The organism is Kitasatospora sp. NPDC088160 (assembly GCF_044741445.1).
Taxonomy (GTDB): Bacteria; Actinomycetota; Actinomycetes; order Streptomycetales; family Streptomycetaceae; genus Kitasatospora.
This window is the reverse complement of the sequence record NZ_JBIUSS010000036.1, coordinates 1-55,401: the sequence shown is the minus strand read 5'-3', so window position 1 is coordinate 55,401 and position 55,401 is coordinate 1. Positions and strand designations below refer to the sequence as shown.

At 75.0% G+C, this 55,401-nt stretch carries 51 protein-coding genes, 1 other RNA gene and 1 riboswitch (1 of these 53 only partly in view); of the genes, 31 read left to right on the top strand and 21 right to left on the bottom strand.

Annotated elements, in window-relative coordinates; translation table 11 throughout:
• Positions 1–691, top strand: the end of a protein-coding gene (locus tag ACIOGZ_RS38245; RefSeq protein ID WP_400989304.1) for an NAD+ synthase. The gene continues 1,064 nt to the left of window position 1, outside the view; the window shows 691 of its 1,755 coding nt (coding positions 1,065–1,755); the start codon falls outside the window, past its left edge; its stop codon occupies positions 689–691.
• 5 nt (positions 692–696) lie between these two features.
• Here ACIOGZ_RS38245 and ACIOGZ_RS38240 read toward each other — a convergent pair whose 3' ends face one another.
• From ACIOGZ_RS38240 to ACIOGZ_RS38230, 3 genes are all read right to left on the bottom strand, one after another.
• The gene (locus ACIOGZ_RS38240; protein ID WP_363580978.1) at positions 697–1,566 is read right to left on the bottom strand and encodes an endonuclease/exonuclease/phosphatase family protein; all 870 of its coding nucleotides are present in this window, start codon (positions 1,564–1,566) and stop codon (positions 697–699) included.
• Between the two features lie 470 nt (positions 1,567–2,036).
• On the bottom strand, positions 2,037–2,687 hold the full coding sequence (locus ACIOGZ_RS38235; protein WP_363580872.1) for a TetR/AcrR family transcriptional regulator: 651 nt from the start codon (positions 2,685–2,687) through the stop codon (positions 2,037–2,039).
• A 164-nt stretch (positions 2,688–2,851) separates the two neighbouring features.
• A complete protein-coding gene (locus ACIOGZ_RS38230) occupies positions 2,852–4,462 on the bottom strand; it encodes an MFS transporter (RefSeq protein WP_363580870.1) in 1,611 nt (536 codons plus the stop codon).
• Positions 4,463–4,742: 280 nt separating this feature from the next.
• Here ACIOGZ_RS38230 and panB point away from each other — a divergent pair, with 280 nt between their 5' ends.
• The 3 genes from panB (at position 4,743) to ACIOGZ_RS38215 (ending at position 7,596) form a co-directional block, all read left to right on the top strand.
• On the top strand, positions 4,743–5,612 hold the full coding sequence (gene panB / locus ACIOGZ_RS38225) for a 3-methyl-2-oxobutanoate hydroxymethyltransferase (protein ID WP_363580868.1): 870 nt from the start codon (positions 4,743–4,745) through the stop codon (positions 5,610–5,612).
• Positions 5,613–5,764: 152 nt separating this feature from the next.
• On the top strand, positions 5,765–6,787 hold the full coding sequence (locus ACIOGZ_RS38220; RefSeq protein WP_363580866.1) for an ATP-binding cassette domain-containing protein: 1,023 nt from the start codon (positions 5,765–5,767) through the stop codon (positions 6,785–6,787).
• Positions 6,784–7,596 carry an ABC transporter permease gene (locus ACIOGZ_RS38215; protein WP_363580864.1) on the top strand — a complete coding sequence of 271 codons (813 nt, stop codon included), beginning with the start codon at positions 6,784–6,786 and terminating at the stop codon, positions 7,594–7,596. The genes ACIOGZ_RS38220 and ACIOGZ_RS38215 overlap by 4 nt, the downstream gene beginning before the upstream one ends.
• Positions 7,597–7,754: 158 nt before the next feature.
• Here the strand turns inward: ACIOGZ_RS38215 and ACIOGZ_RS38210 are convergent, their stop codons facing one another.
• Positions 7,755–11,144, bottom strand: a complete 3,390-nt coding sequence (locus ACIOGZ_RS38210) for an AfsR/SARP family transcriptional regulator (protein ID WP_400805566.1) — start codon at positions 11,142–11,144, stop codon at positions 7,755–7,757.
• Positions 11,145–11,325: 181 nt separating this feature from the next.
• On the opposite strand from ACIOGZ_RS38210, the gene ACIOGZ_RS38205 reads away from it, so the two are divergent.
• Positions 11,326–12,141: a site-2 protease family protein gene (locus tag ACIOGZ_RS38205; protein WP_400805565.1), complete on the top strand. Its 816-nt coding sequence runs from the start codon at positions 11,326–11,328 to the stop codon at positions 12,139–12,141.
• 4 nt (positions 12,142–12,145) lie between these two features.
• Here ACIOGZ_RS38205 and ACIOGZ_RS38200 read toward each other — a convergent pair whose 3' ends face one another.
• Both ACIOGZ_RS38200 and npdG read right to left on the bottom strand, forming a co-directional pair.
• The gene (locus ACIOGZ_RS38200; protein ID WP_363372195.1) at positions 12,146–12,346 is read right to left on the bottom strand and encodes a hypothetical protein; all 201 of its coding nucleotides are present in this window, start codon (positions 12,344–12,346) and stop codon (positions 12,146–12,148) included.
• 114 nt (positions 12,347–12,460) lie between these two features.
• The gene (gene npdG / locus ACIOGZ_RS38195) at positions 12,461–13,153 is read right to left on the bottom strand and encodes an NADPH-dependent F420 reductase (protein WP_363622329.1); all 693 of its coding nucleotides are present in this window, start codon (positions 13,151–13,153) and stop codon (positions 12,461–12,463) included.
• A 47-nt stretch (positions 13,154–13,200) separates the two neighbouring features.
• Between npdG and ACIOGZ_RS38190 the strand changes: the two genes are divergently transcribed.
• Together ACIOGZ_RS38190 and ACIOGZ_RS38185 are read left to right on the top strand one after the other, a co-directional pair.
• Positions 13,201–13,806: a hypothetical protein gene (locus ACIOGZ_RS38190; RefSeq protein WP_400989302.1), complete on the top strand. Its 606-nt coding sequence runs from the start codon at positions 13,201–13,203 to the stop codon at positions 13,804–13,806.
• Between the two features lie 107 nt (positions 13,807–13,913).
• The gene (locus ACIOGZ_RS38185) at positions 13,914–15,281 is read left to right on the top strand and encodes an MFS transporter (RefSeq protein ID WP_363580855.1); all 1,368 of its coding nucleotides are present in this window, start codon (positions 13,914–13,916) and stop codon (positions 15,279–15,281) included.
• 67 nt (positions 15,282–15,348) lie between these two features.
• On the opposite strand, the gene ACIOGZ_RS38180 is transcribed toward ACIOGZ_RS38185, so the two are convergent.
• The gene (locus ACIOGZ_RS38180) at positions 15,349–15,582 is read right to left on the bottom strand and encodes a hypothetical protein (protein WP_363580853.1); all 234 of its coding nucleotides are present in this window, start codon (positions 15,580–15,582) and stop codon (positions 15,349–15,351) included.
• A 104-nt stretch (positions 15,583–15,686) separates the two neighbouring features.
• On the opposite strand from ACIOGZ_RS38180, the gene map reads away from it, so the two are divergent.
• On the top strand, positions 15,687–16,532 hold the full coding sequence (gene map / locus ACIOGZ_RS38175) for a type I methionyl aminopeptidase (RefSeq protein WP_063347361.1): 846 nt from the start codon (positions 15,687–15,689) through the stop codon (positions 16,530–16,532).
• A gap of 19 nt (positions 16,533–16,551) precedes the next feature.
• On the opposite strand, the gene ACIOGZ_RS38170 is transcribed toward map, so the two are convergent.
• Complete coding sequence (locus ACIOGZ_RS38170; RefSeq protein WP_400989300.1) at positions 16,552–17,253, bottom strand: bifunctional DNA primase/polymerase; 702 nt, start codon at positions 17,251–17,253, stop codon at positions 16,552–16,554.
• A 413-nt stretch (positions 17,254–17,666) separates the two neighbouring features.
• Here ACIOGZ_RS38170 and ACIOGZ_RS38165 point away from each other — a divergent pair, with 413 nt between their 5' ends.
• The gene (locus ACIOGZ_RS38165; RefSeq protein ID WP_063347363.1) at positions 17,667–17,897 is read left to right on the top strand and encodes a hypothetical protein; all 231 of its coding nucleotides are present in this window, start codon (positions 17,667–17,669) and stop codon (positions 17,895–17,897) included.
• Positions 17,898–17,949: 52 nt separating this feature from the next.
• Positions 17,950–18,147, top strand: a complete 198-nt coding sequence (locus ACIOGZ_RS38160) for a hypothetical protein (RefSeq protein WP_363628554.1) — start codon at positions 17,950–17,952, stop codon at positions 18,145–18,147.
• Positions 18,148–18,183: 36 nt separating this feature from the next.
• On the opposite strand, the gene ACIOGZ_RS38155 is transcribed toward ACIOGZ_RS38160, so the two are convergent.
• Entirely contained in the window at positions 18,184–18,840 is a 657-nt protein-coding gene (locus ACIOGZ_RS38155; protein ID WP_400805561.1) for a PadR family transcriptional regulator, read from the bottom strand.
• Positions 18,841–19,027: 187 nt separating this feature from the next.
• Here ACIOGZ_RS38155 and ACIOGZ_RS38150 point away from each other — a divergent pair, with 187 nt between their 5' ends.
• Positions 19,028–19,426, top strand: coding sequence for an ACT domain-containing protein (locus ACIOGZ_RS38150; RefSeq protein WP_363580847.1), 399 nt, complete (start codon positions 19,028–19,030; stop codon positions 19,424–19,426).
• A gap of 96 nt (positions 19,427–19,522) precedes the next feature.
• The gene (locus ACIOGZ_RS38145) at positions 19,523–19,780 is read left to right on the top strand and encodes a hypothetical protein (RefSeq protein WP_063347367.1); all 258 of its coding nucleotides are present in this window, start codon (positions 19,523–19,525) and stop codon (positions 19,778–19,780) included.
• Positions 19,781–19,917: 137 nt separating this feature from the next.
• Here ACIOGZ_RS38145 and rnpB read toward each other — a convergent pair.
• The 4 genes from rnpB to ACIOGZ_RS38125 form a co-directional block, all read right to left on the bottom strand.
• An RNA gene (gene rnpB, locus ACIOGZ_RS38140) (RNase P RNA component class A) lies at positions 19,918–20,314 on the bottom strand.
• A 13-nt stretch (positions 20,315–20,327) separates the two neighbouring features.
• Entirely contained in the window at positions 20,328–21,854 is a 1,527-nt protein-coding gene (locus tag ACIOGZ_RS38135; protein ID WP_400805558.1) for an MFS transporter, read from the bottom strand.
• Between the two features lie 62 nt (positions 21,855–21,916).
• Complete coding sequence (locus ACIOGZ_RS38130) at positions 21,917–23,374, bottom strand: RNB domain-containing ribonuclease (protein ID WP_363628560.1); 1,458 nt, start codon at positions 23,372–23,374, stop codon at positions 21,917–21,919.
• A gap of 95 nt (positions 23,375–23,469) precedes the next feature.
• The gene (locus ACIOGZ_RS38125; RefSeq protein WP_363628561.1) at positions 23,470–23,727 is read right to left on the bottom strand and encodes a Fic family protein; all 258 of its coding nucleotides are present in this window, start codon (positions 23,725–23,727) and stop codon (positions 23,470–23,472) included.
• A gap of 57 nt (positions 23,728–23,784) precedes the next feature.
• Between ACIOGZ_RS38125 and ACIOGZ_RS38120 the strand changes: the two genes are divergently transcribed.
• Positions 23,785–24,225, top strand: coding sequence for a DUF3995 domain-containing protein (locus ACIOGZ_RS38120; protein ID WP_363580839.1), 441 nt, complete (start codon positions 23,785–23,787; stop codon positions 24,223–24,225).
• Between the two features lie 85 nt (positions 24,226–24,310).
• Positions 24,311–25,096 carry a peroxide stress protein YaaA gene (gene yaaA / locus ACIOGZ_RS38115; protein ID WP_363628563.1) on the top strand — a complete coding sequence of 262 codons (786 nt, stop codon included), beginning with the start codon at positions 24,311–24,313 and terminating at the stop codon, positions 25,094–25,096.
• A gap of 52 nt (positions 25,097–25,148) precedes the next feature.
• On the opposite strand, the gene ACIOGZ_RS38110 is transcribed toward yaaA, so the two are convergent.
• Genes ACIOGZ_RS38110 through ACIOGZ_RS38100 form a run of 3 tightly spaced genes read right to left on the bottom strand, consistent with a single transcriptional unit; the run spans position 25,149 to position 27,893 of the window.
• A complete protein-coding gene (locus tag ACIOGZ_RS38110; RefSeq protein ID WP_063347373.1) occupies positions 25,149–26,285 on the bottom strand; it encodes a bifunctional RNase H/acid phosphatase in 1,137 nt (378 codons plus the stop codon).
• A gap of 4 nt (positions 26,286–26,289) precedes the next feature.
• Complete coding sequence (locus tag ACIOGZ_RS38105) at positions 26,290–27,033, bottom strand: C4-type zinc ribbon domain-containing protein (protein WP_363580833.1); 744 nt, start codon at positions 27,031–27,033, stop codon at positions 26,290–26,292.
• Between the two features lie 23 nt (positions 27,034–27,056).
• The gene (locus ACIOGZ_RS38100; RefSeq protein ID WP_350885034.1) at positions 27,057–27,893 is read right to left on the bottom strand and encodes a Nif3-like dinuclear metal center hexameric protein; all 837 of its coding nucleotides are present in this window, start codon (positions 27,891–27,893) and stop codon (positions 27,057–27,059) included.
• 606 nt (positions 27,894–28,499) lie between these two features.
• On the opposite strand from ACIOGZ_RS38100, the gene ACIOGZ_RS38095 reads away from it, so the two are divergent.
• From ACIOGZ_RS38095 to ACIOGZ_RS38070, 6 genes are all read left to right on the top strand, one after another.
• Positions 28,500–31,715 carry a lanthionine synthetase LanC family protein gene (locus tag ACIOGZ_RS38095; protein WP_400989296.1) on the top strand — a complete coding sequence of 1,072 codons (3,216 nt, stop codon included), beginning with the start codon at positions 28,500–28,502 and terminating at the stop codon, positions 31,713–31,715.
• On the top strand, positions 31,712–33,709 hold the full coding sequence (locus ACIOGZ_RS38090; RefSeq protein ID WP_363628566.1) for an alpha/beta fold hydrolase: 1,998 nt from the start codon (positions 31,712–31,714) through the stop codon (positions 33,707–33,709). The genes ACIOGZ_RS38095 and ACIOGZ_RS38090 overlap by 4 nt, the downstream gene beginning before the upstream one ends.
• 192 nt (positions 33,710–33,901) lie before the next feature.
• Complete coding sequence (locus ACIOGZ_RS38085; protein WP_159398410.1) at positions 33,902–34,045, top strand: VenA family class IV lanthipeptide; 144 nt, start codon at positions 33,902–33,904, stop codon at positions 34,043–34,045.
• Between the two features lie 115 nt (positions 34,046–34,160).
• Positions 34,161–35,816 carry an ATP-binding cassette domain-containing protein gene (locus ACIOGZ_RS38080; protein WP_400989293.1) on the top strand — a complete coding sequence of 552 codons (1,656 nt, stop codon included), beginning with the start codon at positions 34,161–34,163 and terminating at the stop codon, positions 35,814–35,816.
• Positions 35,817–36,025: 209 nt separating this feature from the next.
• Complete coding sequence (locus tag ACIOGZ_RS38075) at positions 36,026–37,732, top strand: ATP-binding cassette domain-containing protein (protein ID WP_400989291.1); 1,707 nt, start codon at positions 36,026–36,028, stop codon at positions 37,730–37,732.
• A 167-nt stretch (positions 37,733–37,899) separates the two neighbouring features.
• A complete protein-coding gene (locus tag ACIOGZ_RS38070) occupies positions 37,900–38,073 on the top strand; it encodes a hypothetical protein (protein ID WP_363580823.1) in 174 nt (57 codons plus the stop codon).
• Positions 38,074–38,151: 78 nt separating this feature from the next.
• Here ACIOGZ_RS38070 and ACIOGZ_RS38065 read toward each other — a convergent pair whose 3' ends face one another.
• Complete coding sequence (locus ACIOGZ_RS38065; protein ID WP_363580821.1) at positions 38,152–39,243, bottom strand: alcohol dehydrogenase catalytic domain-containing protein; 1,092 nt, start codon at positions 39,241–39,243, stop codon at positions 38,152–38,154.
• A gap of 177 nt (positions 39,244–39,420) precedes the next feature.
• Between ACIOGZ_RS38065 and ACIOGZ_RS38060 the strand changes: the two genes are divergently transcribed.
• From ACIOGZ_RS38060 to ACIOGZ_RS38045, 4 genes are all read left to right on the top strand, one after another.
• Entirely contained in the window at positions 39,421–40,077 is a 657-nt protein-coding gene (locus ACIOGZ_RS38060; RefSeq protein ID WP_363580819.1) for a class I SAM-dependent methyltransferase, read from the top strand.
• 185 nt (positions 40,078–40,262) lie between these two features.
• Positions 40,263–41,462: a hypothetical protein gene (locus ACIOGZ_RS38055; RefSeq protein WP_400989289.1), complete on the top strand. Its 1,200-nt coding sequence runs from the start codon at positions 40,263–40,265 to the stop codon at positions 41,460–41,462.
• A 7-nt stretch (positions 41,463–41,469) separates the two neighbouring features.
• Positions 41,470–42,471, top strand: coding sequence for an N-acetylmuramoyl-L-alanine amidase (locus ACIOGZ_RS38050; RefSeq protein ID WP_400805541.1), 1,002 nt, complete (start codon positions 41,470–41,472; stop codon positions 42,469–42,471).
• A gap of 195 nt (positions 42,472–42,666) precedes the next feature.
• Complete coding sequence (locus ACIOGZ_RS38045; RefSeq protein ID WP_363628577.1) at positions 42,667–43,578, top strand: hypothetical protein; 912 nt, start codon at positions 42,667–42,669, stop codon at positions 43,576–43,578.
• A 148-nt stretch (positions 43,579–43,726) separates the two neighbouring features.
• On the opposite strand, the gene ACIOGZ_RS38040 is transcribed toward ACIOGZ_RS38045, so the two are convergent.
• The 3 genes from ACIOGZ_RS38040 to ACIOGZ_RS38030 all read right to left on the bottom strand — a co-directional run bounded on the left by ACIOGZ_RS38040 (position 43,727) and on the right by ACIOGZ_RS38030 (position 46,968).
• The gene (locus ACIOGZ_RS38040) at positions 43,727–44,788 is read right to left on the bottom strand and encodes a prenyltransferase (protein WP_350885009.1); all 1,062 of its coding nucleotides are present in this window, start codon (positions 44,786–44,788) and stop codon (positions 43,727–43,729) included.
• Positions 44,785–45,534, bottom strand: coding sequence for a methyltransferase domain-containing protein (locus ACIOGZ_RS38035; RefSeq protein WP_363372252.1), 750 nt, complete (start codon positions 45,532–45,534; stop codon positions 44,785–44,787). The genes ACIOGZ_RS38040 and ACIOGZ_RS38035 overlap by 4 nt, the downstream gene beginning before the upstream one ends.
• 123 nt (positions 45,535–45,657) lie before the next feature.
• Positions 45,658–46,968: a glycosyltransferase family 4 protein gene (locus ACIOGZ_RS38030; RefSeq protein WP_079135554.1), complete on the bottom strand. Its 1,311-nt coding sequence runs from the start codon at positions 46,966–46,968 to the stop codon at positions 45,658–45,660.
• A gap of 254 nt (positions 46,969–47,222) precedes the next feature.
• Here ACIOGZ_RS38030 and ACIOGZ_RS38025 point away from each other — a divergent pair, with 254 nt between their 5' ends.
• From ACIOGZ_RS38025 to ACIOGZ_RS38000, 6 genes are all read left to right on the top strand, one after another.
• Positions 47,223–47,852: a TetR family transcriptional regulator gene (locus ACIOGZ_RS38025; protein ID WP_063351068.1), complete on the top strand. Its 630-nt coding sequence runs from the start codon at positions 47,223–47,225 to the stop codon at positions 47,850–47,852.
• A 92-nt stretch (positions 47,853–47,944) separates the two neighbouring features.
• Positions 47,945–48,020: riboswitch (cobalamin riboswitch) on the top strand.
• Positions 48,021–48,137: 117 nt separating this feature from the next.
• Complete coding sequence (locus tag ACIOGZ_RS38020; protein WP_363580810.1) at positions 48,138–49,385, top strand: prenyltransferase/squalene oxidase repeat-containing protein; 1,248 nt, start codon at positions 48,138–48,140, stop codon at positions 49,383–49,385.
• Positions 49,382–50,164, top strand: coding sequence for an SCO2322 family protein (locus ACIOGZ_RS38015; protein WP_400989287.1), 783 nt, complete (start codon positions 49,382–49,384; stop codon positions 50,162–50,164). Before ACIOGZ_RS38020 ends, ACIOGZ_RS38015 begins: the two co-directional genes overlap by 4 nt.
• A gap of 64 nt (positions 50,165–50,228) precedes the next feature.
• Positions 50,229–51,332, top strand: a complete 1,104-nt coding sequence (locus ACIOGZ_RS38010; protein WP_400989284.1) for a CbiQ family ECF transporter T component — start codon at positions 50,229–50,231, stop codon at positions 51,330–51,332.
• Positions 51,329–52,939: an ABC transporter ATP-binding protein gene (locus tag ACIOGZ_RS38005; protein WP_400989282.1), complete on the top strand. Its 1,611-nt coding sequence runs from the start codon at positions 51,329–51,331 to the stop codon at positions 52,937–52,939. The genes ACIOGZ_RS38010 and ACIOGZ_RS38005 overlap by 4 nt, the downstream gene beginning before the upstream one ends.
• Positions 52,936–53,814 carry an ECF transporter S component gene (locus ACIOGZ_RS38000; RefSeq protein ID WP_400989280.1) on the top strand — a complete coding sequence of 293 codons (879 nt, stop codon included), beginning with the start codon at positions 52,936–52,938 and terminating at the stop codon, positions 53,812–53,814. Before ACIOGZ_RS38005 ends, ACIOGZ_RS38000 begins: the two co-directional genes overlap by 4 nt.
• 26 nt (positions 53,815–53,840) lie before the next feature.
• Here ACIOGZ_RS38000 and ACIOGZ_RS37995 read toward each other — a convergent pair whose 3' ends face one another.
• Positions 53,841–54,668, bottom strand: coding sequence for a helix-turn-helix domain-containing protein (locus ACIOGZ_RS37995; protein ID WP_400989278.1), 828 nt, complete (start codon positions 54,666–54,668; stop codon positions 53,841–53,843).
• Positions 54,669–54,893: 225 nt separating this feature from the next.
• Between ACIOGZ_RS37995 and ACIOGZ_RS37990 the strand changes: the two genes are divergently transcribed.
• The gene (locus tag ACIOGZ_RS37990; protein ID WP_400989276.1) at positions 54,894–55,310 is read left to right on the top strand and encodes a dienelactone hydrolase family protein; all 417 of its coding nucleotides are present in this window, start codon (positions 54,894–54,896) and stop codon (positions 55,308–55,310) included.
• The last annotated feature ends 91 nt before the right edge of the window (positions 55,311–55,401 follow it).

Below are 55,401 nucleotides of genomic sequence, written 5' to 3'. Positions count from 1 at the left end.
GTACTGCGTCTCGATGCCCAGCCGCTACTCCTCGCAGCACTCCCGGGACGACGCGGCCGAGCTGGTCCGCCGGACCGGGCTGCACTACCGCACCGTCTCCATCGCCCCGATGTTCGATGCCTACCTGGGCGCGACCGAGCTGACCGGCCTGGCCGAGGAGAACCTGCAGTCCCGGCTGCGCGGCACCCTGCTGATGGCGATCTCCAACCAGGAGGGGCACATCGTGCTCGCGCCCGGGAACAAGAGCGAGCTGGCCGTCGGCTACTCGACCCTGTACGGCGACTCGGTGGGCGCGTTCGGGCCGATCAAGGACGTCTACAAGTCGCTGGTCTTCCGGCTGGCCCACTGGCGCAACGAGGAGGCCGAGCGGCGCGGCGAGGTGCCGCCGATCCCGGAGAACACCATCTCCAAGCCGCCGTCCGCCGAACTTCGGCCGGACCAGAAGGACAGCGACTCGCTGCCCGACTACGACCTGCTGGACAGCGTGCTGGCCCGCTACATCGAGGGCGACGAGGGGCGGGACGCGATCGTCGCGGCCGGCTTCGACCCGGCCGTGGTGGACCGGGTGGTCCGGCTGGTCGACACCGCCGAGTACAAGCGGCGGCAGTACCCGCCGGGCCCCAAGATCTCGGTCAAGAACTTCGGCCGGGACCGCCGCCTGCCGATCACCAACCGCTGGCGGCGGGGCTGACCTAGCTAGTTGAACCGGTAGGTGGCGGCCACCGCGAGGTGGTCGCTGCCGTCCCGGGGCAGGGTGCGGGAGTCGACCGGCGCGAGGCCGCCCTTGCTCATGATCTGGTCGATCCGGGCCATCGGGAAGGACGCCGGCCAGCTGAAGCCGAAGCCGTCCCCGGCGGCGCCCTGGGCCGAGCGCATCTGCGAGGTGACCGGCGCCAGGCTGCGGTCGTTCATGGTGCCGTTGAGGTCGCCGAGCAGCAGCACCTTCTTCACCGGCTCGGCCTGGATCGCGTCGCCGAGCGCCTGCGCGCTGACGTCCCGCTGGTCGACGGTGAAGCCGCCCTCGGCCTTCAGCCGCACCGACGGCAGGTGCGCGACGTACACCGCGACCGGGCCCTGCGGGGTGGCGACCTGGGCCCGGAACGCCCTGGTCCAGCCCATCTTGAGGTCCACCGGCGAGACTCCGCTGATCGGGTACTTCGACCAGAGGCCGACCGTCCCCTCCACCTCGTGGTACGGGTACGCCTCGGCGAGCCCGCTCTCGTAGTCGCGCAGCGGCTTGCCGGCCAGTTCCTGGAGGGCGACGATCTGGGCGCCGGAGGCCACCAGGCCGCGGACGGTGCCCGGCACGTCGGGGTTGGCGGCGGCGACGTTGTGGCTGACCACCGTCCAGTCGCCGGTGCCGCCGCTCTTGTCGCTGAGCAGGCCGCCGAACAGGTTGAGCCAGATCGCGACGGGCAGCAGCAGCGCGATCAGCGCGGTGGCGGAGCGGCGCAGCAGCGCGGGGACCAGCAGCACCGGGACGGCCAGGCCGATCCAGGGCAGGAAGGTCTCCAGCAGGCTGCCGAGGTTGCCGGCGCTGTTGGGGACGTCGGCGTGGAGGGCCATCAGCAGGGCGGTGAGCACGGCCAGCACCGCGACCGCCAGGCCGCGCCGCCAGGTGGTGGCGCCGCGGCCGTCCCGGCCCCAGTGCCGCAGGCCCAGGAACCCTCCGGGACGGCCCGCGGGGGCCGGGGCGCCCGCCTCGCCCCAGGGCCCGGCCGTGCTCCGGTCGGTCCTGTCCGCCTGCGTCATCCGTGGCTCCCGTTGTTCGTGCCGTCGCCGGTCCGGTGTCCGGCCCGTGCGGTACGGGCGGGTGCCGGACTGGTGCCGGTTTGATCGGATACCCGGCTCAGCCTATGCCGGGACAGACGCGGGGCCGTCGGAGCGGGTTCCGGCGTGGCCCGGTTTGGTGAGCCAGGCCACGCCGGACGCAGGTCGGTGCAGGTCGGTGCAGGTCGGTGCAGGTCGGACGCAGGTCGGTGCCGGTCGCTGCGGGTACGGGACCGGGGCGCGGGGTCCGGGGCGCGGGAGCGCGTTCAGCCGCGGGAGCCGGAGGCCGCGTGCGGCGCCAGGCCTTCGAGCAGCGAGTCGACCATCCGGCGGGCCAGGTCCGGGTCCTCCAGGTCGGAGTCGTCCCAGAGGATGCTGCGGTACAGGATCGGGCCCATCAGCATGTCGCCGAGCAGTTCGACGTCGAGGTCGGACCGCAGCACGCCCTCGTCCATGGCGCGGCGGATCAGGGTGAGCCCCGCCTCCCGGCGCGGCTTGATCACCCGGTCGCGGTACGCGCTGTACAGGTCGGGCAGGCCCTGCATCTGGCCGAGGGCGGCCTTGAGCACCCAGCGGGAGCGCTTGGCGAGGCCGCGCCGGCGCATGTAGTCGATCATCTCGATCAGGTGGTCCCGGGCGGTGCCGTCGGTCGGCGCGGGCATCGGGACTTCCAGCCGGCTGACCACGTCGACCAGCAGGGCCTCCTTGTTGGGCCAGCGCCGGTAGATGGTGGCCTTGCCGACGCCGGCCGCGGCGGCGATGCCCTCGATGGTGAGTTCGGACAGCGCGGTGCCGCCGGCCATCAGGTCCTCGACGGCGGCGAAGATGGCCTGCTCGGCGGCCTCGCTGCGCGGGCGGCCGCGGCGTACGGCGGCGCAGGGCTGTCCGGCCCCGGCGGCCGGGGTGTCCGTCTTCATCCCCGCTGTACTCCCTCGCTGTCCGCGTGGCGCACGGGCGCCGTTCCGTTTCCGATGGTGGTCCGTGGACCGGGCCGGGTGGCGGCCGCCGTCCTGGACCTCGGCCCTGCCGCCCGGGGGTTCACCCGGGTGACAGGGCCATTGTCGCTCAGTGCGGTCGAGGGTCAGGCGTCCGCGGCCACGGCCTTGCGACTCTGGTCGGGCTGCTCGGCGGCCTTCCCGGCCGGGCCGCCGGGGGCGGCCGACCGGCGCGGCAGCAGGAACCAGGCGATCAGCGCACCGACCACCGTGATGCCCGCGGAGAGCGAGGCCACCACGTGCATGGCGCTGACGAAGGCGTCGTCGGCCGGGCCGATCAGCGCGGCGCCCTTGGGGCCCATCCGCTCGGCGATGGCCAGGGTGGCCTCCAGCGACTCGCCAGCCTTGCCGCGCAGGTCGTCGGGCAGCTGGTTGAGCGTGTCGGTCATGCCGTCGCGGTAGACGGTGGAGAGCACCGCGCCGAGCACGGCGACGCCGAGCGAGCCGCCGACCTGGCGGAAGGTGTTGTTGACGGCCGAGCCCGCGCCGGCCTTCTCGCGGGGCAGCGAGGCCATGATCGCGACGGTGACCGGCGGCATGACGTGCGCCATGCCGGTACCCATCAACAGGCCGAGCACGATCAGCACCCAGATCGGCGTGTCGACGCCCAGCAGGGTGTAGCCGACGAAGCCGACCGCGATCAGCAGCATGCCGACGGCGGCGGTGGCGGCGACGCCGAAGCGGTCGACCACCAGCCGGGCCCGCGGCGCGAACAGCAGCTGGGCGACGGCCAGCGGCAGCATCAGCAGGCCGGCCTGGAGCGCGCTGTAGCCGCGCACGCTCTGGATGTAGAAGACGCCGAAGAAGGAGACACCCATCAGCGCGAAGAAGACCACGCCGACGACCACGACGGAGGCGCTGAACACCTTGTTGCGGAACCACGTGACGTCCAGCGCGGGGAAGCGGGTGCGGCCCTCGAACCAGACGAAGGCGGCCAGCGCCAGCACGCCGACCAGCGTCGGCACCCAGGCCTCGGCGGCGGTGAAGTCGGCCAGCTCGCCGCCCTTGATGATGCCGTAGATCAGCGCGACCAGGCCGATGATCGACAGCAGCACGCCTATCGGGTCGAGCTTGCCGGGGTTCGGGTCCTTGGACTCGGGCACCAGGACGATCATCGCGATCACCGCGACGATCACGATCGGGACGTTGACCAGGAAGACCGAGCCCCACCAGAAGTGCTCGATCAGCAGGCCGCCGGTGATCGGGCCGATGGCGATGGCCAGGCCGACCGCGCCGGCCCAGATGCCGATCGCCTTGGGCTGCTCGGAGCGCTCGAACACGTTCATGATGATGGCCAGCGTGGCGGGCATCGCGAGCGCGGCGCCGACGCCCATCAGGGCGCGGTAGCCCACGAGTTCACCGGGCGAGGCGGCCAGCGCGGAGAGCAGCGAGGCGATGCCGAAGACCACCATGCCGCCGAGCAGCGCGCGCTTGCGGCCGAAGCGGTCGCCGAGCAGGCCGGAGGTGAAGAGCAGCCCGGCGAACACCAGGGTGTAGGAGTTGATCGACCACTCCAGGTCGCTCTGGCTGGCGCCGAGGCCGACCGGCGCGGGGGTCGCGATGGTCTTCATCGCGACGTTGAGGATCGAGTTGTCGAGGACGACGACGAGCAGGGCGAGCACCAGGGTGCAGAGGATCGCCCAGCGTCGGCGGTGGATGGCTTCCGGCACGCGGGGTGGCGCGGCTGCGGTGGTCATTGGTCTTCCCGTCCGTGGTGGTGTGGCACTGGCGGGCAATTCCGAGCCATGGTCGTCTCGTAACCCCCCGGCACCAGGGTAGCGGCCATTACGATACGAGACGACTCCGTTTCGTAAAAACGCGGCAAAGCCCGGGGCCGCCCGCGCTCGCCGGTGTGCCGCAGATCGCACCCGACCGCCCGCACGCCCCTTTGCGCGCACGCCGGGGCGTGCAAGCATGGAGGTGATCCGGGGACGCCGCACGGCGCCACGAGACGACAACCCTTCAGGAGTCCGTTCGATGAACGCTTCTTCGCCTTCGCCTGCCCAGAACCAGGCGGCGACCGCCACCCTCTACGGCGGGGTCACCAACCGCCGCATCACCGTCCGCGACCTCGCCACCGCCAAACAGCGCGGCGAGAAGTGGTCGATGCTCACCGCCTACGACGCCCTCACCGCCGGGGTGTTCGACGAGGCCGGCATCCCCGTCCTGCTGGTCGGCGACTCCGCCGGCAACTGCCACCTCGGCTACGAGACCACCGTGCCGGTGACCATGGATCAGATGGTGATGCTCTCCGCCGCCGTCGTCCGTGGCACCAAGCGCGCGATGATCGTCGCCGACCTGCCGTTCGGCTCCTACCAGGAGTCCCCCGCGCAGGCCATGCGCAACGCGGCCCGGCTGATGAAGGAGGCCGGGGTCGGCGCGGTCAAGCTGGAGGGCGGGGAGCGCAGCGCCCGCTCGATCGAGCTGCTGGTCGAGGCCGGCGTCCCGGTGATGGCGCACATCGGCCTCACCCCGCAGTCCGTGCACGCCTTCGGCGGCTACCCCGTCCAGGGCCGCGGCGACGAGGCGGCGCACCAGCTGCTGCGCGACGCCAAGGCCGTCCAGCAGTCGGGCGCCTTCGCGGTCGTACTGGAGGCGGTGCCGGCCGAGCTGGCCGCCCAGGTCACCGAGCAGCTGACCATCCCGACCGTCGGCATCGGCGGCGGGCCCGACACCGACGCCCAGGTCCTGGTCTGGACCGACATGGCCGGCATGACGGCGGGCCGGGTGCCCAAGTTCGTCAAGCAGTACGCCGACCTGCGGACCGTCCTCGGCGACGCCGCCCGCGCCTTCGCCGAGGACGTCCGCGGCGGCGCCTTCCCGGCGGCGGAGCACAGCTTCCGCTAGGGCGTGAACCGCCGACGGCCCCGCTCCCCCGCCCGGGAGCGGGGCCGCTGCCGTGTGCCCGCGCCCCCCGGTGACAGCGGTCTGACAGCGCAGCGCCGGGCCCGCCCCCCTCATGACAGCCCGCTGACAGCCGGGCCGGACAACCTAGGGGCATGACACGAATCGCCACCGCCCCGAACGACCGGGGGACCGCCGCGGGCAACGCCGTCGAGGTCCGCGGCATCGTCAAGCACTACGGCACCACCAAGGCCCTCGACGGGGTCGACCTCACCGTCCGCGAGGGCACCGTGCTCGGCGTGCTCGGCCCCAACGGCGCCGGCAAGACCACCCTGGTCCGGGTCCTCTCCACCCTGATCAAGCCCGACGCCGGCACCGCGTTCGTCGGCGGCTACGACGTCCTGCGCCAGCCCAAGCAGCTGCGCCGCACCATCGGCCTCACCGGGCAGTACGCCTCCGTCGACGAACTCCTCTCCGGGTACGAGAACCTCTACCTGATCGGCCGGCTGCTCGACCTCCCCAGCCGCGAGGCCAAGGCCCGGGCCGCCGAACTGCTGGAGCGCTTCTCGCTCACCGAGGCCGCCAAGCGGACCGCCAAGACCTACTCCGGCGGCATGCGCCGCCGCCTCGACCTGGCCGCCAGCATGATCGGCCGCCCCAAGGTGCTCTACCTGGACGAACCCACCACCGGCCTCGACCCGCGCACCCGCAACGAGGTCTGGGACGAGGTCCAGCGGATGGTCGCCGAGGGCAGCACCGTGCTGCTCACCACCCAGTACATGGAGGAGGCGGAGCAGCTCGCCGACGAGCTGACCGTCATCGACCGCGGCCGGGTGATCGCCAACGGCGGCGTGGCCGAGCTCAAGGCCAAGGTCGGCGGCCAGACCCTCCAGATCCGCGCCGTCCACCCGGCCGAGCTGCCCGAGATGGCCCGCTGCCTGCACGACCGCGGCATCACCAGCGCCACCGTCTCCACCGACACCGGGCTGCTCGCGGTGCCGATCACCAACGACGAGCAGCTGACCGCCGTCATCGGGGTGCTCGGCGGCCGCGGCTTCGCGATAGCCGGCATCGACACCAAGGTGCCCAGCCTCGACGAGGTCTTCCTCGCCATCACCGGCAAGCCCGCCGACACCGCGGACGCCGCCCCCAGCCTCGCCAAGGAGCCCGTCGCATGACCACCGCCACCGTCGCCCCCACCCGGGTGGAGGACCCCCGGATCGGCCTGTCCGGCACCTTCCGCCACGTCGGCGCACTGACCCGGCGCAACCTGATGCGGATCAAGGCCGACCCGGAGTCGATGTTCGACGCCGTGCTGATGCCGGTCATCTTCACGGTGCTGTTCGTCTACGTCTTCGGCGGCGCCGTCTCCGGCAACCAGGACTCCTACAAGCAGTACATGATCCCCGGCCTGCTCGGGCAGACCGGCCTCACCCTCGCGATGGCCGTCGGCACCGGCCTGAACAGCGACTTCCAGACCGGCGTGATGGACCGCTTCCGGACCCTGCCGATCGGCCGGGCCTCCGTCCTGCTCTCCAAGATGGCCGCCGAGACCTGCCGGGCGCTGCTCTCCTTCGTGATCCTGATCGGCTTCGCGATGTGCATCGGCTTCGAGGTGAAGACCGGTCCGCTGGAGGTCGTGGCCGCGGTCGGCCTGTCGCTGGTGTTCGGCATGTCGATCGTCTGGGTCTCGATGCTGCTGGGCATGGCGCTGCGCAGCGCCCAGGCCGTCCAGGGCGTGGCCATGCTGGTCCTGATGCCGATGCAGTTCGGCAGCTCGATCTTCGCGCCGACCGACACCATGCCGGGCTGGCTCCAGGCCTTCACCAAGGTCAACCCGCTGTCGGCGCTCGCCGACGCCTCCCGCTCCCTGCTCAACGGCCAGGGGCCGCTGGCCCACCCGGTGATGGTCGTGCTGATCTGGTCGGTGGCCACCACCGCGATCTTCGCGCCGCTCGCCGTCGCCCGCTTCCGCAAGCGGACCTGAGAACGGCCGCCGACCCTCCGCGGGGGAGGGCCGGGGGGCGACCGACCGGCACCAGGGGACGGGGCCGGCCGGCGGAACGGCTGACCGACGGCCGGGGACGGGCGTCGGTCAGCCGATCCACTCCTGTCGGCTGACCGGTGACCAGGGACGGACGCCGGTCAGCCGATCCACTCGTACATCCGCTCCCGGATCTGTTCCGGGGTCAGGCCCTCGCCGGCGGCGTGGGCGGCCTCGAACGCGGCGTCGCCCAGCTGGGCCCGCAGGTCGGTCGCCGCCCGGCCGCGCTCGACGCGGTCCAGGTAGCCGCCCTTCGGGCCGTTCAGCACGTGGTGCGCGCCGTGCAGCACGGTGGCCTGCCGGGCCCGCTCCAGGTCGCCGTCGCGCTCGGCGAAGGCGCGCAGCACCCCCACCACCGCGGGGACCACCATGACCGTCATCTGCTCGCCGAAGCCGCTCGTGCGCGACGTCTCGCGCAGCAGCGTCCGCCCCTCGCGCAGCATCGCGAGCCCCTCGTCCGGCAGGCCCGCCCGGGCGGTGATCCAGCCCCGGGTGGTGGTCAGCATCCCGGTCACGATCCCCGGGGCGAAGCTGCCGACGCTGGTCGCCTCCATCCGGTCCAGCTCGGCCAGCGCCTGCTCGTACTCGCCGCGCAGCATGTGGACGCCGCAGAGCGTGAGGCCGCCGAACAGCAGCGCGCCGGTGGAGGAGTGGTCCGCGCTGTGGTGGTCCAGCCCGGCCAGCGTCTCCCGGATGATCCGCTCGCCGCGCTCCATGTCCTGCTCCAGCAGGGCGGAGCCGAGGTTCACCCTCAGCATCGGCACCTCGTGCGGCGTCCCCAGCTCCTCGGCCAGCTCGATCGCCCGCTCGTACGCGACGGCGGCCGCCTCCGGATCACCCCGGTTGGCCAGCGACTCGCCCTGGGCGGACAGGGCCTGGGAGACCCCCCAGAGGTTGCCGGCCTGCTCGAACAGTTCCAGGGAGCGCTGGCCGTCCAGGATTCCCTGGTCGGCCCCGCCCGGCCAGTCGTTCAGCATCTTGGCCCGGAGCTGCAGGATGAACGCGAGGTCGTTCGGCCCGCCGTGCTCCTCGCAGCCGCGGACGGCGTCGTCCAGCAGGCTCCTCATCATTTCCAGCCGGCCGGCCAGGAACGCCCCGAACACCCGTATCAGGCCCGGGAACCGGTAGGCCTGCGGCAGCTCCGGGGTGTAGGCCTCCAGCAGTTGCTCCGCGACGGCGATCGCCACCGGGTTGCCGAGCACGTCCAGGTTCCCCTCGAACATACCCATCAGCCGGTACATCGCGAGCAGTCGGCGGGCCTCCTCGACGACCCCTTCGGGCATCGGCAGGCCGTAGGAGAGCACGTCCCGCTCCAGTGGTACGGGCGGCTTCGGGCCGAACGGATCCGGCCCGAGCGCCGCGACGGCGTCGTACCAGCCGCGGGCCTCCATGCTGTAGCCGCGCAGCGACCAGTACCAGCTCATGCCGAGGGTGAGGACCAGCGACTGCTCCTCGTCCCCGAGGTCGATGGCGCGCCTCAGCGCGGCCCGGATGTTGTCCAGCTCGCGCTCCAGCACCGTCAGCCAGTGCAGCTGCTGGGGGCCGTGGATGTTCAGGAAGGCGGTGGCGGCGATGGTACGGAAGTGCGTCAGGTGGCGGGCCCCGGTCGCGTCGCGCTCCTCCTCGGACTCGGCGAGGCGCTCGGTCGCGTACTCGTGGATGGTCTCCAGCATCCGGTAGCGCGGCAGGCTGCCGTCGTCCAGGTCGGCCACCAGCAGGGACTTGTCGACCAGCGACAGCAGCAGGTCGGCGACCTCCCCGCCGACCACCTCGACGCCGTCGGCGCAGATCGCCTCGGCGTCCTCCAGCTGCCAGCCGCCGGCGAACACCGAGAGCCGGCGCAGCACCGCCCGTTCGCGCTTGCCCAGCAGGTCCCAGCTCCAGTCGACCACCGCGCGCAGGGTCTGCTGACGCGGCAGCAGGGTGCGGCTGCCCGCGGTGAGCAGGGCGAACCGGCCGTCCAGGCGGTCGGCGATCTGGCGCGCCGTCATCACCCGCAGCCGGGCGGCGGCGAGTTCGATGGCCAGCGGCAGGCCGTCCAGGCGGCGGCAGATCTCGGCGCAGGCCGCCGGGTCGGTGTCCGGGTCGAAGCCGGGTCGGGCGGCGGTGGCACGCTCGGTGAGCAGGCGCAGCGCCACCGGGTCGGGCAGCGGCTCGACCGGCAGCACGGTCTCGCCGGGCACGCCGAGCGGCTCCCGGCTGGTGGCGAGCACGGTCAGCTCGGGGCACTCGGTGAGCAGGATGTCGGCGAGGTCGGCGGCGGCCTGGATCAGGTGCTCGCAGTTGTCCAGGACGAGCAGCATCCGGCGGTGGCCGCAGTGCTCGACCAGCCGGCGCACCGGGTCCTCGGCGCGCTTCTCGATCACCTCGGCGACCATGCCGCCGCTGTGCAGCACGATCTCGCGCAGGCCGAGCGCGGAGACCACGGCGGCGGGCACCGCGTCCGGGGTCTCCAGCGGGGCGAGTTCGGCCACCCAGACGCCGTCCGGCCAGTGCCCGGCGGACTGCTCGGCGCGGCCGGCCTCGATCGAGAGCCTGGTCTTGCCGGAGCCGCCGGGGCCGGTCAGGGTGACCATCCGATGCTCCGTCAACGTCCCGCGCAGTGCGGCGAGATCGCCCTCACGGCCGACGAAGCTGGTCAGCCGGCCGCGCAGGTTGCCGCCGACGCGCGGGAGTTGGGGCGCTCCGGACCGCCCGGCGGCCGGCGGGGTCGGCGGGGCCGGTATGGACTCCGGCGCGGGCGTGGTCGGCGCGGCGGCGGGCGCCGGTTCGACCTCGGCCGGGGTCAGCAACGTGGCGTACAGGGACTGGAGTTGGCGCCCCGGGTCGACGCCGAGCTCCTCGGCGAGGGCGCGCCTGGTCCGCTCGTAGTGGCGCAGCGCCTCGGCGGTGCGACCGCTCTCGTGCAGCGCCCGGATCATCAGCTGCTGCAACGGCTCGTCCAGCGGCTGCCGTTCGCAGAGCTCGGTGAGCTCGGCGACCAGTTCGGCGGCCCGGCCGAGCCCGAGCTCGGCGGTGATCCGGTGGCGGCGGGCCTCCTCGCGCTGGGTCTCCAGCCGGGCGGCCGGGCCGCTGCGGTCCGGCAGGTCGGCCAGGGCGGGGCCGCGCCACAGCGCCAGGGCGGCGCGCAGCCGCTCGGCGGCGAGCGCGTGGTCCCCGGTGTCCAGGGCGCGGCGGCCTTCGGCGCCGAGCCGCTGGAACTCGGCGAGGTCGGTGGCCGGGTCGGTCAGCCAGTACCCGGCCGGGCCGGAGCCGATCTCGTCCCGGCCGACGGTCCGGCGCAGCCGGCCGACCAGGGTCTGGAGCGCGGCGGAGGAGTCCTGGGGCGGCTCGGCCTCCCACACCTCGTCCACCAGCAGGTCGGCGGGCACCGGGCGGCCCTGCCGGAGGGCGAGCGCGGTGAGCAGTGCCCGCAGCCGGGCGCCGCCTAGCGGCACCGGGGTGCCGTCGTCGTGGTGGGCCGTCGTGGTCCCGAGGATGCCGTAGTACACCGGTCCATTCTGGTCGATGGGCGGCGATCGGGGCGCACAATTGTCCAGGGGCCCCTCACCGGCGGCGGAACCCGGACGGGGCCCTCGGACGTTCACCCGGGACGGCTTGTCCGGTCACCGGCCCGCCCGGCATGATCGATCCCCTGCCCGCTTTTCCTCGGACACCCGGAGCACCCACACCATGACCTTCGCCGCCACGCAGCGCTCACGCAGCGAGGACCGCCGGATCAGCCCGGTGTTCTGGGTGCTCCTCGCCGTCCTCGCCACCTCCGGCTGGGCGGTGTACTCGGGCTACGGGAACGCCTCGTTCGGGGTGTTCCTGTTCGTGGTGGCGGGCTGGATGGTCTCGCTGTGCCTGCACGAGTACGCGCACGCGCGCACCGCCCTGCACGGTGGCGACATCAGCGTCGGCGCCAAGGGCTACCTCACGCTCAACCCGCTGAAGTACACCAACGTGCTGCTCAGCTTCGTGCTGCCGATCGTGTTCGTGATCCTGGGCGGCATCGGCCTGCCCGGCGGCTCGGTCTGGATCGAGCGGGACCGGATCCGGGGCCGGCTCAAGCACAGCCTGATCTCGGCGGCCGGGCCGCTGGTGAACGTGGTGTGCGCGGCCCTGCTGCTGATCCCGATCGGCGCCGGCTGGCTGGACGACCCGACGGTGCACGCGGTCTGGAACGGCTACGAGCTGAACGTCTCGCCGTTCGCGGGCGCGCTCGGCTTCCTCGGCCTGCTCCAGCTCAGCGCCGCCCTGCTGAACCTGCTGCCGGTGCCCGGGCTGGACGGCTACGGGATCGTCGAGCCCTGGCTGTCGTACAAGACCCGGCGCGCGGTCGAGCCGTTCGCGCCGTACGGGCTGCTGGCCGTGTTCGCGCTGCTGTGGCAGCCCTCGGTGAACTCGTTCTTCTTCGGGGTCATCCACGACCTGATGAGCCTGTTCGGCGTGGACCAGGACTACGCGACGCTCGGCCGGTACCTGTTCAGCTTCTGGAAGAACTAGCCGACTAGCCCTGCTCGGCTGCCGCGGCGGCGGCCGTGGCCTCGGCGATCTTCGCGCGGCGGCGGTTCATCCAGAGCACGTTGCTCGCCACACCGGCCATCGGGAGCCAGATCAGGCCCAGCCAGAAGCCCTGGGTCAGCGAGACCACGGCGGCCGCCAGCGCGAGGACGACGACGATCAGGGCGAAGAGGGACGTGCGGGGCATGGCGGGAGGCTCCTAGGGCCGGGTGCGGTCGGCCGGGTTGCGGCCGCACCCATTGTCGCCGACCTCACCTCCGGAGCTGGTCCAGGGGTGAGGCCGACACGGCTCCACCGGATCTCAGACGTCCGTCACCCGCAGGCCCGCGTGGGCCTTGTAGCGGCGGTTGACCGAGATCAGGTTGGCCACCAGCGACTCCACCTGGTGCGCGTTGCGCAACCGGCCCGCGAAGATCCCCCGCATGCCGGGGATCCGGCCGGCCAGCGCCTGCACGATGTCGGTGGCGGCCCGCTCCTCGCCGAGCACCATGACGTCGGTGTCGATCTGCTCCACCGACTCGTCCTGGAGCAGCACCGCCGAGAGGTGGTGGAAGGCGGCGGTGACCCGGGAGTCCGGCAGCAGCGCGGCGGCCTGCTGGGCGGCGCTGCCCTCCTCCGGCTTCAGCGCGTACGCGCCCTGCTTGTCGAAGCCGAGCGGGTTGACGCAGTCGACCACGATCTTGCCGGCCAGTTCCTCGCGCAGCGCGGTCAGGGTCGAGGCGTGCCCGTCCCAGGGCACCGCGACGATCACCACGTCGCTCTCCCGGGCGGTGGTGGCGTTGTCGGCGCCACGCACGCCGAGGCCCAGTTCGGCGGCGGAGGCCTCGGCCCGGGCCGCGTCGCGCGAGCCGATGATCACCTGCTGGCCGGCCTTGGCCAGCCGCAGGGCCAGGCCGCGCCCCTGGTCGCCGGTGCCGCCGAGGACACCGATCACCAGCTGTGAGACGTCCGGCAGTTCGTGGGCCGGGTTTGTCGCTGAATCGAGGGAAGTCATGGGCCGATCCTGTCAAACCCCCGGCCGGACGCGACATTCTGGGCCGCATGGACGCGGTGAGAGTTTCGGCACTCCGGCAGCACCTGGCGGGCACCGGCTGGCTGGAGGCGGTCGGCGGCTTCGCCGGGTCGCTGCGGCGCTCGGTGTCGCGGCGCGGGGCCGGCGAGCTGCTGCTGATCGGAACCGAGGCGTACGAGCCCTGGCATCTGGCCGCGCACCTGGCCGACGAGGCCGCCTGGTCGGCCGTCCCCCGGCTGGCGCCCACCCTGCTGCGGCACGCTCCGCCGGTCGGCGCCCCGGCGCACCTCGCGCACGGCCTGAGTCGGCTCACCGGGGCCGGGCGCGGCGCCACCGTCCTGGTGGTGGCGCCGGAGACGGCCGGCGCGCCGCTGCTGGAACGGGTGCAGGACGCCCGCCGGCACGGCGCGACCGTGCTTGCGCTGGACGGCGCCGCCCCCGCCGAGCCGGGCGACCTCGGCGGGCTCGCGCACGAGCGGCTCGCCGTCGGCACCGCCGACGAGGAGCCCTTCGACCTCGCCCAGCACCTGGTCAGCGCCGCCGCCGGGCGGCCCCCGGCCCGCCGCACCGCGCTGGACCGGCTCGCCGAACTCGCCGGCCGGCTGACCGCACCGCCCGCGATCAGCCGCTGGTAGCCCGGGCCCGACCCGGCCGTTGTCAGCGAGGTGTCGGGCTGACGGTCGTGTGTCGGGCTGAAAAACCCTTTGCGAACCCGGCAGCCCGCGTTCGAGGATGCTGGTTCGTGAACGACGACGAACCCCCGCATCCCCCTGGCACCTCCGGACGGTTGCGCACGCTGCTGCGCTCGCTCGCGCCCGACCTCTCGCCCTGGCGCGCCTCCCGCGACTTCCGCTTCCTCTGGCTCTCCGGCTGCGTCACCAGCTTCGGCAGCTACCTGACCTACGTCGCCGTGCCGATGCAGATCAAGGAGCTGACCGGCTCCTCCTTCGCGGTCGGCCTGATCGGCGCCTTCGAGCTCGTCCCGCTGATCGTCTTCGGCCTGTGGGGCGGCGCCCTCGCCGACGCCCTGGACCGCCGGAAGCTGGTGCTGCGGGCCGAGGCCGGGCTGGGTCTGCTCGCCGGCCTGCTGCTGCTCAACGCGCTGCTGCCGTCCCCGCTGCTCTGGCCGATCTACCTGGTCGCCGCGCTGGTCGCGGCCTGCGACGGGTTGCAGCGCCCGGCCCTGGACTCGCTCACCCCGCGGATCGTCCCGCACCAGCACCTGACCGCCGCGTTCGCCCTCAACTCCCTGTACCGCAACGCCGCTTCGGTGGCCGGGCCGGCGCTGGCCGGCGTCGTGGTGGCGTTCTCCGGGGTGGGGACGGCGTACGCGCTGGACGTGCTCACCTTCGCCGCATCGCTGCTGCTGCTCGTCCGGATCCGGGCGGTGCCGCCGGCCACCGGCGCCGAGCGGCCGTCGGTGCGGGCGGTGCTCACCGGCGTCCGGTACGCGTGGAGCCGCAAGGACCTGCTCGGCACCTACACGATCGACCTCTGCGCGATGCTGTTCGCCTTCCCGGTGGCCGTCTTCCCCTTCCTGGCCTCCGAGTTGGGCGCGGACTGGGCGCTCGGCCCGATGTACGCGGCCTCCGCGGCCGGCGCCCTGCTGGTCGGGGCGACCAGCGGCTGGACGTCCCGGATCCACCGGCACGGCCGGCTGCTGGTGGTCGCCGCCGTCGGCTGGGGCGCGGCCATGGCCCTGGCCGGCCTGTCCGGGAGCATCTGGCTGGTGCTGCTCGGCCTGGCGCTGGCCGGCGGCGCCGACGAGATCAGCGGGCTGGCCCGCTCGACCATGTGGAACCAGTCCATCCCGGACGAGGTGCGCGGCCGGATGGCCGGCGTCGAACTGCTCAGCTACTCCGTCGGGCCCCAGCTCGGCCAGGTCCGGGCCGGCACCATGGCCGGGCTGGTCGGCGTCCGCGCCGCCGTCTGGAGCGGCGGCCTGATCTGCGTCGTCGCCGTCCTCGCGGTGGCCGCCGCGCTGCCCAAGCTGCTCGCCTACGACGACCGCACCGACCCGCACACCGCCGCCGTCCGCGCCGGGCACGAGCGCGCGGAGCGCGAGCGGGAGCAGCAGCGGGAGCGGGAGGCCGCCGCGGCGACGGACTGACGGCGGACGGACGGACGGCGGCGACGGCTTGACGGCAGAAGCCGTCCGCCGGACGCCGCCCCGGCCGCTACTCGCCGCCGCCGTCCTTCGGCGTGTCGTTCCAGCGCTCGTCCCCCTGCCGCCACTCCCGGTTGCGCTCGTCGGCGAGTTGCAGGGCGTGCGAGGCCTCCTCCGGGCTGTCGTACGGGCCGAGGCGGTCCTTGGCGGGGCACTCCGGCCCCTCCTCGACCTTGCCGTGCTTGATGCAGTAGAACCACTCGCCGGGCTTGCCGGTCGGCTTGCGGTGGAATCCCAGGGGCATGGTGCCCTCCCGTCGAAGCGATGGGGTCGTACCGATCATTCCCCGGCCGGGGCCGCCGCGCACACCGCCCGGGCGCGCCGGGGGCGGCCGATAGACTCGCGGCCATGGCTCTCGTACCCGGCATCCAGTCCCCCACCCGCAAGGTCCCGGCGCACATCGCGCGCCCCGAGTACGTCGGGCGGCCCGCCCCGACGCCGTACACCGGGCCCGAGGTGCAGACCGCCGAGACGATCGAGAAGATGCGGATCGCGAGCCGGATCGCCGCCCAGGCGATGGCGGAGGCCGCCAAGCTGATCGCCCCCGGCGTCACCACCGACGCGCTGGACGCCGTCGCCCACACCTACATGTGCGACCACGACGCGTACCCGTCCGACCTCGGCTACCGCGGCTTCCCCAAGTCGGTCTGCACCTCGATCAACGAGGTGATCTGCCACGGCATCCCGGACTCGACCGTGCTCCAGGACGGCGACATCGTCAACATCGACGCCACCGCGTACATCCACGGAGTGCACGGCGACCTCAACGCCACCTACCTGGTCGGCGACGTCGACGAGGAGTCCCGGCTGCTGGTCGAGCGGACCCGCGAATCCCTCAACCGGGCGATCAAGGCCGTCAAGCCCGGCCGTCAGATCAACGTGATCGGGCGGGTCATCGAGTCCTACGCCAAGCGCTTCGACTACGGCGTGGTGCGGGACTTCACCGGGCACGGCATCAACACGTCGTTCCACTCCGGCCTGATCATCCCGCACTACGACAGCGAGCGGGCCACCGAGGTGATCAAGCCGGGGATGACCTTCACCATCGAGCCGATGCTCACCCTGGGCACCTACGACTACGAGATCTGGCCGGACGGCTGGACGGTCGTCACCAAGGACCGCAAGCGCACCGCCCAGTTCGAGCACACCCTGGTGGTCACGGCGGACGGCGCGGAGGTCCTCACCCTGCCGTGACCCCCGGCCGGGCGCCGGTTCAGCCGATGAGCCACTGCTCCTCGGCGACGGCGCCCACCTCGGTGCAGGCGTCGGTGAGCACGTCCAGGACGCGCAGCGGGTCCGGCAGCGGCTGCTCGGGCCCGCGCAGCCACCGCACCTGCGAGCCGTCCGGCAGCGCGGCCGGCGGCAGCAGGGTGTACGAGCCGCGGCAGTGCCAGCGCAGGCCGGGGTGCTCGGACATGGTGTCCGGGGTGGAGTCGAGGACGCTCGGCCACCACTCGTCCTCGTCCTGCGGGGTGCCCCGGGTGGCGGTGAAGAACAGGTAGCGGTCCTCGCCGACGGCGGCGACCGGGCCCTCGACGCCCCGCTCGGTCAGCCGCTCCAGAGCCAGCCGGCCGGCCTCGACCGGGACGTCCAGGACGTCGTGGGCGCGGCCGGTGGCGGTGATGAAGTTGGTCTGCGGATCGCGGGCGAGCCAGCGGGCGAGCTGCTCGGGGTCGGTCGTGGCCTGGGTCTGCCAGGCGAAGGAGACCGGGTGCTGGGCGGGCGCCGGACAGGCCACCCGGTCGCAGGAGCAGCGGTAGCTGGCCGGATGCGCGGCCGGCGCGAGCGGGAATCCGGCGCGCACCGCGCCGAGCAGCTGATCGAGCCGGGCGGCGGGGCCGTCCACCTCACCCGACCTGGCCCGCTGACGCTCACGCTTCTGCCACCAGGTCGTCCACCTGCCGCCGGCTTCCATCGGGCCCCTTCCGCGCACTGCCGTACCTGGTGCGGCACAGCGTTCGACGTACCACTCCGACGCAACGCACAGCGCCCCCCGCTGCTTCCCGGGACGGTGCTCGGCCCTGCTGTCCACGCCCTGCCGACCGGGAACCGGGGTCACCGGAGGGCCGACGCCCGGGTCACGGTACGCAGTCGCGGCAGCACGCTGTCCGCGCCAGGTCGGCCGGAGGGCGCGCGGATCCGCGCCCCGCCCGGCCCGTACGGGGCCCGCTGACCCGGGTGAACCCCGGGGGCGTAACAGGAAGGATAAGGGTGCGCGGGGCCTCCGGATGACCGGGGGCGGTGCCTCTCCGGTCACACTCCCCGCACCCGGCCGGAGGGCTCGGGCGGGTGCGCCGGTCACCCGTGCGGAGGTGAGACCCTGGTGGGGTGAAGAGCGCGGACACCGAATTCGTCGGCGGCCCCCTGGACGGCCGCATCCTCCCCATCCCGCTGGGGCCGATGTTCGGCGTGCCGAAGACCTACAAGGTGCCGGTCCCCGCGCACGGCGACTCCCCCGCGCGCACACTGGTGTACGTCCGGTCCAAGCAGGTGCGGGGCATCAGCTGGCACTGGCGCTACGAGTTCGACGAGGCGGCCACCGCCCGCGCGTCCGGCTGACGGCCGCGCCGCCCGCACCGGCCGCCGCCCCCAGCCTCCCCGGGAGGACGGCATGGCGAGAACGGCACGGCACCCCCGCAGCCGCCCCCAGGCGGTCGCGCACCACAACCGGCAGGTCGCCGGCGTCACCGGGGCGCTGCTGGTGGCGGTGTGCGTCTACACCGTGGTGATCGGCCCGAACGGCTGGCTCTGGTTCGGCTGGGCGGTGCTGCTGCTCGCCTGCATGGCCCTGTTCACGGTCCACCCCTGAACAGCCGCACCGCCTGTGCCCAGCCCCCCACGGCGGTCAGTCCTCGTCGGCGAGGATCAGGTACAGCTTCTTGCGCGCCTCGGTGAGCACCACCAGGCCCTTGGCCCGCTGCGCCTCGGTGCCCGTCGCCATCACCTGGCGGATCGCCTGGTCGACCGCGGCCAGCGCCTGGCCGACCTCCTGGACGGCCTCCCAGTCGACCTCCCGGCCGGCCTCCGCCCACGGCTCGGCGGGCCCCGCCTCGGCCTCGGCCCGGCCCGCCTCGGTGAGCGATACCAGCCGCTTGCCGCCGACCTCCTCCGCGGTGATCAGGCCCTCCTCCTCCAGCAGTTGGAGGTTGGGGTAGATCGAGCCCGGGCTCGGCCGCCAGGCCCCACCCGTCCGCTCGGAGATCTCGGCGATCATCTCGTAGCCGTGCATCGGCCGCTCCTTGAGCAGCGCCAGCAGCGAGGCCCTGACGTCCCCGCGCCGCGCCCGGCCGCCGCGGCGCCCGTGCGGGCCGCCCCGGCGCCCGCCGTGCCCGCCGAAGCCGTGCCCGAACGGGCCGCCCATCGGCCGCCCGGGCCCACCGCCGCCGAACGGCGGCGGGCCGAAGCCGCCGAAGGCCTCCCGGACCTCGAACTCCCGCCCTTCGAAGTCCGGCCCCGGCCCGCGGCGCCAGCCACCGCGCGAACCCTCGCCGCTGAACCGCATTCCCGGATTTCCTCGGTTTCCTGAGCGCATGGCGCTCACCTCCTCGTTCACCGAGCCAGTCGAGTTACTGTCTCGATAGCTCGACGATATATCGGCGACTGTCGCTCGTCAACGGATTCCGACACGAACGGCGCATCGGCACCCCACCCCGCCACCCAGGCCCCGTCCGCCCGCTACGGTGACGGGCATGGCCGGTGAACGAGACCTCGCGAAGCTGCTGCACGGGATGCGCCCGCTGCTCAACCCGGGGCGGTACGTCTACTGCACGCTGCCCGCCAAGGTGCCCGCGGGCATGCGGCCGGTGGTGACCGTCGCCGAACCCGAAGGGGTCACGGTCGTCGTCACCCAGGAGGAGGCCGACGCGCTCGGGCTGCGCTACGAGTACGTGGCGGCCTGGATCACCCTGCAGATCCACTCCGCCCTGGAGGCCGTCGGCCTCACCGCGGCCGTCGCCGGGCGCCTCGCCGAGGAGGGGATCAGCTGCAACGTGGTGGCCGGCTTCCACCACGACCACCTGTTCGTCACCGCCGACGACGCCGACCGCGCCGTCCGGGCCCTGGAGGAACTGGCCGCCCGGCCCGCCTGACGACGCCGTCGAGTGGCCGCCCCCGCAGGGCCCTCCGACACTGGGAACGGCTGCCCGGCCACCCCGGCCGGCCCCCACCGGAAGGAGACGGCCGCCATGGCCACCTGCGTCACCTGCGGCAACGACTACTGGCTCGCCTTCGAGATCAAGACCATCACCGGCGACACCTACACCTTCGACAGCTTCGAGTGCGCGATGGAGAAGCTCGCGCCGCGCTGCGAGCAGTGCCAGGTCCGCATCGTCGGCCACGGCGTCGAAGTGGCCGGCCGCTTCTTCTGCTGCGCCAACTGCGCCCGCGTCAACGGCGGTCTCGGCGACCAGATCCGCGACGCCGTCGGCGCCCGCCCCGCGTAACGGCGGGCGAGCGGAACAGTCGGCCGGTACCCCCGGTTCCGTCTCCCCAGGTGCTCGCACGACTGGGGCGGCCTCACGAAAAAGGCCCCCTGACCTGCGGTTTCGCAGATCATGGGGCCTCAGTCGAGCTGGGGCGGCGGAAGAGTCGGCCTGTACGCCGGGTTCTGTCTCCCGGGGTGCTCGCGCGGCCCGGGGAGGCGGCCATCCATCTAGGACTGCCGTTGCCGACAGCCTCGTGCGGTCTACCCGCGGACTCGGGCGAGCAGCCCTCGGTCATCCGCGCACGGCGCCCGAGGGCACCGATCTTGACCTTGCTCCAGGTGGGGTTTACCGAGCCGGCCGAGTCACCCCGGTCGCTGGTGGTCTCTTACACCACCGTTTCACCCTTACCCGCCGCCGAAGCGGTGGGCGGTCTGTTTTCTGTGGCACTGTCCCGCGGGTCACCCCGGGTGGGCGTTACCCACCACCCTGCTCTGTGGAGCCCGGACGTTCCTCGGCGGGTCAGGGACCCGTCGCGACCGCCCGGCCGGCTCTTCCGCCGTAGTGGTCATCGTAGCCGCTCGGGTGGGGCCTCCCGCACACCGGAGCGGACCGCGGGCGGCTCGCCGCCGAGGCGGGCGGCCACCCGGACGGCGGTCGCGGTCGCCCACGGGGTGGTGGTGGCCAGGCCGAGGAGGAGGATCGCGCCGCCCAGGCCCACCAGGATCCACCAGCCGGCGTGGCTGGCCGGGGCGAAGCCCGTCGCCACCGGGCCGACCACGGCCGAGGTGACGACCGTGCCGATCACCGCCACCCCCAGCGACTGGCCGATCTGGCGGCTCGTCGAGGCGACCGCCGCGGCCACCCCCGCCTGGGCGCGCGGCATGCCGGAGACGGCCGCGTTGGTGATCGGCGCGTTGACCATGCCGAAGCCGAAGCCGAACAGCGCGTACGCCGCCAGCAGCAGCGCCGCCGGGGAGTCGGCGGCCAGCCTGGTCAGCAGCAGCCCGCTCGCGACCAGGCCCAGCCCGGCCGCGACCAGCGGCCCGCGCGGGCCCCGGCTGCCGACGATCCGGCCGGACAGCGGCGCGCAGACCAGCATCATCGCGGCCATCGGCAGCGTCCACAGGCCCGCCTCGAACGGGTCGTAGTGCCGGACGTTCTGCAGGTAGAGCGTGTTGAGGAAGAGGAAGCCGCCCAGGGCCGAGAAGGCGCAGACCGCGGTGACGGTGGCGCCGGTGAACGGCGCGCTGGCGAAGAACCGCGGGTCCACCAGCGGTTCGGCCACCCTCCGCTCCCACAGCGGGAAGGCGACCAGCGCGGCCACGGCGACGGCCACCAGGCCGAGGATCAGCGGGGACGTCCAGCCGCTGCCCGGGCCCTCGATGATGGCCGCGGTGCCGCACCCCAGCAGGACGATCATCAGCAGCTGCCCGACCGGGTCCAGCCGGCGCGGCCGGGGCGAGCGCGACTCCGGGACGTAACGGGCGGTCAGGAGCATCGCGACCACGGCGACCGGAACGTTGATCAGGAAGATCGACGGCCAGCCCGCGCCCTCCACCAGGAAGCCGCCCAGCAGCGGGCCGAGCGCCATCGAGATGCCGACCACGCCGCCCCAGACGCCGATCGCCCGGGCCCGCTCCTTCGGGTCGGTGAAGGTGTTGGTGATGATCGACATCGCCACCGGGTTCAGCATCGAACCGCCGACCGCCTGCAACGCCCGGAACGCCACCAGCCACTCCAGGCTCGGCGCCAGACTGCACAGCAGCGAGCCGAGCGCGAAGCACAACAGCCCGGTCTGGAACACCCGGCGGCGGCCGAAGCGGTCGGCCACCGAGCCGAACAGCATCAGCAGCGAGGCCAAGACCAGGGTGTAGGCGTCGATGATCCACTGCAGCCCGGACGCCGGGGCGTCCAGGTCCCGCTGGATCGCCGGCAGGGCGATGTTCACCACGGTGTTGTCCAGGCCGACGATGAACAGGCTCAGGCAGCAGATCGCCAGGACGAGCAGTCGGCGGCGGCGCCCCGGGGCGCCGGAGGGCTGGGCTTCGGGCACGGGACCGATCCTCCCACCTGGACGGTGCCCGGGGGCCATGTGACGGACCGTCCGGGTGGCGGCGCCGGGGGGAGCGCCGGGGGCGCGTGGAAGCCCGGGGGTCAGACGGCGGCGAAGCGGACGGTGCGGGTGACCGGGTCGGCCTGCGTCAGCCGGACCCGGATCAGCCCGCCGAGCGGCAGCACCACCCCGGGATCGGCGCCGTCGCAGCGGGCCCGGACGGCGGGCCGGCGCAGCTGCACGGTGCCGGCCGCGGGCCGCCGCTCGTCCACGTCGATCACCACGGCGGTGAAGTCCTCGCCCTCCCGGCCGGCCAGCAGCTCCGCCTCCACCAGGTCCACGCAGGCCCGCTCGACCTCGGCCGCGCGGCGGTCCCCGCTCGCCATCAGGCCCGGCACAGCGGGCAGCGCCTCGCGCGCCCAGTCCGGCACCTCCTCCCCCGCCGCCACCGCCGCGCACACCTCCTGCGCGAAGCGGTCCCCGAGCCGGCGCAGCGGCGCGGTGCAGTGCGCGTACGGCGCGGCGAGCGCGGCGTGGCCCGGGTCGGCCGGGGCGGGCAGGCCCCGGGACTCGTCGAAGGCGTGGTAGCCGGCGCCGCGCAGCAGGCCGGTGCACGCGTTGAGGAAGGCGGCGTCCATCGGCGCGTCCGGGTCCAGGGAGCGGATCAGCTCCGGGTACGGGAGCGTCCGCGGCCAGTCCACGTCCAGCGCGGAGGCGATCCGGCGCAGCCGCTCGTACGCGGCGGCGGGCGCGGCGGGCAGGGTGCGCAGCAGGCCGACGCCCGCGTCGAGCATCAGGTCGGCTGCGGCCAGGCCGGTGAGCAGCGAGATCTGCGCGTTCCAGCCGTCGGCGGGGCCGGGCGCGCGGTAGCCGAGGACGTAGCCGTGCAGGGTCTCCTCGACCTCCTGCTCGGGCACCGGGAGGCTGGTCCCGCCCCGCGCGCGCTCCTGCTCCTCGCGCAGCCGGCCGACGGTGGCGAGCAGGGCGAGCTGCTCGTCGGCGCCGCCGAGGTCCACCGCGCGCTGGACGGCCTCGTAGTCGAGGCGGCGGTGCGAGCGGACCAGGGCGCGGCGCAGGTCGGCGAGCACCACGGCGCCGTCGGCGTCCAGGTCCAGCTGCCAGAGCAGGGCGGGCCGGGGCTCGCCGGGCAGCAGGCTGGCGGCGTCCTCGGAGATCCGGGTGGGGTGCAGCGGGACGCGGTGGTCCGGGAAATACAGGGTCTCGACCCGGCGGCGGGCCTCGGCGTCGATGGCGCCGCCCGGGCGGACGAAGGCGGCGACGTCCGCGATGGCGTAGTACACCCGGTAGCCGCCGCCGGGGCGGTGGAGCAGGTGCATGGCCTGGTCGAGGTCGCGCGAGCCGGGCGGGTCGACGGTGAACAGCGGCAGGTCGGTGGCGTCGTGCTCGGGCAGCCGGGGGCGCTCGGCCGCTTCCTCCGCCTCGGCCAGCACCGGCTCCGGCCACTCGGTGTGGATCTCCAGGCGGGCGCGGAGTTCGGTCAGTTCGGTGTTGATCCGGGCGGAGTCGGCGGCCTTGACGCGCAGTTTTCGGCGAGGCATGCAGGCAGCGTAGGGCGAATCGGGTGATTCCGGACGGATCACCCCGCCGGACGCGCCGGGCCGCCGGTGGCACTGGACTGCCGGTGCTGTTGGGCTCAGCGCCCCAGCAGCGACTTCAGGTCCTTGCCCGCGAGCACGACGGCGTCGTCGTAGCCGCCGGTGGCCAGCCGGAGCATGAAGGCCACCGCGTCGTCCGGGTGCGGGTCGGTGTACGGCTCGCCGTTGTAGTCCAGGAACAGCAGCATCGCCTCGAAGGCGGTGCGCTTGTTCCGGTCGATCAGCGGGTGGTTGCGGGACAGGCTCTGGCCGAGGGCGGCGGCCTTGGTCCACCGGGCCCGGGCGGGGTGGGGCACGGGTGTGAGCGCTCGTAGGGTGGGGTCGAGTGGTCGTTCACGAAGGGGGTTCGGGCGATGGGTGTGGTGAAGGCGACCGGGGCGGCGGTGTCCGGGGTGTTGGCGGCGACGGGGGCGCTGCACGCGGTGTGGGCGGTGACGCCGTGGCCGCTGCGGACGCCGGAGGAGTTCGCGGACACCGTGGTCGGCGCGGGCGACGGAGCGCCGTCCCCGGCGGCCTGCGTCGCGGTGGCGGGGCTGCTCGGGACGGCCGCGTACCTGGTGGGGGCGGAGGCCGGGGTGCTGCCGGCGGTGGGGCCGCGGCGGCTGCGGCGGGCCGGGGTGCGGGCGGTGGCCGGGGTGATGCTGGCGCGCGGCGCCGGCGGCCTGGTGCTGTTCGGGAGGGTCGTCGAGCGGTCGGAGCGGTTCAAGCGGCTGGACACCCGGTACTACTCGCCGCTCTGCCTGGCGCTCGCGGCCGGGGCGGCCGTGGTCGCGGGGGCCGGTGGCGCCGAGTAGCCGCGGCCGGACGGGCCGCCCGGGGCGGACCGGTTTTGCGTAGGGTGGCGGGGTTCATCCGCCACAGAGTGTTGAGGAGTCCGCTGTGCTGGTGCTGTTGCCGCCTTCGGAGGGCAAGGCCGCGTCCGGGGACGGGGTGCCGGTGGCGCTCGACCGGCTGTCGCTGCCCGGGCTGACGGCCGCGCGCGGCGAGGTGCTGGACGCACTGGTCGGTCTCTGCCGGGGTGACGAGGACACCGCCGCGGAGGTGCTGGGGCTCAGCCCCGGGCTGCGCGGCGAGATCGCCCGCAATGCCGGGCTGCCGGCGGCGGGTGCCCGTCCGGCGGGCGAGGTGTACACCGGGGTGCTGTTCGACAACCTGGGTCTGGCCACGCTGGACGCGGCCGCGTACGGCCGGGCCGAGCGGTCGCTGCTGGTCTTCTCCGGTCTGTGGGGAGCCGTGCGGATCTCCGACCGGATTCCGCCCTACCGCTGCTCGATGGGCGTGAAACTGCCCGGCCCGGGGGCGCTCGGCGCGTACTGGCGGGGCGCGATGGCGTCCGTGCTGCCGGAGGTGGCGGACGGGCTGGTGCTGGACCTGCGCAGTTCGGCGTACGCGGCGGCGTGGAAGCCGGCCGGCGAGGTGGCCTCCCGGACGGCGACCGTCCGGGTGCTCCAGGAGCGCAACGGCAAGCGCACGGTCGTCAGCCACTTCAACAAGGCGACCAAGGGGCGCCTGGTGCGGGACCTGCTGGTCGCGGGGATCGAGCCGAAGACGCCGGGCGAGCTGCTGGACGCGCTGCGGGGCCTGGGGCACCGGGTGGAGCTCGCCGCCGAAGGCACGGCGCGCAAGCCGTGGCAGCTGGACGTGGTGGTCACCGAGGTGCACTGAGCCCGGCTCCGGGGGGGCGCCCCCCCGGAGCCGGGCGTTCAGCCCCGGGCGTTCAGCGCAGGTGCGAGGTGTCGTTGAGCAGCCGCAGCGAGGCGTTGCCGTCCGCGTAGTACTGGACGGCGCAGAACGAGGCGGCGGACAGCTCCATCCGGTACAGCGCGTCCGGCGGGGCGCCGAGCGCCAGCCGGACCAGCGTCTTGATCGGGCTGACGTGGGAGACCACCAGCACCGTCCTGCCGGGGTGCCGGGCGATGATCTTGTCCCGGGCGACGCCGGCCCGGTGGGTGAGCGTGGTGAAGCTCTCCGTGCTGCCGGTGGGCTTGGCCTTCGCCGAGCCGAGCCAGGCCGCCAGGTCCTCCGGGTGGCGCTCCTGCACCTCGGCGAAGGTCAGGCCCTCCCAGTCGCCGAAGTCGACCTCGCGCAGCCCGTCCTCGTACCGGACCTCCAGGCCGAGCCGGGCGGCGACGATCTCGGCGGTCTCCCGGGTGCGGCGCATCGGCGAGGCCACCACGGCCTGGATGCTGCCGCGGGCGGCCAGTTCCTCGGCGGCCCGCGCGGCCTGCCAGCGGCCCTTGTCGGACAGTTCCGGGTCGCTGCCGCCGCTGCCGGAGAAGCGCTTCTGCGGGGTCAGCGCGGTCTCGCCGTGGCGGAGCAGGACGAAGGTGGTCGGGGTGCCGAGGTCGGCGGGGGCGGCCCAGCCGGCCTTGGGGGCGGCGGTCTCCAGCGGTGGCTCGTCCACCACCGCGGCGGCCCGCGGCCGGGGCTCCCACTGGCGGCCGGCCTTGCCCGCGTCCATCGCCTCGTTGGCGAGCCGGTCGGCGTCCTTGTTCCGCTCGCGCGGGATCCAGGTGTACGTCACCCGGGCGCGCGGGAGGATCGTGCGGGCCTCGGCGGCGAGCGGCTGCATGTCGGGGTGCTTGATCTTCCAGCGCCCGGACATCTGCTCGACGACCAGCTTGGAGTCCATCCGGACGTCCACCGAGGCGTCCGGGTCGAGCTCCCGGGCCGCCTTGAGGCCGGCGATCAGGCCCTTGTACTCGGCCACGTTGTTGGTGGCGTGGCCGATGAACTCGGCGGCCTCGGCGATGATCTGCCCGGTGTCGCCGTCCCGGACCACCGCGCCGTAGCCGGCCGGCCCCGGGTTGCCCCGGGACCCGCCGTCCGCCTCGACGATGAAGCGAGCCGCCACCGGGTCAGGCGCCCGAATCGGCGGTGCGGACCAGGATCCGCGAGCAGTTCTCGCAGCGGACCACCTTGTCGGCCGGCTCGGCCTTGATGGCGTTGAACTCGGTGATGGAGAACTCGGTGCGGCAGCCCTCGCAGCGGCGCTGGTAGAGGCGGGCCGCGCCGACGCCGCCCTGCGTCTGGCGCAGCTTGGTGTAGACCTTCAGCAGGTCGGCGGGGACGACGGCGGCGACGGTCTCGCGGTCCCGCTTGACCTTGTCGGCCTCGGTGTCGATCTCGGCGAAGGCGGCGTCCCGGCGGGTCTCGGCCTCGGTGAGGACGACGGTGGAGTGCTGGAGGCGCGCGGTCAGCTCGGTGACCCGGGTCTGGGCGCTCTCCAGCCGCTCCATGACCTCCAGCACGATCTCCTCCAGGTCGCCCTGGCGCTTGGCCAGCGAACCGATCTCGTGCTGGAGGTTCTCCAGGTCCTTCGGCGAGGTGATCGCGCCGGAGTCCAGGCGCTGCTGGTTGCGGGCGGCCCGGGCGCGGACCTGCTCCACGTCCTGCTCGGCCTTGGTCAGCTCGCGCGTGGTGTCGCCCTGCTGGGCCTCGGCGGCGACCACCAGGTCCTTGAGCGCGGTGTGGTCGGCGGAGGCCTTCTCGATCTCGGCGTGCTCGGGCAGGCTCCGGCGCCGGTGGGCCAGCTGGTCGAGCTTCGAGTCGAAGGCCTGGAGGTCGAGCAGGCGGATCTGGTCGGCGGGCGCGGCGTTCAAGGGGAAGGCTCCTGTGAATCGGGTCAGGCGGTGAAGGACATGGGGGCGTGCGCGGTCCACGGGTCGGTGACCCGGTGGGAGACCTTGGTCTCCACGGCCCAGCCGCGCTGGTCGGCGGCGGCGTGCAGGGCCCGCTCGGCCAGGGCGAGCCAGGGCCACTCGGTGGCCCAGTGCGCGGCGTCGACCAGGGCGACCGGCGCCGCCTCGGCGGCCTCGGACGCGGGGTGGTGGCGCAGGTCGGCGGTGAGGTAGGCGTCCACCCCGGCCGCCCGCACCTCGGCGAAGAAGCTGTCGCCCGAGCCGCCGCACACCGCGACCCGGCTCACCAGCCGGTCCGGGTCGCCGGAGACCCGGACGCCCGTGGCGGTGGCCGGCAGGCCCTCGGCCACCTGCGCGGCGAAGGCCGACAGGGGCAGCGGGGGCTCCAGCAGGCCGATCCGGCCGGTGCCGCGACGGCCCAGCGGGTCGGTCGGGTCCGGCACCAGCGGGCCGGTCACCCGCAGGCCCACGGCCTCGGCGAGCGCGTCCGAGACGCCGGGGTCGGCGTGATCGGCGTTGGTGTGCGCGACGTGCAGGGCGATGCCGTTGCTGATCAGCGTGTGCACCACCCGGCCCTTGAAGGTGGTCGCGGCGACGCTGGTGGTGCCGCGCAGATAGAGGGGGTGGTGGGTGACCACCAGGTCGGCGCCCCACTCGACGGCCTCGTCGACGACCGCCTGCACGGGGTCGACGGCGAACAGCACGCGGCCGACCTCGGCCTGGGGGTCTCCGCAGACCAGGCCGACGGCGTCCCAGGCCTCCGCCCACTGCGGCGGGTAGACCTCTTCGAGCGCGGTGATGACGTCGGACAGTTTCGGCACCTGTCGAGACTACCGTGCGCGCGGGGGCGGTCGGGCCTCGGCCGTTCGGCGACCTGGACGGCGGCGGGGCGGCAGTGCGGCGGGGATGGCGGCGGGTGTGCGGCGGCGGCGAGGTGGCGGCGCGGCTCGGACACGGGTGCCGATGGCGTACGGACGCGCGTCAACCTGCGGCGGGGGCGCCCGGGAGGGGCCAGCGCCGGTCGCACGCGCCCGTGCGCCCGGCGCCCACTGCTCACACGGGAGCCCTCGCACGAATTCGAAACCGCCTCCTGATCACCCTTACGAGTGAAGTGACCGGCTCTACGTTGAGCCACTCCCGCCTCGAAAGTAACTTCAGTCCTGCGAACGGGAGTTGCCCCGACAGTTGCCCCGACCGGGGGTCGGGAAGGCGCTCCGCCGGACACGGGCCCTGGCGAGACCGGGCCCGGGGCGGGCGCGGCCGGGGCTCCTGCCCCAGGCGCGGCACCGCCGTACCAGGGCGGTGCGCCGCACCGGGGCGGCACTCCCGCTCCTTCCGAGGAAGCCGATCAGGCCGGGCCGCACGCCCGGGTGCCGGAGCAGTGGGCACCCGCGGGCGGCGGACGAGACGAAGGGATGTGGTGGCGAATGGCGGCGGGCACATCGCTGCGTACGGCCGGGGGCGGGGAATCGGCGGGCCACGGGCCGGATGCGGCCGGACCGTGGCCGGAGACGACGCGGGCGGCGCTGGCGGACGCCGGCGGCCGGGGAGGCGGCGGCGACTGGGAGGTCACCGCCGGGGGCTTCTGGTGCACGGCCAGGCCGCCCGCGTCGGCTCCACTCCCGGAGCAGGGCTGGAAGCTCCACGTCAGCGCGGCCTCGGCGGTCGGCGAAGCGGTGCTCGCGGCCGTCGTACGGGCCCTCGCCGACGACCCGTGCCCGTTCAAGTTCGCCGCCGGGGAGCAGCGGCTGCGCGAACTCAACTCCCGTAACAGCGATCGGGGTTCGGCGGGCAAGTTCATCACCGTCTACCCGGCCGACGACGCCCAGTTCCGGCGCCTGGCCGCCGGACTCGACCGGGCCACCGCCGGACTGCCCGGGCCCGTCGTGCTCTCCGACCGCCCCTACCGGCCCGGCAGCCTGGTCCACTACCGGTACGGCGCCTTCGCGGCCCGCGCCGAGCTCGGCCACGACGGGGAGTACCGCTCCGTCCTGCACGGGCCGGACGGCGAACGGGCCGAGGACGTGCGCGGCGCCTCCTACCGGGCGCCGTCCTGGGCCCGGGACCCGCTGGCGACCGGTGCGGCCCGGCCGGGGGCGAAGCGCGGCGCGGGCGTGCTGCTCGCCGAGCGGTACGCGATCACCGCCGCCGTACGGCACAGCACCAAGGGCGGGGTCTTCCTCGGCCGGGAGGCCGCGAGCGGCGCCGAGGTCGTGGTCAAGCAGGCCCGCGCGCACATCGAGATCGACCGGGCCGGCACCGACGCCCGCGACGCCCTGCGGCACGAGGCCGCCCTGCTGACCCGGCTGGACGGGCAGGGCCTGGCACCCCACCCGATCGAACTGATCGAACGGGACGACTCCGTCTTCCTCGTGCAGGAACGAATCGCCGGACAGCCGCTCGGCGCGTGGGTCGCCGCCCGGCTGCGGCGCGACGGCAGCCCCGACGTCGACTGGGCCGAAGCCGGACCGGTCGCGCACGCCCTCCTCGACCTCGTCGAGCAGGTGCACGCCCAAGGGCTCGTCCTGCGCGACCTCTCCCCCGGCAACGTGATGGTCCGCCCCGACGGCCGCCTCCGGCTCGTCGACCTCGAACTCGCCGCCGAAACCGGCCGCCCCGCCGGCTCCGCCGGCACCCCCGGCTACCGCGCCCCCGAACAGGGGCCCGGCCGGCTCGGCCTCGTCCACGACGGCACCTGCGTCGCCGACCCGGCCGTCGACCTGTACGCCCTCGGCGGCCTGCTCTTCCTCCTCGCCACCGGCCACGACCCGCTGCTCCCGGACGACCTCCCCCGGGCCCGCCCGGTCACCGAGCGCCTCGGCCGCTGGCTCGCCCTCGCCGCCCGCACCGGTACCACCGCCCGCCGCCTCGCCCCCGCCGTCCTCGGCCTCCGGGCCGAACAGCCGGGGCAGCGCTGGAGCCTCGCCCAGGTCAGGGTGGAACTCGCGGGCGGAGCCACCGCGGGCGCCCGGCGCAGCGGCGACACGCACCCGGACCCGGCCGACGGCGGCGGAACCCCTGGTGCCGTGCACGGCCACGAGACCACCGCCGCCGTCACTCCCCTGTGGCAGGCACCGAACCGGCGGAACACGCACACCGGGCGCCCCGACGGCCCGCATGCCGCCGGCCCGACCGGCGCCGCCGCCACCGCACCCCCGCAGCGAGCCGCCGACAGCAGTGCCGCGCCCGCCAGGGCCGGTGCCATCCGGGCCGCCACCGCTCCGCCGTGGCGCGCCGCGGCCCACCGGGCCACGCCCGCCGAGCACTCCGGCGACGCCCACGACGACCGTTCCGCGACCGATGCGACCGCCACGACCGGCGGCCCCCGGGCTACCGTCCGACCCGACGGCGCCGCCCCGGACGCCGCCTGCCGCGCGTCGGCCGGCCTCCTCGACCGGGTGCTGTGCGACGGCCTGCGGCAGCTGGCCGTCACGGCCACGCCGCTGCGGCGGGACCGGTTGTGGCCGGTCGTGCCCGCCGGGGAGCGGACGGATCCGTGCAATGTGCAGCACGGCGCCGCCGGGGTGCTGGCGGTGCTGGCGCGGGCGGTGGCGGCGGAGGGCCTGCCGGGCGGGGTGCGCGCGGAGGCCGCGCGGACGGCCCGGACGGCCGCCGGGTGGATCGAACGGCGCCTGGCCGCCGAGCCGGTGGTGCTGCCCGGGCTGCACTTCGGGCGGTCGGGGACGGCCTGGGCGCTGTTGGACGCCGCCCGGGCGCTGGGCGACGAGGGGCTGGCCGTTCGGGCCGCCGCGCTCGCCCGGCGGATCCCCGTCGAGTGGCCCAACCCCGACGTCTGCCACGGCGCGGCCGGCTCAGGGTTCACCCAACTCCGCTTTGCTGCCGAAGGCTTCACCGCCGAAGCCGCCGGTGACCCGGCCTTCCTCGACCGCGCCGCCCACTGCGGCCACGCCCTGCTCGCCGCCGCCCGGCGCGAGCCGTACGGGCGGGTGTGGCCGGTGCCGGCGGACTTCGACTCGGCGCTCGCCGGGATCACCCATCTCGGCTTCGCGCACGGCGTGGCCGGTGTGGGCGCCTTCCTGCTGGCCGCCGCCGAGGCGACCGGCGACCGCGACCTGCTGGCCGGCGCCGTCGAGGCCGGGCACACGCTCGCCGCGACCGTCCGCTGGGACGCGCCGCGCGAGAGCGCCTGGTGGCCGCAGAGCGCGGGCGATCCGGACCGCGTCCGGCTGGCGCACTGGTGCAGCGGCTCGTCCGGCGTGGGCACCTTCCTGCTGCGCCTCTGGCGGGCCACCGGCGACGCCACCGCGCACGGGCTGGCGCTGGCCGCCGGGCGGGCCGTACTGGCCGGGCGCTGGCACGGCGGGGTGAGCGCCTGCCACGGCCTGGCCGGCGACGGCGAGTACCTGCTCGACCTTGCCGAGGTCGCCGACGAGCCGGAATTCCGTTCCGGCGCCGAGGAGTTGGCGCAACTGATCGCTGCCCGGTCGGCGCTGCGGGGCGGCCTGCTGGTGCTGCCGGACGAGACCGGGACGGGCTGCGCGGCCGGCTACGGCACCGGCGCGGCGGGCGCGCTGGCCTTCCTGCTGCGGCTTCGGCACGGCGGCCCCCGACTCTGGGTGGATCCGGCTCCGCCCGCCGTACGCCGGCTCCAGGGCACAGGCAGCGGGGTGAGCGGGGCATGAACGTGGCCACCCGGACCGTCGCGCAGGCGCTGCGCCGACTGAGCTTCACCTTCTCCGCCGACGGCGGTCACGCCGCCTGCCTCGCCTCGGCCGCCGACGGCGGCTGGTACGTGGAGAGTTGGCGGCTGCCCTCGGACGGCGGGCCGGCCACCCCGCTGGCGTTGCCGCTGTCCGGCAACCGGTCGGAGAGCCTGCGTTCGCAACTGGTCGCGCTGCCGGACGGCTCGGTGCTGGTCTGCCGGCACGACGGCGAGCGGCACGACCTGGTCCGCCTCTCGTACGGCGAGAACGGCGCCGTGGAGCAGCAGATGGCCACGATCCGGATGCCCGGGCTGCGGCTGCTGCCGGTCCCGACGCCCCACGGCGCCGGTCCTCGGACGCCGGTGGCGCTCGCCCTCGGGACGGACACCCGCCCGGCGACCACCGTCTGGCTGGTGCGGACGGACGGCAGCGAGCCCGAACGGGTCGCCGAGATCCCGGGGTTGCACGGCGGCGGCGCCTGGCTGGACAGCGCCGGGGCGCTGCTGGCGCTGGACCGGGTGAACGCGGGGCTCGTCCGCACCGTGGTGCTGGACCTGCGCAGCGGCACGACCACCCCGCTGCTGGAGATCGGCGAGCGCAGCAACGACCGGCTGGTGCTGTTCGACCCGGACAGCCGGTTCGCGATGGTGCGCAGCGACGCGCCGGGCACCGACCGGCTCGGCTGGGGTGTGCTGGGCGGCGGCGAACCGCTGCGGTTCCCGGAGTGCCTGCACGTCGCGGGCATGTTCCTGCGGCCGGTCGCGCTGCGGCGGACGGCGGACGGCCCGCAGGTGGCGGTGCAGGTCGACCACGGCGCCGGCTCCGCGCTCGCCCTGTGGCGGGCCGCCGCCGGCCGGCTGGACCAGCTGCCGGTGCCGCCCGGCCGACTCGGCGCGGTCGGCCACTGGGGCGGGGCGGCGCTGCGGCTTCCGTACTCCTCGCCCGACCACCCGGCGGCGCTGGCCGCCCTGGACGTGGACGCGCTGCTGGCGCACGGCCCGGCGAAGGCCGGGTCCGGCCCGATGCCGATGCCGCTGCCGCTGCAACTGGCGCCGCTGGGCTCCGGCCTGCCCGGCCCGTGGCGGGACACCGTGCTGCCCTGGCAGCCCGGCGGTCCGCGCACCCCCCGCACCCAGCCGCCGGGTTGGCGGGTGGACGGCAGCACCGCCCCCGGGGACGGCGGCCGCTGGCAGCCCGCACAGAGCCTCGAACTCGCCGGTCCAGCCGGGCCGTTGGAGGCCGTGGTGTACGGCGGGGACACCTGGCTGAGCAGCCCGCACCTGGTGCTGGCGCTCCACGGTGGCCCGGCGGACGCCTGGCGGCTGGAGTTCGACCCGGCCCTTCAGCGGATGGCCGCCGAGGGCCTGGCCGTGATCGCACCGAACCAGCGCGGCTCCACCGGCTACGGGGTGGCGCACGCGATGGCCATCCGGGGCGCCTGGGGCGGGCCCGACCTGGACGACGTGCTGTACCTGCTGGACGGCATCGCCGGCCAGCGCGCGGCACTCGGGCTGGAGCCGCCGGCCCTGTTCGGGGTCAGCTACGGCGCGTTCCTGGCGCTGCTGGCGGCCGCGCACGCGCCGTCCGAGCAGGTGTCCCGCTGCGCGGTGGTCGCACCGTTCCTGTCCGGTGCCCGGCTGCTGGCCGAAGCGGCACCCCCCGTACGGGCGTTGACCACCCGGCTGGCCGGCGACGAACCGATCACCGACGCCCGCGGCCCGCGCGACGTCCTCCAGCTGGCGCACCGGCTGAGCGCCCCGCTGCTGGTGGTGCACGGCAACCGGGACGAGGTCGTGCCGGTGAGCCAGTCCCGTTCGCTGCGGCACGAGTTGCTGCGGATCGGCCGGGTCGAGGGCGCGGACTTCCGGTACGTCGAGGCGGCCGGATCGGGCCACGAGGTGCTCGCCGAGGAGGGCGCGGCCGTGCTGCACGAGCTGCTGGCCGCGTTCCTGCGGACCGGCCGACCGGGCTGACCGGAGCCCCGGCACCTCGGTACGTCGACTCCTCGACACCTCATCAGGACGTCGACACCTCACCACACAGACTCCCGGGCCCGACGCGGCCCGGGGCACCACCCCGGCGCGGCGGACCGAGCCGCCCGGGGGCGACACCCGATGCCCGCAGGCAGATCGCGGCGGGCGTAGTTCCAGGGGAGGAACCCGATCATGGAGAACATGGTGGACTTCGAGACCGACCTCGCGGCGCTGCAGGACCTGCCGGAGACCGAGTCCGTCGAGCTGACCGGCCACGGCGCCGGCTGCCAGTACACCTGTCTCATCCTCACCTGCCTGATCTTCACCAACAGCTGATCCAGGCGGTGAGCCGTGGGTGCCGTCCCCGCCTGTCCGGACAGGCGGGGACGGCACCGTCCGTTTCCCCGCACATGCCCGACCCCCGACCCGACGTTCCGACGGGAGCTCCTACTTGCCCCGCCGCCCCACCGGCTGGACCCTCGCACTCGGCATCGCCCTGCCGGTCGGGGCCGCCACCACGCTCGCCCTGCCCGCCGCCCTCGCCGCGGCCGTCGACGCCGCCCTCGGCCACCGGCCCGAGTCCGGCGCCTTCGTGCGGCTCGCCCTCGTCCTGGGCGTGGCCGCCGCGGCCGACGCCACCGCCGCCGCGGCCGCCCCGGCCTGCTCCGCCGAGGCCACCGCCGCCCTGCGCGGGCGCCTCGTCCGCCACCTGCTCACCCTCGGACCCGGCGGCCGGCTCCGCCACGGACCACCGCCCGGCGACCTCGCCGCCCGCCTGCTGGGCTCGGCCGGCGACGCTGGCGGCCGGCTGCCCGCCGTCCTCGGCGCGGCCACGGCGCTGCTCACCTCGGCGGGCGCGATCGTCGGGCTCGGGCTGCTGTCACCGTGGCTGGCGCTCGCCTTCTTCGCGGGCGTCGTCCCCGGCGTGGTGCTGATCCGGCTCTTCCTGCGCGAGGCCGGGCCGGTGTTCGCCCGCTACCAGGAGGTCCAGGCCGACCTTGCTGCCCGGCTCGGCGGCGCCCTCACCGGACTGCGCAGCATCCACGCCGCCGGCGCCGAACAGCGTGAGGCGGCACGGGTGTTGGCGCCGCTACCGGACCTGTCCGCCGCCGGGCTCGCGCTCTGGGCGGCGCAGCGGCGCACCGCCTGGCAGGCCACCCTGCTGATCGCGGTGGTCGAGGTCGCGGTGCTCGCCACCGCCGGGGCGCTCCTCGCGGGCGGCACCCTGGCTCCCGGGGCGCTCGCCGCCGCGGCCGGCTGGGCGGCCCTCGGCGCCGGGCTCTTCGAACAGGTCGAGGCGCTGGTCGCGGTGGCGCACGCCCGCGCCGGGCAGGCCCGGGCCGACGAACTGCTGGCCGTCCGCCCGGCCGAACCCGGCCGGGCGGCCCTCCCCGCCGGCGGCTACGGGGAGGTCGTCCTGCGCGGCGTGGTGGTGCGCGACGGCGACCGGGTGCTGCTCGGCCCGCTCGACCTGACGATCCCCGGCGGCCGCACGGTCGCGCTGGTGGGACGCTCCGGCTCCGGCAAGTCCCTGCTGGCCGCGCTGCCCGGGCGGCTGCGCGACCCCGACGAGGGCGCCGTACTGATCGACGGCGTCCCGGTGGACGCGCTGGCCCCGTCCGAACTGCGGCACGCGGTCGGCTACGCCTTCGCCCGGCCCGCCCTGATCGGCCGTACGGTCCGCGACGCGCTGGCCGGCGCCGGCCCCGCCGAGGCGGCGGCCGCCCGCGCGGACGGCTTCCTCCAGCGGCTGCCCCGGGGCTGGGACACCCCGCTCGACGAACTCCGGCTCTCCGGCGGCGAACTGCAACGCCTCGGCCTGGCCCGGCTCCTGGCCCAGCCCGCCCGGGTCGTCGTCCTCGACGACGCCACCTCGGGCCTGGACCTCGCCACCGAGCACCTGGTCACCGAGGCCCTCGACCGCGCCACCCTCGGTCGCACCCGGCTGGTGGTCGCCCACCGCGCCGGCGTCGCCGCCCGCGCCGACCTCGTCGCCTGGCTCGACGCCGGCCGCCTGCGCGCCCTCGCCCCGCACGCCACCCTCCTCGCCTACCCCGACTACCGCGCCGCCCTGTCGGACACCGCCCTCCAGACGGCCGCCGTCTGATGGCCCGCCACCGCACCCCGCCCGACGGCGGCGCGGGAAGTCGGCCCTCTCGACTTCCCACGCAACCGCCCGCCCCGGCGCCCGGCACGAGGAGTCGGCATCGCCGACGGCCCGCAACAGCCGGAGCCCCGCACCGGCCCGGCGCGGGCCGACCGCCCGGCACCGGAAGTCGGCGTCGTCGACTTCCGGCGTCCGCCTCCCCCGGGTGGGTGCTGCTGTTCCGGCAACTGGCCGTCACGCGCGGGCCGCTGCTCCGGCTGCTCGGGTGGTCCGGGGTGGAGGCGCTGCCGCCGCTGCTGTCCGGGCTGCTCGTCTCGGCCGCCGTCGACCAGGGGTTCCTGGCCGGGCGGCCGGGGGCCGGGGTGGCCTGGCTGGCCGGGTTCGGCGCCTCGATGGCCGTCCGGGCGTACGCGGCGCGGGCCGGGTTCCCGCACCTGGCGGGGGTGGTGGAGCCGCTGCGGGACACCCTGGTCGAGCGGGTGGTCCACAGCGCGCTCGCCCGGCCGTCGGCGGATCCGGCCGAGGTCGCCCGGCTCACCGAACAGGTCGAGTCCGTAAGGCAGTTGACCGCCACCCTGCTGCGCACCCTGCGCGGCGTCGGGGTCACCCTGGTCGCCGCCCTGGCCGGTCTGGCGCTGCTGGCGCCCGTCGTCCTGCCGCTGGTCCTGCTGCCGCTGCTCGCCGCCGGGTTCCTCTTCGCCCGTCTGCTGCGCCCGCTGGTGGCGCGGCGGCACGCGGTCGTGCTCGCCGAGGAGCGGCTGGCCGCCGAGGCGGGGCGGGCGCTGCACGGGTTGCGCGACGTGCAGGCCACGGGCACCCGGGAGCAGGTCGCCGAGGCACTGACCGGGGCCGCCCGGGCGAGCGCCGCCGCCTCCCGCGCCCTGGGCCGGGCCTCGGCCCTGCGCGCGCTGGTCGTGGCCCTCGGCGGCCGGCTGCCCGTCCTGGCCGTCCTCGCCGCCGCGCCGTGGCTGCTCGCCCGCGAGGCCCTGACCCCCGGCGAACTGCTCGGCGTCGCGACCTATCTGCTGCAGCAACTCGACCCGGCGGTGCGGACGTTGTCGGGTACGGTCGGCGGCTGGCTGCTCAACCTCGCCGTCGTCCTGGACCGCCTGGCGGCCACCACGATCGGCCCGCCGGCGGACACCGCCCCCAGCGCGCTGCCGGGGAGAGCCCCGGGGCAGGAGCCGGAGGTACGGGTCAGCGGGTTGAGGTACGGGCACGGCGGGGCCGGGGCGCCGGTGCTGGAGGGGCTGGAGTTCGGGTTCGCGCCCGGGGAGCACGTGGCCGTGGTGGGGGTGAGCGGGGCGGGGAAGTCGACGCTGGCGGCCCTGCTGGCCGGGGTGCTGGCGCCGACGGGCGGGGCCGTGTCGGTGGGCGGAGTGCGGCCGGACGGGCTGGCGGGGGCCGCGCGGGCGCGACTGGTGGCGCTGGTGCCGCAGGAGGCGTACGTGTTCCCGGGGCCGGTGCGGTCCAATCTGACCTGGCTCTCCCCGGAGGTCACGGAGGAGCAACTCGCCCGTGCCGTCCGCGTACTGGGGGCCGATCAGGTGGTCGCGCGGCTGGGCGGCCCGGAGGCCGTCCTGCGCGATCCGGGCGTGTTGTCGGGCGGGGAGCGGCAGTTGCTCGCGCTGGTGCGGACGTATCTGTCGCCGGCGCCGGTCGTGGTGCTGGACGAGGCGACCTGCCATCTGGACCCGCGTGCGGAGGAGCGGGTCGAGCGGGCGTTCGCCGCCCGGCCAGGGACTCTCGTCGTGGTCGCGCACCGGATCAGTTCGGCCCTGCGCGCGGACCGGGTGCTGCTGCTGGACGGCGGGCGGGGGGTGCTCGCCCGGCACGGCGATCTTCAGGTGCTGTCCCCGCTGTACCGCGAGTTGGTCGGTCACTGGCTGGGTTCGACGGCGGGTCGCGCGTCATGATCTCGATAGGATCTCGTCCGTTCCGGCCGTTATGGTGGCCGGGGCACGGGCCGCGATCACCGGCTGTGGCGCGTACCGAGCGCCCGATCGGGGACCCGACCGCGCGCCGCCAAGCGCCGGCCGGGCGCCGATGACCTGCACCCTCCGCACGGAAAAGACGATTTCTGATGTCCGACACCCTCACCGCCTCCACCGGACCCGCGGCCAACGGGACCGACGCCGACGAGAGCACCGCCGGGTACACCTCGTCGCACGGCCGGCACCGGGGCCGTTCCGCCGCCGACGACAAGCCCGAGGCCGACCCGCACGGCCGGCACCGCGCCGCGGCGGACCGGGGCTGAGCACACCCGCACCGGAAGGGCCCGTCAGGGGGAGCACCCCCCGGCGGGCCCTCGTCGCGTTCGGGCAGGGCCCGCGGCTCAGCGCCCCAGCGTCACGACCGTGCGCAGCGCCTCGCCGCTGCGCATCTGGGCGATCGCCTCGTTGACGTCCGACAGGTCGACGCGGTGGCTGATCATGCCGTCGAGGTCGATCCGCCCGGCCCGCCACAGGTCGACGACCAGGGCGATGGTGCGGGCCACCGGCGCCCCGCCGTAGAGCGAGGGCAGCAGGCGCTTCTCGTTGAAGAACAGCTCGCCCATGGTGAACTGCGCGAGGTCGTCCTGCGCGCCGGCGCCGATCACCACGACCGCGCCGCCGCGCCGGGCCGCGTCGTAGCCGGCCCGGACGGTGGCGGACCGGCCGACGGCCTCGAAGACGTAGTCGAAGCCGCCGCCGGGCAGGCCCTTCGCCGTCGCCCTGAGGTCCTCGGGGGCGATCGCCTCGGTCGCGCCGAACGCCAGTGCCCGCTCGCGGCGCGAGACGACCGGGTCGACGACGGTGATCCGGGCGGCGCCGCAGACCCGGGCACCCTGCACGGTGGCGACCCCGACCCCGCCCGCGCCGATCACCGCGACGGAGGCGCCGGGTTCGACCCGGGCGGTGTTGACGGCGGCGCCGACGCCCGTGGTCACCCCGCAGCCGATCAGCGCGGCGGCCTCGTACGGCAGGTCGGCGGGCACCTTGATGACGGCGTCCGCAGCGACCACGACCTCCTCGGCGAACGCCCCGGTGCCGTAGAACCCGGAGGCCTCGACCGCCGCGCCGCCGTCCTCGAAGCGGAAGCCGGGCGCGCCGAGCCGCCGCAGGCTGGCGATGCACAGGTGGCCGCGGCCCCGCTCGCAGTGCGCGCAGCGGCCGCAGGGCGCCATCCAGCAGAGCACCACGCGGTCGCCGGGGGCGAGGCCGGCCACGCCCTCACCGACCTCCACGACCTCCCCGGCACCCTCGTGCCCGGGGACGAACGGCGCGGGCTGCGGCAGGACGCCGCTCATCGCCGAGAGGTCGGAGTGGCAGAGGCTGGCAGCGCGCATCCGGACCCGTACGGCGCCCGGCCCGAAGCCGACGGCCGTCACGTCCTCCCGGACGTCAAGGGTCTCCTGGCCGGTCTTGTGCAGGACGGCTGCGCGCATGGGGCTGCTCCCGGTGTGCCTCGTGTGCTCGGTTCTCCACGGTCGGGCCCGATTCTGACACGGGCGACCCGACCCGACTAGAACACGTTCCAGGGCCGCTGTGGTCCGCCCCTCTACCGTCGAGTAGGGTCCGGGGCGAACGCGTTCGCGCACGTCCCGAGCCCGAGGAGCACCGTCATGTCCGACCTGCTGGAGAGTGTCCGCCCGGCGGCCGAGGTGCTGGCGGCGTTCGAGGCGGCCACCGGATTCATGCCGGTGGACGAGGGGCTGGCGCTGTACGCGGCGGCGGTGACGGCGGCGCGGCGCACCGGGCTGCCGGTGCTGGAGATCGGCACCTACTGCGGTCGCTCGGCGGTCCTGCTGGCGGCTGCCGCCCGGGAGACCGGGACGACCGCGCTGACGGTGGACCACCACCGCGGCTCGGAGGAGCAGCAGCCCGGCTGGGAGTACCACGACCCGACGCTGGTGGACCCGGAGGTGGGGCTGATGGACACCCTGCCGCGGTTCCGCCGGACGCTGCACGCCGCCGGGCTGGAGGAGCACGTGGTGGCGCTGGTGGGCCGCTCGCCGCGGATCGCGGCGCTGTGGGGCCGGCCGCTGGCCCTGGTGTTCATCGACGGCGGGCACACCGACGAGCACGCGACCGGCGACTACGAGGGCTGGGCCCCGCACCTGGCGCCGGACGGGCTGCTGGTGGTGCACGACGTGTTCCCGGACCCGGCGGACGGCGGCCAGGCCCCGTACCGGGTGTACCTGCGGGCGCTGGCCGAGGGCTTCGAGGAGGTCTCGGTGACGGGCTCGCTGCGCGTCCTGCGCCGGACCGCCGCGAGCTAGCCGCTCACCACCCGCCGCCCACCGCCCGATCCGCCAGCCGATCCGCCGCCCGATCCGCCGAGCGGCCCCACAGTCCTGCACGGATGCTCTAACGTCGTGCCGGAGCTGTCGGGCGGAGGTTCGAACGGTACGGTGTCCGCGCAGCACCAGGCAGAGCATCGGCGGACGGTGGGGGCTAGCGGCACATGACGGACCAGCACAACACCGCTCCGGCAGTCTGGGACCCCACCGCGCGCGGCGGCGCGGGCGGCTGGGTGCGCGGCCCGCAGCGACCCGCCGAGCCCACCCCGGCGCAGCCCGCCCCCGCCCAGCCCGCCGCACCGCGCCCCGGGGCCGCACCGCAGGACGGGGCCGCGCTGCCGCTCGCCACCGGCGCCGTCGGGGACCAGGGCCCGCCGCTGGGTGCCCGCCCGTACCTGGCCGCCCCGAAGCCGCCGTCCGTGCCGCCGCCGGCGCCGTTCCCCTCCCACGCGTCCGCGCAGACCCCGGGGCCCGGCTACGTGTCCGGCGAGGCCCCCGGCCCCGGCTACGTGTACCCGCCGCAGCCGCCCGCCGGCCCGCAGCAGCCCCCGTACGTCCCGTACCAGGGACAGCCCGACTACCCCGCCGACTACCCCTCCGGTTACCCCGCCGACTACGAGGAGCCGGACGACGGGGACCGCCCGAACAACCGGAAGGCACCGCTGCTGATCGGCTTCGCGCTGCTCCTGGTGGTGGCGGTCGGCGGCGGCCTGCTGGTGGCCGCCCAGAACAGCGGCGACAAGAAGGACCAGGCCTCGCCCGCCCCGCCGTCCGCCTCCGCGACGTCCACCGGGAACCCGCCGACGGGCCCGGCGCCCACCGGTACGGACGCCGCGCCGAACGGCGCCACCGACCCGGCCTCGTCCGCCGCGGCGCCGTCCCCGACCGCGAGCGGTGCCGGCGCCAACGCCAAGACGCAGGCACAGGCCCTGGACGGCCTGCTCACCGAGGGCGAGAGCGCGAAGGCCCCGATCGGCAGCGCGGTCGCCAAGGTGAGCAGCTGCCCGGCGAAGGCCGACATCGAGAGCGCGGCGCAGGTGTTCGACAACGGCGCCAAGCAGCGCGACGAACTGCTGCGCAAGCTCGCCAAGCTGAGCGCCTCCGACGTGCCGGGCGGCGCGGACGCGATGGCGTCGCTGAAGTCCGCCTGGCAGCTGTCGGCCGACATCGACCGGGCGTACGCGAGCTGGGCGCGGGCGGTCGCCGGCCAGGGCTGCTCGGGCTCGGCCCCGAACACCGCCGACAAGAAGCGGGCCGACGAGCTCAACCCGCAGGCCACCCAGGCGAAGAAGGACTTCGCGGGCAAGTGGAAGCCGATCGCCGACACGTACGGCCTCACCCCGCGCACCCAGGACAGGATCTGATCCACCCGTGACCGGCCCGAACTCCCGACCGCCCCGCCGTTCCACCCTGCTGCGCGCCACCACGGCGGTGGGCGCGGCCGTTCCGCTCTGCCTGGCGGGCTGGCTGGGCTGGCAGTCCCTCGGCCACTCCGCGGCGGTGGGCGGCACCGCCGCGCCGGCCACCTCCCCGGCCGGAACCGCCACACCGGGCACCACCACCCCGGGAACCGCCACACCGGGAACCACCGCACCGGGAACCCCGGCCCAGACGCCGACGACCCCGGTACCCCCGACCACCCCGACGACGCCCGCCCCGTCGAACACACCCGCCCCGTCGGACACCCCGGTCTCCCCCACCGCGCTCACCGGCCGCACCATCCTGCTCGACCCCGGCCACAACCCCGGCAACTCCGCGCACACCGCCGAGATCAACCGCCTGGTCGACATCGGCAACTCCCGCAAGCAGTGCGACACCACCGGCACCGAGACCAACTCCGGCTACACCGAGGCCGAGTACACCCTGGACGTCTCCCACCGGGCCCGCGCCATCCTGGCCGCCCGCGGCGCGACGGTGGTGCTGGCGCAGGACGGCGACCGTCCGTGGGGCCCCTGCATCGACGAGCGCGCCCGGGCCGGCGCCGACGCGCACGCCGACGTGGCCCTGTCGGTGCACGGGGACGGCGGTCCGGCGGGCGGCAGCGGGTTCCACGTGATCCTCCCGGCGAAGGTGGCGGCCGGGAAGGCGGACAACTCGGCGATCGTCGAGCCGTCGCGCCGGCTCGGCCTGCTGCTGCGCGAGCGCTTCCGCGCCGCGACGGGCGAGCCGTACGCGGACTACACCGCGAGCGACGGCCTGGACACCCGCTCCGACCTGGGGGGCCTGAACCTGTCCACGGTGCCGAAGGTGTTCATCGAGTGCGGTAACATGCGCAACCCGGTGGACGCCAAACGGATGACGGATCCTCAGTGGCGGCAGCGGGCGGCCCAGGGGATCGCCGACGCGCTGACGGCGTATCTGACCACCCGGTAAGGAAGTTGGGCCGGGGCGGCCGACGGCGTGCGCGCCGCCCGGGTCGCGCCTTTGGCAACGACTTCGCCCCATTCCCGGTCCCGCCGTGCACCGGCGGTGCGGTTGGGCCTAGGCTTCTGGTCCGTTCGGGAGTTTCGGCCGGTCAGCCCGACCGCACGAACCGCCGTCCACGACACGTCAACGAGGGGAACGTTAGTGAATCTGCGCGCTCTCACCAGGGGAGACGCCGCCGTCGCCGGCGCGGCCGTCCTGCTCTTCATCGCCTCCTTCCTGCCCTACTGGACGGTGGACTGCACCGGCCGGTACTGCGGCGACACATCGCAGAACGCGTGGAGCACCCAGCTGTTCCCCATCCTGCCGTCGATCTACCTGCTCGGCATCGCCGCCGCGGTGCTGATCCTGCTGCACCGCTTCCAGGGCGAGGCCGCGGCCGGGCGCCAGGTGCTCGGCCTGCGGCTGGACCAGTGGGGCATCGCCTTCGCCGTCGTCGCGCTGTGGACGGCGCTGTGGTCGCTGGGCGGCGGCCCGTCCGGCGGCAGCTTCGGGCACGGCTTCGGTGCCTGGCTCGGCCTCATCGCGCTGATCGTGCTGGCCGGTGCGGCCGCGGCCGCGCCGCTGGTGCCCGCGCTGAAGGCCCCGCTGGTCGCCGACCGTCCGGCGGCCGTCCCCTACCAGGGCGGCTACCCGGCCCCGGGCCAGCCGGTGCAGCCCGGCCAGTACGGTTACCCGGCCCCGGGCCAGGACCCGAACCAGGCCCCGGCGTACGGCGCCCAGCCCGGTGGCTACGGCTACCCGGCGGCCGGCCAGCCGCAGCCGGTGCAGGCCGGCCAGCCGCAGGACACGGCCGCCGCCCCGCAGCCGGTCCCGGCCGCGCAGCCGCAGCCGACCCCGGCCGCCCCGGCGGCCGACTTCGCACCGTTCTGGTTCGCCGTCCCGGCCCCGCGCTCGCTGGCGTCGAAGGACAACCCGGCGGGCGCCCCCGTCGGCGAGCTGGTGCCCGGCACCTGGTACCTGGCGGTCGAGCAGCGCGGCAGCGCGCTGGTCGCCCAGCTTCAGGACGGCACCGTCGGTCTGCTGGCCGACACCTCGGGCATCCAGCGCGGCTGACGCCCCCGCCAGTACGACGAAGGGGTGGGACCGGATCTCTCCGGTCCCACCCCTTCGCGTTGCCCGTACGAGCCTCAACCGTCGTGCGGGCCCCAGCCGTCGTGCGGGCCTCAGCCGTTCGCACCGGCATCGGCCACGGCTACGGGCCTCAGCAGCAGTCCTGGACCACCAGCCCGGCGGGCAACTGCTCCCCGCCGAAGACCGCGACCGTCGCCGGGTCGCCGCCGAGCGCGGCGACCGCGAGCAGCAGCGCGCCGGCCGTCCAGGTGGTGCGCTCCTCCGGCCAGACGGCGTCGTCCTCGAAGACGTACCCGGTCCAGTAGGAGCCGTCCTCGTGCCGCAGGTGCTTCTGGATCCAGCGCAGGATCTCCACGGCGCGGTCGGAGCGGCCGATCGCCCAGAGCGCGAGGGCGAGTTCGGCGCTCTCGCCGCCGGTCACCCACGGGCGGTCGCTGACGCAGCGCACGCCGAGGCCGGGGACGACGAAGCGGTCCCAGTCCCGGTCGATCCGTTCCAGCGCCGCGTCGCCGCGCAGTCCGGTGCCGAGCACCGGGTAGTACCAGTCCATCGAGTAGCGGCCCTTGTCGAGGAACCGCTCGGGGTGGTGGGTGATGGCGTGCCCCAGCCGGCCGGCGGCGAGCTCCCAGTCGGGCTGCGGCTCCTCCAGGTACTCGGCGATGGCCAGCCCGCAGCGCAGCGCGTGCAGCATGCTGGACGAGCCGGTGAGCAGCGCCTCGTCGGTGGCGGTGCCGTCCTCGTCGAGGCGCCAGGCGATCGGGCCGCCGGGCAGCCGCTGGCCGACGATGAAGTCCAGGGCGCGCCGGACGACGGGCCAGATCCACTCCAGGAAGGCGTCGTCGCCGGCGCTGAGGTGGTGGTGCCAGACGCCGACGGCCACGTAGGCGCAGAAGTTGGTCTCCTTGGCCCGGTCGGTGACGGCGCCGTCGGTGTAGGCGGCGTACCAGGAGCCGTCCGGGTTCTGGGTGGCGGCGAGCCAGCGGTAGGCGGCCTCGGCGGCGGCGTGCTCGCCGGCGGTGTCGAGGGCCATGGCGGCCTCGGTGTGGTCCCACGGGTCGAGGTGGTGGCCGGCGAACCAGGGTATGGCGCCGTCGGGAAGCTGTTCGGCCAGGATGCTGCGGACGGTGCCGGCGGCCTGCTCGGCGTCGAGCACCCCGTCGAGCAGCAGTGCCTCGGGGACGGCGGCGGTCATGCGTCCACGCGCCCGGGCTCGGTCCGCCGCGGCTTGGACGCGTAGGCGACGAAGCTCTTGCCGATGACCGGGTTGAGCGCCCGTTCGGCGGCCTTGGTGAGGGTGCTGATCACCGGGGTGCCGACGATGTCCCAGACCAGCAGCTGGTGGTAGGCCTTGACCGGCAGCGCCTTGTCGTTGTTCACGCCGACCGCGCACTTGATCCACCAGTACGGCGAGTGCAGCGCGTGCGCGTGGTGGGTGCCGTAGGGCTCCAGGCCGGCGTCCTTGAGCTTGCCGAGCAGTTCGTCGCCCCGGTAGATCCGGATGTGGCCGCCCTCGACCTCGTGGTACTCGTCGGACAGCGTCCAGCAGATCTTCTCGGGCAGCCAGCGCGGCACGGTGACGGCGAGCAGCCCGCCCGGCTTGAGCACCCGGAACATCTCGTTGAGCACACCCTTGTCGTCCGGTATGTGCTCCATCACCTCGGAGATGATGATCTTGTCGAAGTAGTCGTCCTCGAACGGCAGCGCCAGCGCGTTGCCCTCCATCGCGACCGCCGACGCACCCTCCGGGGCCTCACCGGCCTGCTCCATCGCGGCGAACCACTTCTGGACCTCGGCGATCTCCTCGGCGTTCTGGTCGAGGGCGATCACGTTGGCGCCGCGGCGGTAGCACTCGAACGCGTGCCGGCCCCCGCCGCAGCCCAGGTCGAGCACCCGGTCGCCGGGGGCGAGCGGGAAGCGCGAGAAATCGACGGTCAGCACTGCAGGGCTCCCATTCCTTTTGCTACCAAGCGGACTTGACGCCGCGTCAGTTCGATCCGCTACCGCTCCGCACCGGGCGGCCGGGGCCGCCGGGCGGGCGCCCCGCAGGGCGACCGGAGCGACTCAGGGCACGTACCGCCAGCCCGGCCCGGAGCGGGCCCGGGCGCCGGCGCCGGTGGCGATCGCCGCCCGGTAGGCGTCGGCGGTCAGCTCGGCGGCCCGCGCCCAGGTGAACCGGGCCAGCACCCGCTCCCGGCCGGCCGCGCCGAGCCGGGCGCGCAGCCGCGGGTCGTCCAGCAGCCGGCCGAGCGCCGCCGCCAGCCGGTCCGGCTCCCCCGGCGGCACGGCCAGGCAGGTCTCCCCGTCCGGCCCGGCCACCTCGGGGATCGCGCCGCCGGTGGTGGCGACCAGCGGGGTGCCGGTGGCCATCGCCTCGGCGGCGGGCAGCGAGAAGCCCTCGTACAGCGACGGCACGCAGGCCACCTCGGCCGAGCGGTAGAGGTCGACCAGCTCCTGGTCGGTCAGACCGCTGCGGAACTCGATGTGGTCCGCCAGCCCGAAGCGGCGCACCGCCTCCGCCACCGGGCCGTCCTCCTTCTGCGGCTTGCCGACCACCACCAGGTGCGCGGGGCGCTCGGTGCGCACCTTCGCCAGCGCCTCGACCAGGAACACCAGACCCTTGAGCGGGACGTCCGCGCTGGAGGTGGTGACGATCCGTCCGGGGACGCGGGCGATCTCCTCGGAGGGCGACCAGAGCCGGGTGTCGGCGCCGATCGGCACCACCGAGATCGCGCCCGGCGCGGCGCCCAGGTGCTCGGCGATCTCGCGCTGCGAGGTGCCGGAGACGGTGATCACGTGGTCCAGCCGGGCGGCGACCCGGCGCTGCATCCGGGTGAAGGCGTACCAGCGGCGCAGCGACAGCCGCTTGACCCGGGTGGTGGCCGCGTCCAGCTCCAACTGCCGGTCCACGGTGATCGGGTGATGGATCGTGGTGACCAGCGGGAAACCGTGCCGGGCCAGGCCGAGCAGGCCGTAGCCGAGCGTCTGGTTGTCGTGCACCACGTCGTAGCGGCCCTTGTGCCGGGCCAGGTACTGGCGGGCGCGCAGCGAGAAGGTCAACGGCTCGGGGAAGCCGCCGGTGCGCATGGTGGCGAACTCCAGCACGTCCACCGGGCTGCGGAACTCGCCGCGGGCGGGCGTGCGGAACGGGTCCTCGGCGCGGTAGAGGTCCAGGCTGGGCAGCTCGACCAGGCGCACCGAACCGGGGCCGTCGACCTCGTCCAGCACCGGGTACGGCTGGGCACCGATCACGTCCACGTGGTGGCCGAGCCTGGCCAGCTCACGGGAGAGGTGGCGCACGTACACGCCCTGACCGCCGCAGAAGGGGTCCCCGCGGTACGACAGCAGGGCAATCCGCAGCGGCTGCGCGGTCATCCTCGGGCCCTCATCTCTAGCTGCTATTCCTGTGCTGCTGCTGTCTCTGCGTTGGCGACGGCGCTGCCGCCGGTCGCTAAAGTAGATCAGGTTTCAGTGGCTGTGGAACTCGTCATCGACCATGTGAACAATGAGAGACCTCGAAGATACCGGCCCGTAGCTTTCCCTCAGGAGCCAGGGCTGGTGATTCCCGCCACGCCGACCCTGCCGACCTTGTGGAGCACGCCGCCACCCACGCGCCCCGGGAGCACTCCTTGCCGCCGCCGACCACCTCCACGAGCCCCACCACCCCGCCCCCCGCGCAGCCGGGCGAGCCGCCGCTGACCGCCCGCCAGGCCGAACGCCGGCGCCGGATCCTGCGGGCCGCCACCGCCCTGGCCGCCCGGGGCGGGTACGAGGCGGTGCAGATGCGGGAGGTCGCGGAGACCGCGCAGGTCGCCCTCGGCACGCTCTACCGGTACTTCCCCTCCAAGGTGCACTTGCTGGTCGCGGTCATGCTGGAGCAGTTGCAGGGCCTCCAGGAGCACATCCGGCGCCACCCGCCGACCGACCCCGAACCGGCCCCGCGGGTCGCCGACACACTCACCCGCGCCTTCCACGCGCTCCAGCGCGAACCGCTGCTCGCCGAGGCGATGGTCCGGGCGCTGTCCTTCGCGGACCGTTCCGTCGGCGCCGAGGTGGACCAGGTCAGCACCGCCACCGGCCAGCTCATCCTGGACGCCATCGGCCAGTCCGGGCCACCCAGCGAGAGCCAGCGCGCGGCCGTCCGGGTGATCGAGCACACCTGGCACTCTGCCCTGGTCGCCTGGCTCTCCGGCCGCGCCTCGATCGCCGAGGTCCGGGCCGACCTGCACACCGCGGCCCGGCTGCTCACCCTGCCCTGACTGGAACCTGTTCCTGCCCGGGCGGGAGGGGCCGGCCGCCCCCGGCGGTTAGAGTCGACGGACAGCACAACTTCATCCCGTCCCTCCCCCGGGGGAAGCCGGTGCGAATCCGGCGCTGACCCCGCAACCGTGAGCCCGGCCCCCGTGACGGCCCGGGCGAGTCGGACCGCCCGTGGAGGGGCGAGCGGCCAGCCCGGGCCCGCCACGCGCACCGCCCGGCACCGTCGAGGACTACGGAACGGCCCCGCCGGGCCACCACCGCTCACCGAAAGGCACACCTCCACCATGCTCACCGCCGCCCGTCTGGGCGCCGCCGCCCTGTCCGCCGCGCTCCTCGCCGGCGCCACCGCCGGACCGGCCCTCGCCGACAGCCCCGCGCCCACCGCCGCCGCCGTCCCCGACGGCCTCTACGGCAAGGGCGACCCGACGTACGACGGCGTCTGGCGGCAGTCCCTCGCGCTCACCGCGCTCGCGGCGGCCAAGGCCACCCCGGCCGACTCCGCCGTCGGCTGGCTCACCGGACAGCAGTGCGAGGACGGCGGCTGGCCCTCCTTCCGAGCCGCCGGCGCCGCCTGCGACCCCAAGACCGAGGACAGCAACGCCACCGCCGTCGCCGTCCAGGCCCTCGTCGCCCTCGGCGGGCACCAGGAAGCCGTCGACAAGGGCGTCCAGTGGCTCAAGGCCACCCAGAACGCCGACGGCAGCTGGCCCTACAACCCCGGCAGCCCCGGCGACGCCAACTCCACCGGCCTCGCCGTGAACGCCCTCTTCGCCGCGAAGACCGACCCGGCCGGAGTCGCCAAGGCGGGCAAGAACGCCTTCGACGGGCTCGCCCTCTTCCAGCTCGGCTGCGCCGCCCCCGCCGACCAGCGCGGCGCCTTCGCCTACCAGCCCGACCCGTCCTCCGGTGCGCTCGCCCCCAACGCCCTCGCCAGCGCCCAGGCCTCGCTCGCCGCCGCCGGCGGCCACCTCCCGGTCGCCACCACCGCCCGCACCGACGCCGCGCCCAAGGCCCTCGGCTGCGACTCCGCCGCCGCCTCCACCGCGGCTGCTCCGGTCGCGCACGCCGACTCCGGCGAGGCCGCCGGGGCGTACCTCACCGCCCAGCTCGCCGCGGGCGGCAACCACCTCACCCTCACCACCCCCGGCGCCGCCCCCACCCCCGACTACAACGCCACCGCCTGGGCCGCCCTCGGCCTCATCCAGAGCGGCCACCCCCAGCAGGCCGCCGGCGCCGTCGACTGGCTCGCCAAGGAAGGCGCCGGCTGGACCAAGGGCGGCACCGACGCCGCCGCCACCGCCAGCCTCCTGCTCGTCACCCAGGCCGCCCAGCGCGACACCGCCCCGCTGACCGCCGAGCTCACCGCCCTCGGCCCGGCCCTCAAGGCCACCGCCGGCACCGCCCCGACGACGGCGGCGCCCAAGAAGGACGACGGCATCGGCCAGTACTGGCTGATCATCGTCGGCCTCCTCGTCGGCCTCGGCGGCGGCCTCCTCCTCAGCCTCCAGCGCAAGCGCGGCCAGAGCCTGTGACACCCCGCCCCGCGCGCCTGGGCCGCCTGGTCCGCCGCCGTGGCCGCCGCGCTCTCGGCTCGCGGCTCGGCTCGCTGCTCGGTGCGATGCTCGGTGCGGTGCTCCTGCTGGTCGCCTCCGCCGGGGCGCCGGCGGAGGCGGCGACGGGATACCGGTACTGGTCGTTCTGGCGTGCCGGCGGCGACGGGTGGCTGTACCAGCAGCAGGGGCCGGCCGTCGCCGTGCCGCCGGACGGGGCCGTGGACGGGTGGCGGTTCGCGGTGAGTCCGGACGGCGGGCAGGATGCGGCACGGCCCCGGACGGCGGGCGACTTCGCCGCCGTCTGTGCGGACACGCCCGCGCAGGCGGGCCGCAAGCGGGTCGCGGTCGTGCTGGACTTCGGCACGGCCACCGACTCCGGCTCCGGCTCGGCTTCGGGCTCGGGCTCGGCTTCCGGTTCCGGTTCCGGTTCCGGTTCCGGTTCCGGTTCGGGCGAGGCGCCGCCCGAGCAGCGGAGCGCGTGCGCCAGCGTCGTCTCGAACGCCACCTCGGCCGAGGTGCTGGCCGCCGTCGCCCCGCCGCTGCGCTACGACGCCAACGGCCTGCTCTGCGCCATCGCGGGCTTCCCGAAGGCCGGGTGCGCCGACCAGCTCGGGTCGGCGGCCAAGCCGGCCGACCCGTCCGGCGACGGCGGCGGCTCGGACTCCGGCCCGGACGTCGGCCTGATCGCCGGTGGCGCGCTGATCGCCGTGCTGGCCGGCGGTGCCGTCTGGCAGGCGCGCCGCCGCCGCACCTCCTGACGCCTCCCGAGCCCTTCTTCCCCCCCTCCCGCACCCCTCCGGACCCCTTCACCTGGACTGACCCATGAGCACCGCCCGCGCCACCCGACCGCCCACCGGACCCCGGCAACTGCACCCCGGGGCCTGGTGGTTGTGGGCGCTCGGGCTGGGCGCGGCGGCGACCCGCACCACCAATCCGGTGATCCTGCTGCTGCTCGCCGCCGTCGCCGGGTACGTGGTCGCGGCCCGGCGAGGCGACGCGCCCTGGTCGCGTTCGTACGGCGCGTTCCTGCGACTGGGCCTGCTGGTGCTGGGCATCCGGCTGGTGTTCGCGGTACTGCTCGGCTCGCCGATTCCGGGCACGCACGTGCTGTTCACACTGCCCGAAGTGCCGCTTCCCACCTGGGCGCAGGGAGTGCGGATCGGCGGCCGGGTGACCGTGGAGGGACTGCTCGCGGCGCTGTACGACGGGCTGCGCCTGGCCACCCTGCTCGTCTGCGTGGGCGCCGCGAACGCGCTGGCCAGCCCAGCCCGACTGCTGCGCGCCCTGCCCGGCGCGCTGTACGAGGCGGGCGTGGCGGTGGTGGTGGCGATGACCTTCGCGCCGAACCTGGTCGCGGACGTCCGCCGGCTGCGGGCGGCCCGCCGCCTGCGCGGCCGCACCGACCGGGGGATCGCCGCCGTGCTGAGCGTCGGACTGCCCGTCCTGGAGGGCGCGTTGGAGCGTTCGGTGGCGCTGGCCGCGGCGATGGACACCCGCGGCTTCGGCCGCACCGCGGACGTCCCGCGCCGACTCGCCCGGGCGACGGCCGCGCTCACCCTGGCCGGCCTGCTCGGGATCTGCCTGGCCGCGTACGGGCTGCTGACCGCGGGCGGCGCGGGCTGGGCGCCGCCGGTGCTGCTGCTGGGCCTGGCCGCCGCCTTCGCCGGACTGCTACTCGGCAGCCGACGATCCGTCAGGACGCGCTACCGGCCCGACCCTTGGGCACTGCCCGAGTGGCTGACCGCCGGATCGGGCGCCGCCGTCGCCGGGTTGACCATCTACCTGTCCACGCGCGACCCGGCCGCCTTCGCGCCCACCGTCGTCCCGCCGACCGTCCCCGCACTGCCGCTGGCCGCCGTGCTGGCCGTACTGCTCGGCCTGGTACCGGCATTCGCCGCCCCGACCCCGCCCCGGAGGGCTTCGTGATCACCTTCGAGCAGGTCTCCGTCCGGTACGCGGACGCCGCCGCCCCCGCCGTCGCGGACGTCGACCTGACCGTCCCCGAAGGCGAACTCTGCCTGCTGGTGGGCCCGTCGGGCTCCGGCAAGTCCACCCTACTGGGCGCGGTGAGCGGGCTCGTCCCGCACTTCACCGGCGGCACCCTGCACGGCCGGGTCACGGTCTGCGGCCGGGACACCCGCGAGCACCGGCCGCGCGAACTCGCCGACCTGGTCGGCACGGTGGGCCAGGACCCGCTGGCGCACTTCGTCACCGACACCGTCGAGGACGAACTCGCCTACGGCATGGAGTCCCTGGGCCTGCCCGCCGACGTGATGCGGCGCCGGGTCGAGGAGACCCTCGACCTGCTCGGCCTCGCCGACCTGCGCGACCGCGCCCTCACCTCCCTCTCCGGCGGCCAGCAGCAGCGCGTCGCGATCGGCTCGGTGCTCACCGTGCACCCGCGCGTCCTGGTCCTCGACGAGCCCACCTCGGCGCTGGACCCGGGCGCCGCCGAGGAGGTGCTGGCCGTCCTCCAGCGGCTGGTGCACGACCTCGGCACCACCGTGCTGATGGCCGAGCACCGGCTGGAGCGCGTCGTCCAGTACGCCGACCAGGTGCTGCTGCTCACCCCAGGCGCCCCGCCCGTCCTCGGCGAGCCCGCCGAGGTGATGGCGCACTCCCCGGTGCACCCGCCGGTGGTCGGCCTCGGACGGCTCGCCGGCTGGCGGCCGCTGCCGCTGTCCGTCCGCGACGCCCGCCGCAAGGCCGCCGGGCTCCGCTCCCGGCTGGACGGTCTGCACCCGGGCCCGGCCCCTGCTCCAACCGTTTCGACCGACGCACCGATCGCCGCCGCCGAACGCCTCGCCGTCCGGCGCGGCCCCGTCCAGGCCCTGCGCGGCGTCGACCTGGCGCTGCACCCCGGCGAGATCACCGCCCTGATGGGCCGCAACGGCGCCGGCAAGTCCACCCTGCTGGGCAGCCTGGTCGGCCTGCACGCCCCCGCCTCCGGCCGGGTGACGGTCGGCGGACGCACCCCGCACCGCACCCGCCCGGCCGAACTGATCCGCCAGGTCGGCCTCGTCCCGCAGGACCCGCGCGACCTCCTCTACGGCGAGAGCGTCACCGCCGAATGCGCCGCCGCCGACACCGACGCGGACGCCACCCCCGGCACCTGCCGCGCCCTGGTCGAACGGCTGCTGCCCGGCATCGCCGACACCGCCCACCCGCGCGACCTCTCCGAAGGCCAGCGGCTCACCCTCGCGCTCGCCGTCGTACTCACCGCCCGGCCCCCGCTGCTGCTGCTCGACGAGCCGACCCGCGGCCTCGACTACGCCGCCAAGGCCCGGCTGGTGGAGATCCTGCGCGACCTCGCGGCGGAAGGCCACGCCGTCCTGCTCGCCACCCACGACGTCGAACTCGCCGCCGAACTCGCCCACCGCACGGCGATCCTGGCCGAGGGCGAGATCGTCGCCGACGGCCCGACGGCCGACGTCGTCGTCTCCTCCCCCGCGTTCGCCCCGCAGGTCGCCAAGGTGCTGGCACCCGGCCCGTGGCTCACCGTCCGCCAGGTCGCGGAGGCGCTCAGCGCATGAGCCGCCCCGCTCCTTCCGGTGTTCCTGCTGGTCGCCCCGTTCCGCTCGGCCGCCGCTCGGTGACGGCCCTGCTCCTGACCTCCCTCGTCGGCGTGGCGGCCTTCGGCTGGCCGCTGCTCGCCTCCACCAAGTCCGCCCTGGTCGGCCACGCCACCGACGCCCCCTGGCTGTTCGCCCTCCTGCTGCCGCTGCTCCTCGCCGTCGTCATCGCCCAGATCTCCGAGGGCCGCACGGCGGGCGGCGGCGCGCCCGGCCTGGACGCCAAGTCCGTGGCCCTGCTCGGGGTGCTGGCGGCGGCGGGCGCGGCACTACGGCCGCTCGGCGCGGGCACGGCGGGGCTGGAGCCCATGTTCTTCCTCATGGTGCTGTCCGGCCGGGTGCTCGGTCCGGGCTTCGGCTTCGTCCTCGGTTCGCTGTCGATGTTCGCGTCCGCGCTGCTCACCGGCGGCGTCGGGCCCTGGCTGCCGTTCCAGATGCTCGCCATGGGCTGGGTCTGCCTCGGCGCCGGCCTCCTCCCGGGCTCCGCGCGCCTGCGCGGCCGGCGCGAGCTCTGGCTGCTCGCGGGCTACGGCGCGCTGGCTTCCGTCCTCTACGGCACGATCATGAACCTCCAGGGCTGGCCGTACATCGCCGGGCTCTCCGGCTCCATCTCCTTCGTCCCCGGCGACCCGCTGCCCGCCAACCTGGTCCGCTTCGCCGCCTACTGCCTCACCACGTCGCTGGGCTGGGACCTCCCCCGCGCCGCCCTCACCGTCGTCCTCTGCCTCACCCTCGGCACCGCCGTCCTGCGCGCCCTGCGCCGCGCCACCCGCCGGGCCGCCTTCGACGCGCCGGTGACGTTCCGGCCGCCGGACTCCCGGCCGCCGGGCGGGTGAACTCCGTCTCCCCACCCCGGGGTCGACTACGGCAAGGCCCGCGACACCCTCGGAGCCCGGCACTCCCCGCAGACCTGCCCGACACCCGCGACGGGCCGCCCGCACAAGCCGTCCCGCCCGGGGCACTCATGCCGACGCGGCCCCGACCCGCCGCCGCCCAGCGGGGTCAACGGAACGGGCGGCACCTTCGCCAACCGCCCCGCCAGCACCGCCCCCACGCTGTGCGTGACCCTCTCCGGCAAGGGCGCGGCCAGGATCCCCGCCAGCGCCTCCCCGCTCCACCCGCCCGCGAGCAGCCCCTCCACCCGCGCGGCCTGGTCGCACAGCGGCTTGCCCGCCAGCGCCATCCTGGGCTCCCTGCGCCCGAGTTCGAGCAGCAGCGCCATGCCCGCCGTCAACTTCCCGGACGGAGGGACGGAGGGAACTTCCGCTTCCTTCCCCATCACCTTTCCGGAAGGGCTTCCCGCCTTCCCGGCGTACGTCACCCCAGCTCCGGGCCCACCGGCGGCCGGGGACACGGGAAGCGGCGGCACGGTGTGAACCGCCTTGCCCGTCACCGGCACTTCGTGCACCGAGACGATCGTCCGCACCTGCCCCGTCACCGGATCCCGCTGCGTCCGCCGCACGTAATGCCCGGCCGCCTCCAGCTCACGGAGCGCCCGCGCCACCGTCGCCCGGCCCTCGACGCTCTTCGCCGCCAGCGTCCGGATGTCCTCCCGCGCACCGTCCGGCAGGCTGAGCAGGTAGCTGAGCAGCCCACGCGCCGCCCAACTCAGCGAGTGCTTCCGGACGACGTGGCCGTTGTCGAGGATCGTGTACCCGGGCGAGTGCTTCGGGATACGATGAATGTGCATTCGGGAGTCCCTAACTCCTGGTGCCATTCCCCGGGGTGTTCGCGCACCGCCGGGGCTCACTTTTGCCGCGCACAGGCCGTCCCTCCGAACGCCCGCGCCGACCCAATGATCACCGTAATGCGCTAACCGAGCGTCAAACTCCCTACCACATCACCCAAACGGGCGGCGCAAGCGCACACCCCCCAGCGCGCCCCAGGCCCACAAGCCCGGAACACGCCCCACATCATGGGCGAGTTGCTACGTTCGACTCATGGCCGACTACGAAACCACGTTCCGGTCACTGGACGGCACGGAACTGTTCGGCACGGTCACTTCCTTCCCAACTCCCCCAGCGGCACTCGCCGTTCTCACCCACGGAGCTGGCGTCACCCGCGAAGAGGGCGGGTTCACCTCGACCCCGAAAAGCGCTGCGCCGACGTGCAGTCGCCAGTGCTCATCGTCCACGGAACGAAGGACACCTTCGTCGACGTCGAACTGTCCCGCCGGTTCGCGCCGCTGTTCGGCGCCGGATCCGAACTGTACGAACTCGACGGCGCACAGCACGGCTTCGCCGTGCACGATGACCCCACGTACGCACACCCGCAGTCACAGGCGTGGCAGCGCGAGGTCGTCGCCAAGGTTGCCGACTTCCTCTCCCTCTAGGCAGTGTCGTCAAAGGTCAGGCCCACATGAGGAGTGAGGCGAGGGTGGCGGCGGCTTGGTAGGACACGGCGGTCTTGTCGAACCTGGTGGC

Bases quoted from the DNA above. Each gene is read 5' to 3' on its own strand.
- ACIOGZ_RS38240 (WP_363580978.1), bottom strand. From the start codon at position 1,566: ATGGCCCTCCACGCCGACGTCCCCAACAGCGCCGGCAACCTCGGCAGC.
- ACIOGZ_RS38235 (WP_363580872.1), bottom strand. From the start codon at position 2,687: ATGAAGACGGACACCCCGGCCGCCGGGGCCGGACAGCCCTGCGCCGCC.
- ACIOGZ_RS38230 (WP_363580870.1), bottom strand. From the start codon at position 4,462: ATGACCACCGCAGCCGCGCCACCCCGCGTGCCGGAAGCCATCCACCGC.
- panB (WP_363580868.1), top strand. From the start codon at position 4,743: ATGAACGCTTCTTCGCCTTCGCCTGCCCAGAACCAGGCGGCGACCGCC.
- ACIOGZ_RS38220 (WP_363580866.1), top strand. From the start codon at position 5,765: ATGACACGAATCGCCACCGCCCCGAACGACCGGGGGACCGCCGCGGGC.
- ACIOGZ_RS38215 (WP_363580864.1), top strand. From the start codon at position 6,784: ATGACCACCGCCACCGTCGCCCCCACCCGGGTGGAGGACCCCCGGATC.
- ACIOGZ_RS38205 (WP_400805565.1), top strand. From the start codon at position 11,326: ATGACCTTCGCCGCCACGCAGCGCTCACGCAGCGAGGACCGCCGGATC.
- ACIOGZ_RS38200 (WP_363372195.1), bottom strand. From the start codon at position 12,346: ATGCCCCGCACGTCCCTCTTCGCCCTGATCGTCGTCGTCCTCGCGCTG.
- npdG (WP_363622329.1), bottom strand. From the start codon at position 13,153: ATGACTTCCCTCGATTCAGCGACAAACCCGGCCCACGAACTGCCGGAC.
- ACIOGZ_RS38190 (WP_400989302.1), top strand. From the start codon at position 13,201: ATGGACGCGGTGAGAGTTTCGGCACTCCGGCAGCACCTGGCGGGCACC.
- ACIOGZ_RS38180 (WP_363580853.1), bottom strand. From the start codon at position 15,582: ATGCCCCTGGGATTCCACCGCAAGCCGACCGGCAAGCCCGGCGAGTGG.
- map (WP_063347361.1), top strand. From the start codon at position 15,687: ATGGCTCTCGTACCCGGCATCCAGTCCCCCACCCGCAAGGTCCCGGCG.
- ACIOGZ_RS38170 (WP_400989300.1), bottom strand. From the start codon at position 17,253: ATGGAAGCCGGCGGCAGGTGGACGACCTGGTGGCAGAAGCGTGAGCGT.
- ACIOGZ_RS38160 (WP_363628554.1), top strand. From the start codon at position 17,950: ATGGCGAGAACGGCACGGCACCCCCGCAGCCGCCCCCAGGCGGTCGCG.
- ACIOGZ_RS38155 (WP_400805561.1), bottom strand. From the start codon at position 18,840: ATGCGGTTCAGCGGCGAGGGTTCGCGCGGTGGCTGGCGCCGCGGGCCG.
- ACIOGZ_RS38150 (WP_363580847.1), top strand. From the start codon at position 19,028: ATGGCCGGTGAACGAGACCTCGCGAAGCTGCTGCACGGGATGCGCCCG.
- ACIOGZ_RS38145 (WP_063347367.1), top strand. From the start codon at position 19,523: ATGGCCACCTGCGTCACCTGCGGCAACGACTACTGGCTCGCCTTCGAG.
- ACIOGZ_RS38135 (WP_400805558.1), bottom strand. From the start codon at position 21,854: ATGGCCCCCGGGCACCGTCCAGGTGGGAGGATCGGTCCCGTGCCCGAA.
- ACIOGZ_RS38130 (WP_363628560.1), bottom strand. From the start codon at position 23,374: ATGCCTCGCCGAAAACTGCGCGTCAAGGCCGCCGACTCCGCCCGGATC.
- ACIOGZ_RS38120 (WP_363580839.1), top strand. From the start codon at position 23,785: ATGGGTGTGGTGAAGGCGACCGGGGCGGCGGTGTCCGGGGTGTTGGCG.
- ACIOGZ_RS38095 (WP_400989296.1), top strand. From the start codon at position 28,500: ATGGCGGCGGGCACATCGCTGCGTACGGCCGGGGGCGGGGAATCGGCG.
- ACIOGZ_RS38090 (WP_363628566.1), top strand. From the start codon at position 31,712: ATGAACGTGGCCACCCGGACCGTCGCGCAGGCGCTGCGCCGACTGAGC.
- ACIOGZ_RS38085 (WP_159398410.1), top strand. From the start codon at position 33,902: ATGGAGAACATGGTGGACTTCGAGACCGACCTCGCGGCGCTGCAGGAC.
- ACIOGZ_RS38070 (WP_363580823.1), top strand. From the start codon at position 37,900: ATGTCCGACACCCTCACCGCCTCCACCGGACCCGCGGCCAACGGGACC.
- ACIOGZ_RS38065 (WP_363580821.1), bottom strand. From the start codon at position 39,243: ATGCGCGCAGCCGTCCTGCACAAGACCGGCCAGGAGACCCTTGACGTC.
- ACIOGZ_RS38060 (WP_363580819.1), top strand. From the start codon at position 39,421: ATGTCCGACCTGCTGGAGAGTGTCCGCCCGGCGGCCGAGGTGCTGGCG.
- ACIOGZ_RS38055 (WP_400989289.1), top strand. From the start codon at position 40,263: ATGACGGACCAGCACAACACCGCTCCGGCAGTCTGGGACCCCACCGCG.
- ACIOGZ_RS38040 (WP_350885009.1), bottom strand. From the start codon at position 44,788: ATGACCGCCGCCGTCCCCGAGGCACTGCTGCTCGACGGGGTGCTCGAC.
- ACIOGZ_RS38030 (WP_079135554.1), bottom strand. From the start codon at position 46,968: ATGACCGCGCAGCCGCTGCGGATTGCCCTGCTGTCGTACCGCGGGGAC.
- ACIOGZ_RS38020 (WP_363580810.1), top strand. From the start codon at position 48,138: ATGCTCACCGCCGCCCGTCTGGGCGCCGCCGCCCTGTCCGCCGCGCTC.
- ACIOGZ_RS38010 (WP_400989284.1), top strand. From the start codon at position 50,229: ATGAGCACCGCCCGCGCCACCCGACCGCCCACCGGACCCCGGCAACTG.
- ACIOGZ_RS38000 (WP_400989280.1), top strand. From the start codon at position 52,936: ATGAGCCGCCCCGCTCCTTCCGGTGTTCCTGCTGGTCGCCCCGTTCCG.
- ACIOGZ_RS37995 (WP_400989278.1), bottom strand. From the start codon at position 54,668: ATGCACATTCATCGTATCCCGAAGCACTCGCCCGGGTACACGATCCTC.
- ACIOGZ_RS37990 (WP_400989276.1), top strand. From the start codon at position 54,894: ATGGGCGAGTTGCTACGTTCGACTCATGGCCGACTACGAAACCACGTT.